This window comes from Lysinibacillus sp. FW301-JW8 (genome assembly GCF_058788755.1).
The window spans coordinates 1-57671 of record NZ_JBYTBB010000024.1 but is presented as its reverse complement, the minus strand read 5'-3'; the positions used below and the strand labels follow the sequence as shown (position 1 = coordinate 57671).

The following is a 57671-nucleotide window of genomic DNA, read 5'->3' as shown; positions in this document are numbered from 1 at the left end:
AAATTTTTTCGATTCATCACATTAACAAGTGAAAGTGATTAAATGATAATAATTTGATGTTATCATAATATTTATATCAAAAATAAAACAAAAACAAAAAAATGACATACTATACCGAAAATTCCTATTCTTTTGATAATACCATTGATATTTAAAAAATGATTCAAAAGTCACAGGTCTGGTCTATTGAGAGAATTGCATGGATTTGTAGAAAATCTTTGTAAAACTAAGTGATTTAGTTTCTTATTCAGGTAATTTTTTGTAATTTCCTATGTCGAAACATGAATACTTTTATCTATTATTGATATATAAGAATCTTGTTTTGTATTTATCTAAGATTCATCGTTTTTATGCTGAAAAAAGAGAAAGTAAAGTAAATGTATGAAAAAATGTGCCTTTTTTAAGAAATAATTGTATTGGATGGGAAGTGTTTTTAATAAGAGAAATTCTCTTGAAATAATTTATGAGATGTTTGAATATGCAACGATGTATGTAAAAATGACATAAATCATCATTTATCTACATATAGGATTTGGTATCTATCAAATGGTAAAAATAGTTATATTTAAGGTGTTGTTAAACGGTTGTTTTGTGGAGAAGTTCATTTGTCTCGCTTAGAAGGAAAGTGTCTGCATATAGTTATTATAACAATCTGGATTATAGTCTATGAGCTATATGATCAACAGCAAACTCAGTTATCATTAATATATTTTTGGCGAATTTTGTAAATGAGAAACGGGTAGGGAAAGGTTTATTGATAAATAAAGCAGTGCATTTTTTGATTCAAAATGCACTGCTACCATATTTAAAGTTTAAATTGGCTAATTTTTGTTTGTAGGTCAAATGATTTTTCACTTAAATCAGTAGCGACCTGGTTTATTTGTTGCATCGTAGCAGCTTGTTCTTTACTAGATTCAGCAACAATTTGTGTATGGGCTGCGCTAGCAGAGGCGCCATTTGCAATCTCAGCGACAGATGCAGCGACCTGTTCTGCACTAGCAGATATTTCTTCAGAGGTAGCAGATATATCTTCAATTTGATCGGTCATAGTATTAATAGCTTCTACAATGGCTTCAAAAGCTGTTCCGGCATGACCTATCATTTTTACACCATCTGCTACAGATTGTAGACCACTCTCTACAGCTTTCTCTACATTTTGTGTATCTCCCTGAATCTCTTGTGTTAAATTGACAATTTTATTGGCAGATTGCTTAGATTCTTCGGCCAATTTACGAACCTCATCAGCCACAACAGCAAAGCCTTTGCCATGCTCACCTGCACGTGCCGCTTCGATTGCGGCATTTAAAGCTAATAAATTCGTCTGTTCTGTAATGGCTGTAATAACTGTTGTGATATTACTAATTTCTGCAGATTGTTTGCTTAATTTCTGAACAAGATTATTAATCACTTGTGTAGAGTCATAGATGACATTCATTTGTTGTTGAGCTTCATTCGCAGTAGAACTGCCGTTATTAGCTAATTCCGTTGTTGTTACCGCGTTTTGATGTAGTTGTTGGGTTGCTTCTGCAATACGCTGAACGCCTACAGCTGTTTCATCCATAGCATGTGCACTCTCATTTGCAGCAATGGTAGCAGCAGAAGCCGCGTTTGCTGTTTCAGTTATACTTCTTGTGACTTCATCAGCTGAAGCAGAAATTTCTTCAGTAGAGGCAGAAAGCTCTTCAGCGGAAGCCGTTAAATGTTCTGTGTTGGCTTGTATATGAGTTAACAAGTTCCGTAAGCTGTTTTTCATTGTGTTAAAGGCGGTAGAAAGCTGACCTATCTCATCTTTAGACTGATGGCTAATATCTTCATGATATAATTCACCATTTGCTATGTTATTGGCTGCGATAACTGTTAATTTTAAAGGCTTGGAAATGGTACGCTGCACATAAAACATTAGCAGTATCCCTATAATTAATCCTAGAACGATGGCAATAATCGAGATTATTTGTGAATTGGCTACGGCTTGTTTGGATTCTTTCGTTACAAGATCAAGCTGGTTCTTTTGGTAGCTTACAATTTTTTCAGATACTTCTAATAGCCCCTTATTCGCTTCTTCAACCTCACTATTTACTTTTTGTAAAGCCTCTTCAAGTTTTCCAGCATTATGAAGTGCAAGAGCTTCATCCGCTGCTTTATTAAACGCTTCATTATATGTATTTAAGTCCTTCGCATAAGTATCCATTTCTGATGTATCGGATTTTTGCTTGATTTCACTTACATGCTCATCTAGCATTCCAGCATATTTTGAGAAATTCTCCAGATTAGTTGCTTTATCTTCAATAAATATTGCGCGGATAAAAAGGCCTTGCATCGCAAGTTCAAATTGAATATTATCCGCTAATTCTACTAGGGCGACACGATTTTCAAGTGCATTTTCAACTTTTTTTTCAATGTTGGTAAACTGAAAAAACATGATTAACAAAGAAATAATTAAGGTGAGGATGATTGTGAAAAAACCAAAGCTTAGCTTTCTGCCTACAGTCATAGAGATACGCCCTTTCCAAAATACAAAAATAATTTTTTTTATACTTAAATTTAGCCTTTTAGAAAGGTGGAAGTCAATAACGCATCATATAAACAGTACAGATTATTCATAAGTTTTTTTTCGCTATTATAATAAGGAACATTTGCTATAAAAAAAGAGTAGGAGAAAGAAAAATTTAATATAGCTATAGTAAGGATTGCGTGGTGATTAAAATAAAAAAGGAATACGATACATCACATATCCTATTCCCTCTCTATATTGTGTGGAAAAGCAAACGGGTTAAGGTAATTTTGTTTAGACAATTCGCTATACTATATGCGAGCCTTGCACATATAACTTAGCTTCGTCATAGTAAACTGTTTTTCGAATAAGTTTCCTCTGACGTATTTCCTTACAAACATCATTTTTTATTCCTGAAAGCATTTTCAACAACATGTTATGATTGTTTTTTTAACTGTAAGATGACAGTTTCATCTGGATCAATGTATAAAGTTTTTTGTTCAAAATAAATAACAAATCCAGGTTTAGCTCCATTTGGCTTTTTTACCTGACGTATTTCTGTGTAATCTATAGGAACAGAAGAGGAGTTCCTTGCTTTTGAAAAATAGGCAGCCAATGTTGCCGCTTCACGTAGAGTGGTTTCGTCTGGTTCACTCATATGGATAACAACATGTGAACCTGGAATATCTTTCGTATGGAGCCAAATATCTGTGCGTTTAGCTATTTTAAATGTCAGCATATCGTTTTGTTTGTTATTTTTGCCAACAGATATAGCTACACCTGTTGAAGATACATAACGCTCTGGTTCAGGCTTAGCTTGTTTTTTCTTTTTTCGAGCATGACGTAATTTTAAATAACCTTGTTCGGCTAACTCTTCACGAATTTCCTCAATATCACTCGGCGCCGCTTGTTGAACCTGCTGTGCGAGCATTTCAAAATACGAAATCTCGTCCTTCGTTTTTTCTAACTGCTCTTGAACCATAATAAGTGCATTTTTAGCCTTTGTGTATTTTGAATAGTAACTTTGAGCATTTTCAATTGGCGTTTTACGTTCACTGACTGGGATAGTGATTTTCTCTCCAGTTTCACTATAGTAGTTCGTGACAGTGACTGTCTTTACACCCTTTTCGAATGCATACATATTTGCCATCAGCAGTTCACCATATAATTGAAACTGGTCAAGCTTTGAGGCATGCTCATAGTCTTTATTGAGCTTTTTAATTTTTAATGTCAGCTTATCAATTTCATTTTGCAGCCATCGCTCTAAGTCACCAGCCTGTTGTTTAACACGATCTCTCTCAGCACGTGCAAAAAATACACGATCAAGCAGCTCATGAACATTTGAATAGTTGGTAACAACTCCTTGTAAATGTGTTAAAGCGATTGGGGAGAAGTAAGTTTTATTATTGGCTATTACATACATTGGCTGTGTTCCACCATGTTGAAAGGAAGCAATAAAATTTTGAAAGCAATCAACCAAATCTTTTGTATCCATAAATCGGAACAGTAATTCCTCAGCGTGTAACGGTGAGAAGCCCGTAAATTGAGCAACAATATCCTTAGCAGATTTTTTTTCAGAGAAAAAACCTATTAGCTGTTCAGCCGTTACATTAAGTGGGTGCCATTTATTTTGTGCTGGAGGAGCAATATAAGGCTGACCAGGCAGCACTGTGCGGAAACTATTCACAGAAGGCGGCAAATGCTTTAAGCTATCGACTATTTTTTCCTGCTCCTTATCGATTAATAATAGATTACTGTGACGCCCCATAATTTCAGCGTGGAGCTCCCTTATGATAGGGTCACCGATTTCATTTTTACTTTCAATTTCTACTATTATAATGCGGTCAAAATCATGCTGTTTAATAGAAGAAATAAAACCACCATCCAGGTGCTTTCGTAACAGCATACAAAACATTGGTGGTTCAGCAGGATTTTCAATGGATTGCTCCGTAAGATGAACACGCGCATAAGAAGGATGAATTGAAAAAAGTAATTTATGGTTACTTCCATTTGCACGGATGTGAAGAACAACCTCCTGAGCGTTCGGTTGATGTATTTTAGTAATCCGACCTGTTACTAATTGTTGTAGGTCGGCTGTCATTGAGTAAGTAAATAAGCCATCAAATGCCATGTGATTTCCTCTTTCCAACGATATCAATCAGTTTGGTACTTTCGTATTTGTTGTAGTTTTATAATGCAACAGTGCCTCATGTTTCATTTAGGTAGCAAATGCACGATTCTAATGTTTATCATAGCATTTTTTAGGTGAATATTAAAATATAGCTTCAGTTGTGGTAGAATTAGCTTTTGCTCTATCGATTTTTTTGTGGTGAAGCGTCATAAATGGCAGAGCTTATGTTATAATAATCCCAGTATGCAAAGAAAGGTGTGACGAACCTTGGTGCGTAGTATGACTGGTTTTGGCAGAGGTGTCACAACAACAAGGGACTTTCAATTAACCGTAGAAATGCGCTCGGTCAACCATCGTTTTTTAGAAATTCATGCGAAATTTCCAAAAGAATGGCTTGAAGCAGAAATTTTTGCAAAGAAACTAATTTCACAAGCTTTGTCACGCGGCAAAATTGATGTGATGGTTTATGTGAAGGATTTAGAAAATGTCGAGCAATCTATTGAAATTAATTGGTCATTAATTGAAGCGTATCGTAAGGCAAAAGAGGAATTAGCAAAAAGAGTACCACTAGAAGAAAAATGGACAATGCAGGAATTGCTCTCTCTTGAACAAGCACTTGTCCAGGAAAAACCACAGCTTACACCTGAGGATTTACTAAGTGCTGTGGAAATGGCGGTTACGCAAGCAATTGAGCAATTAATTCAAATGCGTGAGCGTGAGGGGCAAGAGCTGCAAGTTGTTGTCGTACAATATAAGGAGCAGTTAACGGAACAGGTGAACCAGATTCGTTCATTCTCCTCACTAGCTGTAGAAAAATATCGTACACGATTATTGGAACGGATTGCTGAAATAGCAGATGGTGAGTTGTTTGAGGATCGCTTACTTGCAGAAGTAGCGATATTTGCAGAACGAGTGGACATTACCGAAGAATTGGACCGTTTAGATAGTCACTTTATCCAACTGGAGGAAACGTTATTAGAAACGATTTCAGTTGGGCGTAAATTAGACTTTTTAATGCAGGAAATTCATCGTGAAATTAATACGATTGGCTCCAAAAATCAATCTACAGAGGCGGCCGTAGCAGTAGTTCAAGCGAAGACCATTTTAGAAAAGATGCGTGAGCAGGTTCAAAATATTGAATAGCCTATTGCATCTGTTATAAATTAAGGGAGATATAGAGAATAAATGATAAAAGAACGTGGATTATTAATTGTTCTATCTGGCCCATCTGGTGTAGGTAAAGGGACAGTGCGAAAAGAATTATTTTCTCAGCCGAATACGAATTATGAGTATTCCATCTCGATGACAACACGAAATCCTCGCGAAGGTGAAGTAGATGGTGTAGACTATTTTTTCAAGACACGTGAAGATTTTGAAATGCTAATTGAACAGGGTGGCTTATTGGAGCACGCCGAATTTGTAGGGAATTACTATGGTACGCCATTAACCTATGTGAATGAAACACTTGATGCAGGACGTGATGTGTTTTTAGAGATTGAAGTGCAGGGTGCAGCACAAATTCGGAAAAAAGCACCTGATGCATTATTTATTTTCTTAGCACCGCCTAGCTTAACGGAATTAAAGGATCGTTTAGTTGGGAGAGGGACGGAAACAGCAGAGGTTATTGCCAAGCGTATTGCAACTGCAAGTGAAGAGCTTGAAATGATGAGCCTATATGATTATGTAGTTGAAAACGATGAAGTGACGAATGCTTGTGATCGTATAAATGCGATTATAAAAGCCGAGCATTGTCGTAGAGAACGTGTAGAAAAAAGATATTTGTCAATGTTGAGAGGAGAATAAACCTATGTTATACCCATCAGTAGATGCATTAAAAAAAGAAATCGATTCAAAGTATTCTTTAGTAAGTCTAGCATCAAAACGTGCTCGCCAAATGCAGGAAGAACAAGATACTGAACGCTTACACAAGTATGTTTCTCATAAATATGTAGGAAAAGCACTTGAAGAAGTAGCGGCAGGTGTACTTACAAAGGTATCACAGGATGAGTCAACTGTGTACGAGGACGAAATCTAACATTGATGTAAAATAGCTATTGCCCAATTAATGTTGAAGTCTTGCAGTGGATTTTTGATTATACAGAATGCCGAAAGCTCCCGAGGAATGATCCTTTGGGAGCTTATCCTTTGAAAGGACGATATTAGCATGAATAAAAATATTTTACTTTGTGTTTCAGGTGGTATAGCGGTTTATAAGGCTGTCGCTCTTGTTAGCAAGCTTTCGCAGGCAGGAGCAAATGTAAAAGTCATTATGACTGCATCCGCTAGACAATTTGTAAATCCATTGAGCTTTCAAGTGATGTCCAAAAATGATGTCTTTTTCGATACATTTGATGAAAAGGATTCTAGCGTTATTGCCCATATCGATTTGGCGGATTGGGCAGATTTAGTGTTAGTTGCACCTGCTACAGCCAATATCATAGGAAAACTGGCAAATGGCATTGCTGATGATATGGTAACGACAACCTTGCTAGCCACAACTGCACCTGTTTGGATAGCACCTGCTATGAATGTACATATGTATGATCATCCAGCGGTTATACGGAATTTGGAGCAGCTTGCATCAGATGGCTATCAATTTATTGAGCCTTCAGAAGGATTTTTAGCATGTGGCTATATCGGTAAGGGACGTTTAGAGGAGCCAGAAAAAATTACAGCGATTGTCCAAGAGTATTTTTCAGAAACAGTAAAGAAGCTCGCTGGAAAAACTGTAGTTATTACAGCAGGAGCATTCTATATGCCAGTGGACGAACAGCATGTGATCAGTACGTATGCAAACGGTAGAATTGGTCAGGCGTTAGCACAAGAGGCAAAGATACTTGGAGCAACAACAATCCTTTTAGATGAAAACGATGCGAACGTGCATAAACTTTTGGCAAAACTTGAGGACTATAAAAAACAATATCCTCAGGCTATTTTCATCCATGCAGCTAATATGCCTTCAATCGAAGATGCACCAACATTATCGATTGAAGGAACAGCAGCAGTAACCTTTGGACAAAGGGTTATAGGTGAACCGATGTTAACCATTACATCTGATAAATGGATTGATTTTAGTGAAAAAGCAGAAATAAACGGACGGCCTTTTGATACATCGAATGCTGAGCTTTTTGCGAAGGCGCTATGGGCATTTATTATTAAAGGTGAGGAGCAATGAGCTGTTTAATTGCAGAGGTTATAGTGGATGTCTCAACATATCATGTGGATCGTCCATTTGATTATCAAGTGCCTGTAGAGTGGTCAAATGTTATTGAAATGGGTTGTCGTGTAAAAGTACCATTTGGACCAAGAAATGTACTAGGCTTTATAGTGGGATTAAAAAACGAAACAGAAGTACCCCTAAATAAAATTAAGGCAATTACACAAATATTAGATATAGAGCCTGTGTTAACAGAAGAAATGCTGTTAATGGCAAAGTGGTTAAAAAACGAAACAATATGCTATGAAATTGATGCCTTACAGGTTATGCTCCCGTCTGCACTGCGAGCGAAATATGAAAAAATTATCATCATACAGGAAGGACAGGATGTCGCTTTACCAAAAGAAGTGCAGGATATTTTTGGTAAGAGACAAAAGGCTAATTTCAAGGAATTTGAGCGTGCTGGTCTACTGCCTTTATTAAAACAGCTTATCACTAATCATATTGTTAGACTTGAAAATATTGTGAAACAGCAGGGACATGTAAAGGAAATCCGTATGGTCAAAATTTCTGACAATCTAGAAGATATAGAGAAAGCCATAGAAAGTGCAGCAAGAGCAGCCAAGCAGCGCTTTTTAATTGAATGGATGAGGAAACAAATAGGGGAGATCCTAACGCCGCAGGAAATCTATGAGGAAACAGGCGTATCCTCCTCGGTATTGCAGGCAGTTATTGACAAAGGAGCTGCTCAATTTATTCAAGAAGAAGTGTATCGTGATCCTTTTACGAAGGAGGTTTCCCGCACTTCATCCTTACACTTGACAGAGGAACAGGACATTGCATTAAAGGCAATTGTTACATCAATGGCGGAACGAGCTGGGAAAACTTTTTTATTGCATGGTGTAACTGGAAGCGGTAAAACGGAAATTTACTTACAAGCTATTCAGAAGGTTTTAGATGATGGTAAAGAAGCGATTATGCTGGTGCCTGAAATTTCATTAACACCACAAATGACGGAACGTTTTCGTAGTCGCTTTGGTGAGCTTGTTGCTGTCATGCATAGCGGGCTATCTGTTGGAGAGAAGTATGATGAATGGCGTAAAATTCAACAGGGAAAGGTGAGCGTTGTTGTAGGAGCTCGTTCAGCTATCTTTGCGCCTTTTACAAATATTGGTTTAATTATTTTAGATGAGGAGCATGAATCTACGTATAAGCAAGAAGATTCACCGAGATATCATGCAAGAGACGTAGCCATTTGGCGAAGTGAATTTCATAAATGTCCTGTTATTTTAGGAAGCGCAACGCCTGCATTGGAATCATTCGCTAGGGCTAAAAAGGGTGTTTATGACTTACTTACATTAAAGCAGCGTGCTCTGCATCAAGCGTTACCGACTGTTTTTATTGCTGATATGCGAGAGGAGCTTCAAAAAGGAAATCGTTCTATGTTTTCTGAGCAGCTTGTTGAGGCAATGCGTATAAGGCTTGAGAAGCAAGAGCAGATGGTATTGTTTTTAAATCGCCGTGGCTATTCCTCATTTGTGCTTTGTCGTGATTGTGGTACGGTTGTGCAATGTCCGAACTGTGACATTTCGCTAACATATCATCGCACAACTGAGAAATTAAAATGTCATTATTGTGGGTATGAGGAGCGTGTTCCACAAATTTGCCCACAATGTCAAAGTGAGCATATTCGCTACTTTGGCACAGGTACACAAAAAGTGGAGGAAGAAATTTATAAGCTATTTCCTGAGGCAAGGGTGCTTCGGATGGATGTGGACACAACAAAGCAAAAAGGCGCACATGAACAAATTTTACAAGCATTTGGAGAAGAACAGGCAGATATTTTGCTTGGCACGCAAATGATTGCAAAAGGGCTTGATTTTCCGAATATTACGCTAGTAGGTGTTCTAAGCGCTGATACATCATTACACCTCCCAGATTACCGGGCAGCGGAGCGTACATTTCAGCTATTAACACAGGTTAGTGGCAGGGCTGGAAGACATAATAAGCATGGAGAGGTTATTATACAAACGTATACTCCAGAGCATTATGCCATTGAGTTGGCACAAATACAGGACTACGAGCCATTCTATGAACGAGAAATGTTTTTACGTCGTCGTTCAAGCTATCCACCTTATTTTTTTGTTGCGCTTGTTCAAATCTCTCATGAAGATGTTATGATGGCAGCGGAGTATGCTGGGCGTGCGGCAGATTGGCTGAGAGGAAATTTATCTAATCAAGTTGCTATTATAGGTCCAACAACAGCAAGTATTAGTCGTCTCCAAAATAGATATCGCTATCAATGTTTGATAAAATATAAAATTGAACCAAATCTGATTGCTGTCTTACAGCGCCTTCTTGCAATGTATAGAGCAGAATGGATAAAACAGGGGATATTAATGACAGTAGATTTAGATCCATCTACAATCTAACTATTTATCTTCATTCAGCAGAAGACTTCCACCTCTACAGGTGGTGAGATGAATGCGGTTTTGTTTCCTTTCCAGTGGGTGTCCAAACACCTACTGAATGAAGATAAAGCCTCTGGCGGATGTCACGGAATCGGAAAGGAGTTCTTTATGCAAGCACAAAGCCGATTCCGGACGCAATTATGCCGAGGCATAATTGATTAGAAATGATGAAAGAATTATTGAACGGTTGTTTATCTAATATTGACATACAGAGTAGACAAGGCCTTAAAGCCTGAAATAGTAGAAATGAGGAAACAGAAAATGGCTATAAAAAAAGTTGTAGAACATCCAGCACAGGTATTATCTACACCATGTGCAGAAGTTACAGAAATAAATGAAGACATAATTACATTGCTAGATGATTTATATGACACAATGGTTGAATATGATGGGGTTGGTATTGCAGCTCCTCAAATAAATGTTGGCTTACGAGTTGCAATTGTGGAGCTTGGTGAGGAACGAGATATTCTAGAAATGATTAATCCAACTGTTATTGAGACAGACGGAGCGGAAATAGATATTGAGGGCTGCTTAAGTTTCCCAGGGTTATACGGTGAGGTTGAACGCCCTGACTATGTGAAAATCGAAGCTTGTGATCGTGAAGGACGCGTTTATGAGTTAGAAGCTGGAGGTTTTGATGCACGAGCTATTTTACATGAAATTGATCATTTAGATGGCGTGCTATTCGATTCAAAAATCAAACGCATTGTCACAGAGGAAGAACTTGAGGCAATGTACGCAGAAGAGGAGGAGTAATATGACGTCAATCATTTTTATGGGAACACCAGATTTCTCCGCGCCAATTTTGCGTATGCTACACCATGAAGGCTACGATATCAAAGCAGTCGTTACACAGCCAGATCGTCCAGTTGGTCGTAAGCGTGTACTTACACCACCCCCTGTAAAGGCTGTTGCTATTGAATTAGGCTTACTCGTAATACAGCCTGAAAAGCTACGAGGTTCTGAGGAATTACAGCAAATCCTTGATTTACAGCCTGACCTAGTTATAACAGCAGCATTTGGACAAATCTTGCCGAAAGCATTACTAGAGGCACCACAGCTTGGATGTATTAACGTTCATGCATCACTTTTACCAAAATATCGTGGTGGTGCACCGATTCACCAAGCGGTTATTGATGGTGAAAAAGAGACAGGTGTAACGATCATGTATATGGCTGAAAAGCTTGATGCAGGTGATATTATATCTCAGAAGGCTATCCAAATCGAAGAGGATGACCATACAGGTGGTCTATTTGATAAGCTCAGTGTAGTAGGCGAAGAATTATTAAAAGATACACTTCCTTCTATTATAAATAAAACAAATAGTCGAACGGTACAGGATGAGGAGCAGGTAACCTTTGCAAGTAATATTTCACGTGAACAAGAACGTATCGATTGGACCAAAGATGCTGCAACTTTATACAATCAGGTACGGGGTCTCCATCCATGGCCAGTAGCCTATACGACCTTTGAAGATGGAAACTTCAAGATTTGGTGGGCAAAGGTTGGCAACACAAAGCATGATGCTAGTCCTGGTACAGTCGTTGCAATTTCAAAGGATTATTTTGAAGTTGCAGCTGGAAATGGCACAACACTTGCGCTATATGATGTACAACCAGCTGGTAAAAAACGTATGATAGCTGAAGAATACTTGCGTGGTACAGGTTCTAAATTACAGATTGGGGACCAGTTTAAATGAGTAAAAAAAGCGTAGTAATTTGGGATGGAAATGTGCGGGATGCTGCCCTTTCTATTCTTTTAGCAGTAGATAAAAATCAAGCCTATAGCAATTTACTTTTAAGTGAAACGATAAAGCGACATAAAATTGAATCGAAGGATCGTGCTCTTTTAACAGAAATTACGTATGGCACCCTACAATATAAAATGGCACTTGATTATTATTTAGAGCCATTTATTCGTGGCTCTGTGGATCATTGGGTGCGCTGGCTTTTACGATTATCCTTATATCAGATTCATTATTTAACGCGTATTCCTCCGCATGCAGCAGTGAATGAGGCTGTAGAAATTGCCAAACGACGAGGTCATCAAGGTATTGCTTCTATGGTCAACGGTATTTTACGATCTATTTTACGTCAGGGTGTAGCTTCTACTGATGAAATTAAAGATCCAATTGAGCGCCTTGCTATTGAAACGAGTCATCCAGAGTGGTTAGTGCAACGCTTTGTGGATAACTATGGTATGGAAGTAGCGACTGAGATGTTACAGGAAAATAATGTGCCACCTGTACAGACTGTCCGTGTTAATACGACAAAGGTAAATATCGAAGAAGCGATTGCTAGCTTAGAGGTGGAAGGCTTAACGGCTAAAAAAAGCGACATAATGCCAGAATGCTTACATGTTACAAATGGTCAGCCTGCTCGAACAAAAGCATTCCAAGAAGGACTGATTACGATTCAGGATGAAAGCTCGATGATTCCCGCTAATGTCCTACATCCATCTCCTGGTATGCGTGTGTTAGATATGTGTGCCGCACCAGGGGGAAAAACAACACATTTAGCAGAGATTATGAACAATGAGGGTTCGATTTTAGCGACTGATCTTCATCCCCATAAATTAGATTTAATAGACCATAATACAGATCGTCTGGGAATTGATATAGTAGAAACTGCGCCGATTGATGGACGCAAAGCACCAGATTTTCTACAGCCAGAATCATTTGATGCTATTTTAGTCGATGCACCTTGTAGTGGTCTAGGTGTCATGCGTCGTAAACCAGATATTAAATATACAAAGCGTGAGGAAGATTTAGAAAATCTCCAAAAAATACAATTGGCATTGCTTGATGCTGCAACAAAAGTATTGAAAATAGAAGGGAAGCTTGTGTACAGTACTTGTACAGTCGATAAAAAAGAAAATGAGGGCACTGTAACTGCCTTTTTAACAGCGCATCCTGAAATGGAAGCGATACAACTAGAATCTTTACCAACAAAATTAGCGGAAAAGCAAGCAAATGGCATGCTTCAAGTCTTTCCACAAGACTTTGGCAGTGACGGTTTCTTCGTTGCTGCCTTTCGTAAAAAAGGAGAATCCAACTAATGGTGGATCAAGAGAAATTTAATGAACGTATCAATGATTTAGTTGATGAAGCGGAAGAAAAGCCTGTCCGACGAACAAAAAAAGAAAAGCCTAATTTAAAGGAATCTGTCTATTCTTTACAACCGAAGCAGTTAGAAGAGTGGTTAAAGGAAAATGGTGAAAAACCATTTCGTGCAGCACAAATCTTTGATTGGCTATACAATAAACGTGTAAAGACATTTGCTGAAATGTCTAACCTTTCAAAGGGATTACGAGAAAAGCTTGAAGCAAGTTTTGCTTTAACGACATTGTCAACCATTGTTCAGCAAGAATCCAAAGATGGTACGATTAAATTTTTATTTCAATTACAGGACGGCTATTCTATTGAAACAGTATTAATGCGACATGATTATGGTAATTCTGTTTGTGTGACAACACAGGTAGGCTGCCGAATTGGCTGTACGTTCTGTGCCTCTACTTTAGGTGGTTTAAAGCGTCATTTATTAGCAGGAGAAATTGTGGAGCAAGTTGTCAAAGTTCAGCAGACATTAGATGAAGTGGGAGAACGTGTCTCGCATATTGTTATTATGGGAATTGGAGAGCCTTTCGATAATTATGATGCGATGATGAACTTCTTAAAAGTCATTAACCATGAAAAAGGATTAAATATCGGTGCGCGTCATATTACTGTTTCGACTTCAGGCATCGTACCAAAGATTTATCAATTTGCTGATGAACAGCTTCAAATTAACTTTGCTGTGTCCCTGCACGCACCAAACCAAGAGGCACGTCAAAAATTAATGCCAATCGCACGTGCCTATAAATTAGATGAATTAATGGAAGCTGTTCGTTACTATACACAAAAAACTGGCCGACGTGTGAGTTTTGAGTATGGTTTAATGTCAGGAGAAAATGATTCAGTGGAAATTGCAGAAGAATTATCTGCGTTAATAAAAGGAATTAAGTGCCATGTCAACTTAATTCCAGTAAACTACGTACCAGAACGTGATTATGTGCGTACATCTCGTAGTCAAATTTTTGCTTTTGAAAAAACATTAAAGAAAAATGGTATTAACGTAACAATCCGCCGTGAGCAAGGCTCTGATATTGCTGCTGCGTGTGGTCAATTACGTGCGCAAGAGAGATCTGAAGAGACGAGGTGACCAGTGTTGAAATACACAGTCGAAAGTGATATTGGGTTAAAACGAGCAATTAATGAAGACCGTGCTGCATTTTTTAAACGGCCAGATGGGCTTGCACTAGCACTCGTTGCGGATGGCATGGGTGGTCATAATGCTGGCGATGTTGCGAGTGATATGGCAATGAAACAAATGGAACATGTTTTTTTACAGGCAGAAGCACATCATTTTGCATCTACAACATCAAAAGAAGAGTGGTTATTACAAACAGTCAAGCAACTGAATAAAAATATCTATGACTATTCTTTATCACATGAAGACTGTAAAGGAATGGGCACGACATTTATTGCAGTGTTAATAGAAGATAATCATTGCTTCATTGCACATGTTGGTGATAGTCGGGTGTATTATTTCTTTGATGATGGTGCACAACAAATAACAAGAGATCATTCATATGTAAATGTTTTGGTTGAAAATGGAGAAATTAGTGAAGAGGAAGCATTGACACATCCGAAGAAAAATTTCATCCTAAGAGCTGTAGGCACAGAAGAAAGCATTAAACCAGACTTTTATGAAGTGGATTTAGCATCAGAATCGTATTTACTCATTTGCTCTGATGGTTTAAGCAATAAATTAACAGTGTATGAAATGGCATCTATTATTACGTTTCCAGATTCCATAGAAGAAAAGGGAAGAAAACTTGTAGAATTAGCAAATGCCAGCGGGGGGGAAGACAACATCTCCCTCGTGCTGCTCACAAGGCAAGATGAGGAGGTGTAAGTATGCTTGTAGGAAAACGAATTAGTGACCGCTATAAAATTATTGAACTCATTGGCGGCGGAGGTATGTCCAATGTCTATTTGGCACATGACATGATCTTAAACCGTGATGTAGCGATAAAAGTATTACGCTATGATTTTACAAATGAGGATGAATTACATCGACGTTTTCAACGTGAGGCACTTTCTGCTACAAGTCTTACACATCCAAATATTGTTAGTATATATGATGTAGGCGATGATGGAGATCTACATTATATTGTAATGGAGTATGTTCAAGGAAAAACATTAAAGCAGTACATACAGGAATATGCACCAATTTCTCCTGCTAGAAGTGTGCATATTATGAAGCAGTTGACGTCTGCTATTGCTAATGCCCATGAAAATCACATTATTCATCGTGACATTAAACCTCAAAATATTTTAATGGATGCTGAAGGAAATGTGAAAGTAACTGATTTTGGTATAGCAATGACGCTTAGTGCAACATCCTTTACACAAACAAACTCTGTGCTTGGTACTGTACACTATTTATCACCAGAGCAGGCTCGTGGTGGTACAGCAACAAATAGATCAGATATATATGCACTTGGTATTGTATTATATGAATTATTAACTGGAGAATTACCATTTTCAGGTGAATCAGCTGTTTCTATTGCCTTGAAACATTTACAAGCTGAGACGCCCTCTGTACGTGCATTTGATGCTACGATACCGCAGAGCTTGGAAAACGTTGTGTTAAAAGCTACAGCAAAGGATGCTGCTCATCGTTATTCGACAGTTGAAAAAATGCAGGAAGATTTAGAAACTATTTTATCGCCCAATCGAATAAATGAGCCTAAATTTGCAATTCCATTTGATAATGATGTCACTAAGGCAATTCCTATTATAAAAGACCAAGCTATACGAAATGATGAGGATTTAACGAAAACTAGAGCCATTGAACCGATTACACAATCTAAACCGAAACAAGGCCCTAAAAAGACAATTGACAAGGTAGAGCCTATTAAGAAAAAGAAAAAATGGCCGAAATATGTTGCTGGGTTATTTATTGCAGTAATTGCGATGTTCTTATACTTTTTATTTGCTACGGAACTCTTTAGCCCGAAAAAGTCTCCTGTACCTAGTGTGACAGGTTTAACTGTTGAGGAAGCAGAAAAGAGATTAGAAGCAGAGGGCTTTGTTGTAGGTGAGATAAAGTCACGTAATGATGAGGAAGTTGAGAAGGATAAGGTGATTGAAACAGACCCAGCAGAAAAGGCAGAGCGTGTCAAAGGAACGGAAGTGGATATAATCGTCAGTCTTGGAGAAGAAATGACGAAAATTGATAGTTATAAAGGGCGACCATTTAGCCAAGTGGAAGCATTACTAAAGGACACATTTGCGTATATAGACTCTGAAGAAGTTTATTCACAAGAGCCAGCTGGCACCATTATCGATCAGGAGCCAAAGGATGGTACTGAAGTAATCGCCAAAGATACGACTTTATTATTTAAAGTTAGTAAAGGAGTACAATTGGTTAAAGTGGGGAGTATTGTAAATTATACTAAGGCTCAAGCTGAAGCGTATGTAAAAGATAAAGGCTTAAAATTGCATATAGTTCGTGAAGAAAATCACAGTACAGTACCAGCGGGAAGTATTATTTCACAATTGACAAAAGCAGAGGCAGAAGTTGAGGTAGGTTCAACAGTAAGTGTTATTTTAAGTAAGGGACCAGCTAAAAAGCCTGATAAACCTTATTTCAAAACAATTAAGATTGAGTATAAACCGAATGAGGAAGGCTTAGAACAAACCATTCGAATTGAAATTCAAGATAAAAATCGATCAATGCTAGAAACTGATGAAACGTTTCCCATCACGGCTGATACTGAATACCAAATAAAACTTGTTATTGCAGATGGTCAGGAAGCGGCCTATAAAATTATTCGTGATTCGGAAGTCATTGCTGCAGAAAAAATCAATTACGATGATATCAAATAAGGGGGAATTGGATGGCGCAAGGCCAAATACGCAAAGCATTAAGTGGTTATTATTATGTTTATGATGGAGCTCAACTCATACAATGTCGAGGACGTGGGGTATTTCGCAATCGTGGGGAATCCCCACTCGTTGGCGACATGGTAGAATACACGCTAGAAACGAAGGGATCAGACGGTACTATTCAAAAAATAATGGATCGTCAAAATGAATTAGTACGCCCTCCAATTGCTAATATCGATCAAGGTATTCTTGTGTTTTCTGTAAAAGAACCTAATTTTAATACGATTTTATTGGATAGATTTTTAGTTGTCTTAGAATCATTTCATGTTCATCCGATCATTTGTTTAACCAAAATGGATTTGCTAGAGAATCATGAACGTGAAGAATTGCAAGGCTATATAAAAGATTATGAAAGCATGGGATATACTGTACTGCAAACCTATAAAGGGGAGGAAGAATTAATTGAACGGCTTCAGCCGATATTAAAAGGAAAAACCTCTGTGTTAGCAGGACAGTCTGGCGTTGGTAAATCCACACTGTTAAATACTTTAATTCCAGATTTGAATTTAAAAACAGGCATTATCTCACAAAGCTTAGGACGTGGAAAACATACGACACGCCATGTTGAATTAATAGAGGTATGTGATGGTTTATTAGCAGATACACCTGGATTTAGTTCATTTGATTTTGATGATATTGAAAAAGAAGAACTAGGAGCATGTTTCCCTGAAATGGTTCAAGTGGCAGAGGATTGTAAATTCAGAGGTTGTTTACATTTAAAGGAGCCAAAATGTGCCGTGAAGGTAGCTGTAGAGGCGGGAGAAATTCGTGAATACCGCTATAAGCATTACGAACAATTTATGCAAGAAATTATGGATCGAAAGCCGAGGTATTAATGATGATACAAATTGCACCATCAATTTTAGCAGCTAATTTTGCTAAATTAGGAGAAGAAGTAAAGGAAGTAGAAAAAGCGGGTGCCCAGCTTATTCATATTGATGTAATGGATGGTCATTTTGTGCCGAATATTTCCTTCGGCTCTATCGTATTAGACGCCATTCGTCCTTTAACGAATTTACCGCTAGACGTTCATTTAATGATCGAAAATCCTGATCAATATATTGAACAATTCGCCAAAGCAGGGACAGACTATATTACGGTGCATGTTGAAGCTTGCCGCCATTTACACCGTACAATTCAATTAATTCGGTCATTAGGAGTCAAACCTGGTGTTGTTTTAAATCCACATACACCTATAGAATCTATTCAACATATTTTAGAGGATATTGATATGGTGCTGTTTATGACAGTGAATCCAGGTTTTGGTGGACAAAAATTCATTCATTCTGTGGTGCCGAAAATTGAAGCGTTAGCAGCTATTATTAAAGAGCGCAATCTTAATATTGCTATAGAAATAGATGGTGGCATTAATGCAGAGACAATTGTTCCATGTGCAAAGGCTGGGGCGACAATTTTTGTAGCAGGCTCAGCTATTTACAGTAAAGAAGATCGTACCGCAGCCCTTCAGGAAATTCTTGCTGCTGGTGAGGCAGCGATTAAAGGATGACACTAGTTGTTGTTTGTGCTGGTGGTCCTAAAGAGGAGCTATGTTCATTTATTCCATTTACAAAGAAAGAGGATGTACTATTTATTGGGGCTGATCGAGGAGCACTATATTTAATCGAGCAAGGCATTACACCACATGCGATTGTTGGAGATTTTGACTCTTTAACACATGAGGAATATGAGCTTGTGATGAAGCATACCAATGATAGACAACGATTTCAGCAAGAGAAAAATGAAACAGATACTGATTTAGCACTGTTAAAGGCTTATACCTACCAACCATCAGAAATTGTACTCACAGGTGTTACTGGTGGACGCTTGGATCATTATGAGGCAGCAATCCGCTCCATTTATCGTTTGCAAAGGGAGCATCCGAATATTGTCTTAAAGATTATGAATCATGCAAATCTATTACAATTTATAATGCCAGGTACTCACATTATTCAAGCAGATGAACAATACCGTTATTTATCTTTTTTTGCACATGAAGAGCCGATCAAAAATGTTACATTAAGGCAAGTGAAATATGAAACAACCAATGAAGAAATTACTTTAGGTACATCTCGATTTACAAGTAATGAAATAATAGGTGATTCAGGGTCTATATCTTTCTCACAAGGCATATGTTTAATGATAAGAAGCATAGATTAGTGTAAGGAGGAGATAGTCCTGAAAGTCTATACTTTTCAGTTGCCAAAAGTTGTGAGTAGTATTACGCGTACATGTATCAATCTTTTTAAAAAAGACAAGAAAGTAAAAAAATCCGACTAACTCTGGTCGGATTTTTTTTCTGCACTAGCGTTTGAAAACTACTATTAGATTCTTCGATTATAAGATTCTTTTTTTATAGTTCTGAGAAAATAAATCTAAAGCCTCTATTCATTACACTGAAATAATGAATAGAGGCTTTATAGCTGCTTGTTGCACTATATTAAAATGTACAAAGGCGGTTGGTAGTATGCCCAATTAGAAAGAAAAAAATCGATTTGCGCTATATGCCAAATCGATTTTTTAGAAGCGGCGATTAAACGCGCTCGATTTTACCTGATTTTAATGCACGAGCAGAAACCCATACACGTTTTGGTTTACCGTCAACTAAGATACGAACTTTTTGAAGGTTAGCACCCCAAGTACGTTTGTTAGCGTTCATAGCGTGGGAACGGTTGTTACCAGTACGAGCTTTACGTCCAGTGATTACACATTGTTTTGGCATGTTGTATTCCCTCCTTACTGTTAATGCTGAAAGATTATTATTTCAGTTCGGTATTTCACATACCATAATAATTTAACATACCATGACGTTCAGTGCAACAGTTTTCACATAACCTTTCAAGAAAAAAACCTTTACAGACAGAAAACCATTCTCTAATTTTGTTTAATAATAAAGAGAAGGCATCATCTTATTTTCCTCGATAGCCAAGCTTAGCTGAGACATGTTTACCAGTTTTCACTAGAGAATCTGTTAGGTTTTCAATATGTTCTGGAGAAACATTAAAGCTTACAAAGCCTATGCTTACGGCACCTACTACCTCACCAAAACCATTTAGGATGGAGACGGCAATCGAAGAGGTTCCTGCTGTTCTTTCTCCATGACTAATGGCAAATCCTTGTTGTCTTATTATAGCAACCTGTGCCTCGAATTCAGCGATTTCTTCATGTGGCATGAGTTGCTCCATGATTTCTTTTGCTTGAGCAACAGGCATAGCAGCTAATATAACTTTATTTGCAGCACCTATATGCATTGGTATACGAATTCCGAGCTGATCGTAAATACGAATTGGATTAGCAGCGCTGTCAATTCTTTCAATAATAATCGTATCTAATCCAGCAGGTTTACTTAAATAAACGCTTTCCTCTACTTTTCTTGCTAAACGCTCTAATTCAGGTCTTATTTTACTAATGTAATCCATCGTATCATACACTTGTAAACCAAGCTCCATCCATATTGTACCGAGTCGGTATTGTTTCGTCTGCTCATCTTGCTCAATCATTCCTTGCTTAATCATCGCTTTTAAAATTCTATGTAATGTACTAAGCGGCAAATCACATTTTGCCGAAAGCTCTGATATGGACAAGCTGTTTTCACTTGTTTCAGAAGCTAAAACTTTAGCAATCGTCATTGCACGTTCTAATAATTGCATATCATTCCCACCTCTCCTTCCTATTATTTTATTTTTATTCCTTGTCTGCGTCTAGTTCTATAATCACAGTATTATCTTTACATTAGAAAGCATTATAAGTATTCAATTTTATCGCAAAGAGCAGTATGAATATAAAAATTTTTCTAAATATATTGACAGTATAGCATAAAACACATATATTTTTCTTATAAACTTTCCTCTTAACGGAAACGTTTTCCACCAAACGGAAAAGGGGTGAAGGGAATGCATTATTGTTCATCAATGTATGCACCTTTAAAACACGTAATAGTAAAACATCCACAAGATGCTTTCCGAAGCCAGGAGCATCTTAGAGATGAATGGAAAACATTTAACTACTTATCAGAACCAAATTTTGATGAGGCACTAAGAGAATATGCAGAATTTATTGCGATTCTTGAAAAGTATGTTGACAAAATTGATTATTTACCAGAATCAGAGAATGTAGGCTTAGACTCCCTTTATGCACATGATCCAGTCAAATTTACGCCAAAAGGAGCTATTATTTTAAAATCTGGTAAAACTCTCAGACAACCTGAAGCAGCCGTTTATAAAGATTTTTTACAAGAAAAAGGTATTCCAATCATTGGCGAATTAACAGGGGATGCAGTTTCAGATGGCGGCGATATTGTTTGGCTTGATGATCAAACACTTGTTGTAGGGAGAGGGTATCGAACAAATGATGAAGCAATTCGTCAGCTAAAGGAAATGACAGCTGATATCGTTGATGAATTTATTGTTGTACAACTTCCACATGATTTAGGAGAGGCAGAATGTTTACACTTAATGTCCTTTATAAGCATGGTTGATAAAGATCTGGCGGTCGTACATTCCCGATTAATGCCAGTATTCTTCCGTCAGCTATTAATCGAACGAGGTATTCAATTGATTGAGGTACCGAAAGATGAATACGACGGATTAGGCTGCAATGTGCTAGCACTAGCACCAAGAGTATGTATAATTCCACAAGGAAATCCAATAACAAAACAGCAGCTACTTGATACAGGGGCTACCGTTTATGAATACAAAGGTAATGAAATCACAGTAAAAGGAACAGGTGGACCAACTTGTCTAACTTGTCCAGTGGTAAGGGGATAAAGTGAGGGAATGCTCTTCATCCCTCTGAATAGCAAGTATTGCTAGTTATATAAGATATAAAAGGAGACGAAATACATGTTTAAAAATGTTATTGTAAAAAATCCAGGTAATAGTTTTGTAAACGGTTTAACGACAAGTGATTTAGGAAAACCAGTATTGGAGAAATTATTTGAACAACATGAAAAGTATGTGGAAGCGTTAAAAAAATGTGGCGTAGAAGTGACTCAGCTTCCTGCAAATGAGGCATTTCCAGATTCAACATTTGTAGAAGACACTGCTGTTTTAACATCTGAGTTTGCGATTATTTCAAATCCGGGTGCAGAGGCTCGCAATCGTGAAATAGAAGATATCGAACCAACAGTAAAGAAATTCTATGAGAAATTATATTATATTGAAGGTTCTGGAACACTAGATGGTGGAGACGTGCTACAGGCTGAAAAGAAATTTTATGTTGGTATTTCTGACAGAACAAATGAAGAGGGAGCAAGACAATTTAAAGAAATAGTTGAAAAAGAGGGCTATGAGGCAACGATTATCCCATTAAAAGAATTCTTCCATTTAAAAACAGGGATCGCCTATGTGGGTCAAAATCGTATGGTTCTTGCGGGTGAATTTATCGATCACCCGGCCTTTGCTTCCTATGAAAAAATTATCATTCCAAAAGAACATGAGTATTCAGCAAATTGTATTCAAGTTAATGATTATGTGATTATACCAGCTGGCTATCCAGAAACTAACCGTAAGCTAAATGATTTAGGCTACCAAACAATTGAGCTTGAGATGTCTGAATTCAGAAAACATGACGGTGGACTAAGCTGTTTATCGTTACGCTTTTAATCAAATGTACAACTACCCAATCAATTTATAAGGAATAAATTGATTGGGTACTTTAATACTAGAAATATCAGAATATTTATTATATTGGGAATATATAGAAAGTAGGGATGGAATGTGAATAACGGAGAACAACTTTTAAACCGTTCAATGAAAAGCCGTCATTTATTGATGCTATCACTTGGCGGCGTTATTGGGACAGGTTTATTCTTAAATGTTGGCTATACAATCAATCAGGCAGGTCCCGGGGGAGCTTTAATTGGGTATTTGTTTGGTGGTTTAATATTATATATGGTTATGAATTGTCTTGGAGAACTTGCTGTTTATATGCCTGTAACAGGATCTTTCCAAACCTATGCAACACGTTTTATCAGCCCATCAGCTGGTTTCTCATTAGGATGGATGTACTTTGTTGGATCAGCAGCAACAGCAGGGGTCGAATTTACAGCTGCGGGAATTTTGATGCAACATTGGTTTCCAGATGTGCCAATTTGGATCTGGTGTGCAGTGTTTATGGTTCTTCTATTTGTCTTAAATGCATTAACAACAAAGGGTTTTGCGGAGGCAGAGTTCTGGTTTGCGAGTATTAAAGTCATTGCGGTCATAGCATTTATTATTATTGGGGGTGCTGCGATTTTTGGTTTGATTCCATTAGCAGATCGCCCTACACCACATTTTTCGAATTTAGCACCTTCTGGGTTATTCCCGGCAGGAATAAGTATTATCTTTGTCACGATGATGAATGTTATCTTTTCTTATCAGGGATCTGAGCTTGTCGGTATTGCTGCAGGGGAAACGGAGAGTCCAGAAAAAAATATACCACGAGCAATACGGACGATTCTTTTTAGAATCATTGTTTTCTATATTGCTTCTATTATTGTATTGTCTGCAATATTCCCATCTTCTGAGCTGGGCTTATTAGAAAGTCCATTTGTAACGTTAATGAATTTAGCTGGCGTTCCATATGCAGCCGGTATTATGAATTTTGTTATTTTAACGGCTATTTTATCAGTAGGAAACTCATGCTTATATGCATCAACACGCTTGCTATGGTCGATGTCTAAAGAGGGAATGGCTCCAAAATTATTTGGACGTCTCACTAAAAATAAAGTGCCCTTGAATGCATTGATCTTTACAATGCTTTTCTCATTGCTTTCACTATTAACAAGTGTAATGGAAGCAGATGCAGTATTTGTTTTACTCATGTCTATTGCAGGTATATCCGTTACGATTTCTTGGATGGGAATATGTGCTTCTCAATTGATGTTCCGCTATCGTTATGTAAAGGCCGGAGGAAATGTAGCGGATTTAAAATTTAAAACACCATTTTATCCATTAATTCCAGTGTTTTGTATTAGCTTCTGCGTGATAATCCTTGCCTTTTTAGCATTCGATCCAACGCAAAGAATTGGTTTACTATATGGTATTGGATTCTTTATAGCATGCATGATTTTCTACAAGGTTAAATTGAGTAAAACAAATACGGTTTCTTCTGAGCTGGAAATAACAGAACAGGAATCACTGGATAGACAATGAAATGCATTCGATCTTAAGAAATCGAATAAAGGAGACTTTTTTATGAAAAATTATTATTGGGATTCACCTGAAAAATTAAGAGCATTGTTATGTGAAATTGTTAGCTGGGAAAGTAGAACACTAACGAAAGGTGAGAATGAGTTTACTTATAAATTAAAAAATATATTGCAAACGCTTTCTTATTTTCAAGATAATCCGCAATTCATTGAGCTGCATGATGCAGGACTAGGGCGTAATGCTGTAACAGCCTTGTATAAGCATCCAGCTGCGACGGAGACAGTGGTATTAATTAGTCATTTTGATACTGTCCATACAGAGGAGTATGGAGAGCTTGAACCTTTTGCCTTTTATCCAGAAGAATTAACGAGAAAGTTGATGGAGCCTAAATATAAAAAGGATTTACCTGAAGCCGCAAGAATTGATTTAGAATCTGGTAATTATTTATTTGGTCGTGGAACGATGGATATGAAAATGGGACTTGCATTGCATATGCAATTAATCGAAAAAGCAAGCATTGAACAATGGCCCATTAATTTAATTTTAACGGCTGTACCTGATGAAGAAGTGAATTCGGCGGGGATGAGAGCTGCAGTTGTGGAGCTAGTCAGACTTCGTGAACAATATGGTTTAACTTATAAACTATTTTTAAATAGTGAGCCATCGTTTTCACAGGGACCTGCTGATATAAATGAATATATCTATTCAGGAACTATCGGGAAAATTATGCCTGCAGCCTTATTCTATGGGAAAGAAACACATGTTGGCGAGCCATTAAAGGGAATGACCGCGAACTTTATTGCTTCTTATATGACACAGCATATGGAGTGGAATCCAATATTCCGTGAAACAGATCTTGGTGAGAGTACACCATTACCAGTATCCTTACAATTAAAGGATTTGAAAATGGAGTATTCCACACAAACGCCATATCGTGCGGCTGCTCTTTACAATGTGTTCCTATTAAAGAGAACTGCATCCGAAGTAATGGATATATTTGAGCAAGTAGCTTTAGAGGCTATGTCAGCTTGTAATCAGTCCTATCAACAAATTTGTGAGCGTGAAAAAGTCAAAGGTGTTGGTGAGGTGAAAGTCCTACGCTATGAGGCACTTTTGGAGCACGCAATTCATAAATTAGGTACCGAGGAAGTGGCATCCATAAAGCGTCAGGTTCTGGAAAATAGTGTATGGGATGATCGTGAGAAATCCATCCGAATTGTGGATCAGCTAATGATTCGTTGCCAAGAACTTACGCCAGCAACTGTATTACTGTATGCTCCACCTTATTATCCTGCTATCAATTCATCGAATCATCCATTAGTAATTCAATCGATTGAATTGATGAAGAAAACAGCCAAAACATTTGATATTGAAGTAGAGCAAATTCATTATTTTAATGGTATTTGTGATTTGAGCTACGTGAACTATTCAGATGATTCAAATGGATGGACTGCTTTTGAGCGCAACACACCTGTATATGGTGATACGTATAGTATTCCATTTAAAGCCATGTCTGCTTTACAAGGCCCTGTTCTGAATGTTGGTCCCTTCGGCAAGGATGCCCATCAAAAAACAGAAAGATTACATGTGGACAGTGCCTTTAAGGAAATGCCTGTGATGCTTGACACTCTTATTAAGAGTCTATTTTAATAGTAGTAGATTTATTGAGAGCGACTTATGCCTAAATGGAAAAGTCGCTCTTCTTTCATTGGCTTTAGATAGAAGAATTAGTTAATTAGTAACAGGCTTGTTATGGTAAAATAAAAATTAGAAATTTAATTAAAAATAAACGGAGGGAAATAGATGAAGAAATATATTATCACTTTGCTAATCGTATTAGCCTTTCTAACAAACCCATCATCATCTAAAGCGGAAGTACAGTGGGACGGGGCTCAAGTTGCTAAGGGGCAAACGGGAAAAATGACCTTTACAAAAGATGTAAAAGTATATAAGAAAAATGCAAATGGTACGTATAGCTCGATGACAGTTAAGCGCAACAACTATTTCCGAGTGTATGATATTGAAAAGTATGACAATAAAACGTTTTATTGGATGAGCTCGGGATACCGTGTACAAGCAACGGATTTAGTTGTTTTTAAGAAAGTACCTCTGAACATACGCGCTTCTTTTTATGATAATCCTGGCTATATCAACATCAATGGTCAAGCCTCAAACTTAAACTATGGAACACATTATTTAAAAGGATTTGAATATGGTTCCCCTAGCTATGATATTGTTATTGGTGAAAATCTATACTACGATTATACGTACCCATCTGAGGGAAATATTAGAGGGGGCTATATTGATGCCACAGATATTCGCGTTGCCGAAACAATAAAAAGAGACGAAGGACTCTATAAGCTAACAGCCGATACACGGCACTTAAAAGGTCCAATGGCTGGAGGAAATGCGGGAGGAAAATATTCAAAAGGAACTGTTTTTCAATCGTTAGGAATTGAAATAAATGGATATCTTAGAATGCAAGAGCTAGGAACATGGGGAGAAGATTTTATTTTTACATATATTCCTGTAACATTACTCCAACCTGTGCAAGCTCAAGAGAAACTCTATATTCGATATGGAGTTATTGGTAAAGGTAAAAAGTCCAAAGAGCTAAAGCGTTTTGATGAAGTAACTTTATTGACAGAAAAAAATATGACAGCTTGGATTGAGATAGATGGGGAAACGTATTATGTACCGAAAAAAGTCCTAGCTACCATAAAACCGAACGAATCACCGATTATTACAACATCTTTCTTGCCAAATGATACGCTTCAGCAACTAGTATATACGAATGGTGTATATAAGAAAACAGCTAATAACCGTTTTGAGACGCAGAACAACAATCAGTTCATTGACTATCATGAAACGGAACAAACCTTTAATTATGAAAAGGATGGTATCAAATATTTATTTGAAAAGCCAGTTACAGAAGGCTCAAAAGTGACTAGAGTAGAGAACGGAATGAAAGATGAAGGGTTTGTTCGTGCCATTCATTACACATTCACAAAGCCATCAGGTACGTTCAACAATGTTGTGGAAACGTCCTATGGTGAATTTTTTGCACCAGGCTATGGTTATATCAATGGGTATAGCAGCGAACTAAGATCCTATGAATAACCAATCCTTTGCTTTTTTTGCTTGAAGGGTGAAAATCTTAATAAACAGGTGAGGAAAAAGAATAGTTTTTCCTCACCTTTTTGATTTTTGGGCTTTGATCTTACTTCCTATTTAGCTGTAAAAAAATGTATGATTAACTGAACAAGGCATGGGTGGATTTAAAAAATATAGAATTTTTCAATAAAAATGCCGAATTAGAGATTGCTATTGAAGATAAAAATTATTGGAAAAAGATTTAGAATGACCGCCGTGAAAGAGCAATCTTTTCCTATAAAAGAATAGGATAAGGATGAAGGAATTTTAAGACGAGATTGTTTAAAAGCTTGCATATTTGTGGATTGTTTACGAATGAGTATCCTTTAAACAGAATTTCATGAAATGAATGTGAATAGTTAGCTATTTTCAATTGATTTTCAACAATTTTGAGGAGACTACTTGTATTTTTAATTATTTAGACGATAAATATAGGAAATATTATTTACTAAATTGCAATAGGAGCGGACAGTATGGAAAATCAAGAAAAACTTGCTCTCGCTATACGTCAAGAAATGATCTATTTTAATTTGAAGCGTATGCGGACAGTGGCATGGTCATTAATGTATGTATCAGTCGTCATTACAATCATACATTATGGTGAGGTTTTCTTTTCAAAAACAGAAAGAGTGATGGTGCCAGCTTATATTGCGATTCATGTTATTTTGTTTTATATTGATTTGGCTGTTTTATTACTTATTAAAGAAAAGAAAATACATGTTACATTCTTGAACTTACGCAAATATGAAATGATCCTACTTATGTATATTTATATAGTTTTATTGTTAATTACAGCTATCACAGTAATGGATGTATATTATTTTAAACATGCGGCTTTATATGAGGTACTGTTTTTAATTATTTGTACGGTTTTCGCCATTTCTTTTCGTAAGATATATCCACTTGTTGTAGTAACAGCACTAGCAATTTTTATCAGTGCTTATTTGGGTAATGGAATATCAGGTGAAAGTATCAAAGTTTTCCTGCCGATGTCCCTTATTCTGCCAATAGGGTTCGTTATTCAGCATCATATTTACAAGGTTCAGAAACAATTTATAACGCAACATATTTTATTGGGTGAAGAAATGACGAAATCCAAGCAATTATCAATATTATTAGCTGAAAAAAATAATGAACTGTCAGAGCAAGCACTTCGTGATTCGTTGACAAATATTCCAAATCGACGAGCTTTTAATAACAAACTTGCGCAAATAGGGCAGCAGCTTCATAAAACCAAAAACATAACAGTGATGATGATTGATATTGATTTCTTTAAAAATTTCAATGATCATTATGGTCATTTACAAGGTGATGAGGCATTAATCAAGGTTGCTGCTGTACTAGACGAAATTGCTGGAAAGTATAATGCATTTGCTGCACGATGGGGAGGCGAAGAATTTGTAATTATCAGCCAACATGCATCCAAATTTGCTGAGCATGTTTGTGAAGAAATTTTAGAGGAAGTCCGTAGTTTAAACATTCGTCACGAACATTCAAAAATAGCCGATACCGTAACAGTCAGTATCGGAATGTGCCATGCCAAAATTTCAACTATTGAACAATTAGAAACATGCTGTGAATTAGCTGATCAAGCATTATATAAAGCAAAGCAAAACGGACGTAACAACTTTTATGGCAAAAATGAATTATTCGATGAAGAAGTATTTTATCCTATATAATGCAAGTGAAACGTTGATACAGAGCGTTTTCATGCCCTCTTAGGTTGCTTATTGTATAACGAAAGTGTTACAATATAGTTTAGTCAAAAAGAGCCAAGGGGGCATTTCTATGTCAATTGAATTAAACAATGAATTCGGCCAAATTGATATTTCAACAGATGTACTTGCACAAATTGCTGGTGGCGCTGCTGTAGAATGCTACGGTATTGTTGGCATGGCATCTAAACATCAAATTCGTGATGGTCTTACTGATATTTTACGTAAAGAAAACTTTGCAAAAGGTGTTGTTATTCGACAGCAGAACGACGATCTACATATCGATATGTACATTATTGTTAGTTATGGTACGAAAATCTCCGAAGTGGCTTACCAAGTACAGTCGAAAGTGAAATATACAGTGGATAAAACGTTAGGTATGAGCGTTAAATCTGTCAATATTTTTGTGCAGGGCGTTCGTGTAGCGAATGATTAAGAGGAGGAACTAAATCGAATGCAGTCTTTAGACGGAATAAAGTTTGCGGAAATGGTGCAAATGGGTGCTCATCACCTATTCCAAAATGCAAATTATGTTGATTCATTAAATGTATTTCCAGTGCCAGATGGCGATACAGGAACGAATATGAACTTATCGATGACATCTGGCGCCAAGGAAACAGAGCATTCTGCCTCAGAGCATATCGGCAAAACAGCACAGGCTTTGTCAAAAGGTTTACTTATGGGAGCGCGAGGTAATTCTGGCGTTATTCTATCTCAGCTTTTTCGAGGCTTTGGGAAGTTTATCGAAAAAGAAGCTGCAATTGACGCTAAGGGATTTGCAGGTGCCTTCCAAGCAGGCGTAGATACGGCATATAAAGCAGTAATGAAACCTGTTGAAGGTACGATTTTAACGGTTGCTCGTGAAGCGGCAAAAAAAGGCGTTGAAGTGGCTGAAACTGAAAACGATATCATTAAGGTGATGGAGGCATTTACAGCGGAAGCAAAAGCATCATTAGAGCGTACACCTGAGTTACTTCCAGTTCTTAAAGAAGTAGGTGTTGTTGATAGTGGTGGTCAAGGTCTTTTATTTGTGTATGAAGGGTTTTTAGCTTCCTTGAAAGGTGAACCATTACCAGAGAAAAATGAAGCAACGTTAGATGATCTAATCAATGCAGAACATCATAGAGCACAGGATTTCATGAATACTGCGGACATTGAATTCGGTTATTGTACGGAAATTATGGTGCGATTTGAGGAAGGCAAAGAGCCTTTTAGTGAAGAACAATTTAGAAACGAACTAAATCCACTAGGTGATTCTTTGCTAGTGATTTCAGATGAAGAAATTGCGAAAGTGCATATCCATTCTGAGCAGCCAGGTGCTGTTTTAGCAATGGGACAAAAATATGGTAGTCTTATTAAAATTAAGGTTGACAATATGCGTGAACAACATTCTGCAATTGTTGGTGAGGATCATAGAGCAACGACTACAGTCAAAAAGGTTGAAAAACATCCATATGCTATAGTAACAATTGCAATGGGTGAGGGCGTAGCTGAATTACTTCGTTCAATCGGTGCATCTTACGTAATTGAAGGTGGTCAAACAATGAACCCTTCAACTGAGGATATCGTGAAAGCAGTGCAAGAAATTGGTGCTGATAAGGTGTTAATTTTACCGAATAACAAAAATATTGTCATGGCAGCTGAACAAGCGGTTGAGCTTCTAGATATTGAAGCAGCAGTAGTACCTACTAAAACTATTCCTCAAGGTATGGCAGCTATTTTATCGTTCAATCCAGAAGCAACAGTTGACATAAACCAAGCAGCAATGAGCGAAGCGTTTGCTAACGTAAAAACTGGGCAAGTAACTTATGCAGTGCGTGATACGTCTATAGATGGAATTCAAATTCATAAGGATGATTTCATGGCTCTTGCAGAAGGGAAAATTGTGTTATCTACACCTGCATTAAAAGATGCTGCTGAAAAGGTAATTACTGATTTAGTAGATGAAAATGCTGAAATTGTTACAGTTATTTATGGTGAGGATACAACTGAAGAAAATGCCTCAGAGTTAGTGAAATTTATCGAAAAGAACTATCCAGAGGTAGAAATTGAGCTATTTAATGGTAAACAAGGATTATATCCATATATTATTTCGGTAGAATAATTAGATGCTACTTAGCAAATGAATAGATAAAGCAGTGCACAGTTCGTGTACTGCTTTTGTTTATGCTATAAGGAGAATAGAAGATAATTACTAACTTACAGTAGCCATAAATAAACAACTCATTGTACGTACCTAGAGGACGATAAAATTGGAAATACTGGAATATAAGCCTTCCTAGGTTGCTGTATGTAGAGAATGGACAATAAATAGCAATATTCTCATTGTATAAATTATAGTCGTGTAAATTTTCTGAAAGTTGATAAATTATTGCTTTACTTTTATAGTTACTATCAAGCATGATATAAGTAAATGTAAATATTATTATATGGATAGAATAGAGGGGTGTTTGAATGAAGTTTACTTCAGTATTTGATATTATTGGACCCGTTATGATTGGGCCTTCCTCCTCTCATACGGCAGGGGCAGCTCGTATTGGGCGTGTTGCTAGGGATCTATTTGGTAGACAGCCTAAGTGGGCTAAAATTCACTTATATGGATCATTTGCTGAAACGTATAGAGGGCATGGAACAGACGTTGCATTAATCGGAGGGCTTTTAAATTTTGATACATTTGACGAGCGTATTAAAATAGCTTTTACTGAAGCCGAAAAAGCTGGGCTAGATTATGAATTTATCCCAGAAACTGCGAATACTGAGCATCCAAATACTGCACGTCTTGTCATAGGTGATGATGAGGGGGAAATGTCTGTCGTTGGTATTTCTATTGGCGGCGGTAAAATTGAAGTAAGTGAAGTAAACGGTTTCAAGCTACGTTTAACTGGGGGAATGCCAGCCATTCTTGTAGTACATGATGATCGGGCAGGCTGTATTGCCAATGTTGCTAATTGCTTAGCGATGCATGATGTCAATATCGGTCATATGGAGGTTTCACGTATTGAGAGAGGATTAACAGCTCTGATGGTAATTGAAGTCGATCAAAATATAGAGGAAAAAGTATTGCAACAAATTTCATTAATACCACATATCACGAAGGTATCAAAAATTAACAACTAGGGGGTGTCTCACGATGGACGTATTGTTTCATAATGTTCGTGAACTTGTTGAACGAGCAGAGCAAGAGGGTAAACTAATTTCTGAAATTATGATTGAGCAGGAAATGTTAATAACGGGACGCTCGCGAGAAGAAATTATGGGGCAAATGGATCGTAATCTAACGGTCATGGAGGAGGCTGTTGAACGTGGCTTAAAAGGTGTGCAGTCTGTGACAGGCTTAACTGGTGGAGATGCCGTTTTGCTTCAAACTTATATAGCACAAGGAAAATCCTTATCTGGAGATTTATTATTAGATGCTGTCAGCAAGGCGGTTGCAACGAATGAGGTTAATGCGGCGATGGGAACAATATGTGCAACACCAACCGCAGGCTCAGCTGGGGTTGTTCCAGGTACATTATTTGCTGTTAAAAATAAGTTAAATCCAACACGTGAACAAATGATTCGCTATTTATTTACTTCGGGTGCCTTTGGTTTTGTAGTTGCCAATAATGCCTCCATTTCTGGTGCTGCTGGTGGCTGCCAGGCAGAGGTTGGCTCAGCAGCAGGTATGGCTGCGGCAGCTATCGTTGAAATGGCTGGTGGTACACCGCAACAATGTTCTGAAGCGTTTGCCATTACACTTAAAAATATGCTAGGTCTTGTTTGTGATCCTGTAGCTGGGTTAGTAGAGGTCCCATGTGTAAAACGAAATGCAATGGGAGCGGCTAATTCACTTGTGGCAGCTGATATGGCCCTCGCAGGTGTCACAAGCCGTATTCCTTGTGATGAAGTAATTGGGGCGATGTATCGAATCGGACAATCTATGAGTCCAAATTTAAAGGAAACTGCCCGAGGTGGTTTGGCTGCGACACCGACAGGTAAAGCGATTAGTAAAGCCATTTTAGAAAATGGTGGGTTACAGAGTATTAAAGCAATTCAATAAGTTGCTGACTAAACATGCTATCTATTTATGGGGTAGCATGTTTATTTTATCACGATGGGTTAGTACTTTAGCACCCTCTACATACTTGGAAATAACATTCTCTTACGTTTCATTATTTTTGATAGTATGATATTTAATAAAAAAATTTAAATTTTTTTCTAACAAGGGTGTGAGTGAGGTAATGGATTTACGCAATTTAAAAACATTCCACGTTGTTTCGACTTATCTTAATTTTACCAAAGCAGCTCAACTATTAAATTACAGTCAGCCAACGATTAGCCAGCAAATTAAGGCGTTAGAGGATGAGATAGGCCATACTTTAATCAATAGGATGGGAAAGAAAATGTTTCTTTCTCAAGTCGGAAAGATTTTAAAGGAGCATACAGATAAATTATTTAACATCCTAGAAGAAATGGAGGAGGATTTGAAAAATTTTGAAAAGCCTTATGGTCATTTAACAATTGCCGCTCCAGAATTTTATTGTGGATATTATTTATCCCATATTATAGGTTCATTTTTAAAGCTATATCCACAGGTAAATTTAAAGCTTCTATGTGCGAACAGTAGGGAAACAGCTGCACTTGTAAGCTCTAATCAGGCAGATTTAGGATTTGTAGCAGGAAAGCCTAATTATTCAGGTATAGAAGGAGTTCTACTTGAGGAAGAGGATTTAGTACTAGTCGGTAACCCTAATATTATAAAGGACAGAACAACTGAGGAAATATTTGATGAATACCCATTTATAACCTACGGATTGGATGATAATATAAGAAGTTGCCTTCGTGACATTCAATGTGACCCAAAAACAATTGTCGAATTTGGAAGTGAAGAGGCTATAAAAAGAGCGGCTGTGGGACAAGTGGGTTTAGCATTACTAAGTGATATATTGATAAAAAAGGAGGTAAATAAGGGAAGTCTTCAGGTGTTAAATCGTTTTCCTAAAAGGTTACCAACATATTTGATTTATCCACATAATTCTAAGGAATTTAGTAATGTGAGTACGTTTATCGATTTAGTGAAAGATACTTGGCGAACGATTTAAATATAAAAATGAAATGACCATCGCTCTTTTCTGCAAATGTATTGTAGAATGGAGCGTTTTTATTATCAAATTTTTAATAACATAAATAGGAAAACATAGGAAATGTTCTTTATCTATATGTAAATTTATCAATAGTTACTATTAGAAATAGCAATTTTTTATTTTCGATACTATCACTTACAATTTAGAAGACGGAAATTTCAAAAAAAGGGGATGACGTTGTGGGAGAAATAAAAGCGTTTATAAAATGGGGGACTGCTTATGGGTAAATTTGTAACTAAAAAAGATACAGAATTAAATGATCAACAGAAAGGAATAAATGTATATGTCTTAATATTTTGCCTTATCATTCTATCAGCTGTGTTGACGTATATCATTCCGGCAGGTGAGTTTCAACGAGAAGAATTGAATGGACGAGAAGTGATCCAGCCAGGGACCTTTACTTACACGGATATGAACCCAATAGGATTCTTGGATGTTTTTAGCAGTATTCATTCAGGTATGATGCAGGGTGCGAGTATTATTTTCTTTGTTTTAATTGTTGGAGGAACCTTTGGAATACTCTCAGCAACAGGGGCATTAGAATCGTTTATTGCAATGCTATCAGTGAAAATGGCAAAGCGTGAGATGTTGATTATTCCCGTGTTAATGTTATTTTTCGCATGTGCAGGTTCATTAATGGGAATGTCTGATGAAACAATCGTTTATGTGGGCATACTTGTCCCACTTGCCATTGCTTTGGGCTTTGATGCTATTACAGGATTCGCTATTGTCATTCTTGGAGCATCAGTTGGCTTTTCAGCAGCAGTAATGAATCCATTCACTGTCGGGATAGCGCAAGAAATAGCTGGACTGCCACTGTTCTCTGGAATTGCTTTACGTCTTATCATTTTTGTCATTTTATATGTCATAGCTACCGTTTATGTCTATCGCTATGCTAGGAAGGTAAAAAATAACCCTTCACTCGGTTTCTATGGAAATTTTAAATTTGGCAATAAGGAAGGACTTGCGAATCAGTCAATCAAGATGGAATTAAGTCATAAGCTCGTTATGTTAACATTTCTCTTGAATTTCGTTGTCCTGATGTATGGTGTCATTAAATTAGGATGGTATATTACTGAAATAGCTGGCTTGTTTTTATTATTTGGTATTTTAATGGGGCTTATTGGAAAGCAATCGCCATCCCGAATTGCTAATTCCTTTATGAAAGGTGCGGGAGATTTAATTGGTGGTGCATTAATTATTGGTTTAGCTCAAACGATTCTTGTTATTTTTAATAATTCCGGGCTTATCGATACTATTTTATATCATACAGCCTCAATACTTGATACTATTCCTCCAGCATTAAATGCGGTAGGTATGTTTGTTTTCCAGCTATTTTTGAATTTTTTGGTGCCATCAGGGAGCGGACAAGCTGCCTTAACTATGCCAATCATGGCTCCTTTATCTGATATGATCGGTGTTACAAGGCAAACGGCAGTTCTTGCTTATCAATTTGGTGATGGTATGTCTAATATCATTTTTCCGACAGTCGGATTCCTTATGGCTGGACTCTCAATTGCAGGGATACCATGGGGAAAATGGATAAGATGGATTCTACCTTTCATGTTATTGCAGGTTACGGTTGCTGTTGTATCACTAATTATTGCGCAGATTATTCAGTATGGGCCGTTTTAAAAAGGAGTTTTACTAATGGAAATCATAAATTTAGAGTCTTTGACAAAAAGAGCAATTGAAGACAGAAGATATCTTCATCAATACCCTGAGCTTTCTGGTCAGGAATTTGAAACAAGTAAATTCATTCGAAATAGATTGATGGAGTTGAATATTGACATATTGTCTTTTGGACCACCTAGTGTTGTTGGATTAGTAAAGGGGTCAAAAGGTTCGAAAACTATAGCACTAAGAGCAGACATAGATGCGCTGCCGATTGTTGAAGAGGGAGAAAAAACATATATCTCTAAAAAACCAGGGATTGCTCATATGTGTGGTCATGATGGTCATACTGCAATATTACTAGCTGTTGCTGAATGGCTATCGAGAAATGAGGTTGAACCAAATGTTGTACTCATATTCCAATCTGCAGAAGAAATCACACCGAGTGGAGCTGACTTACTAATTAAACAAGGTATTTTAGAAGGAATAGATGCTATTTTTGGTATTCATTTATGGCAGGGTCTTGAAAAAGGAAAAATTGGGTTAACTCATGGGCCAATGATGGCTTCCATTGATGATTTTGAAATTGATATCAAAGGATACGGTGGCCATGGATCGATGCCTCATGAAACAATTGATCCCATCTATATTGCAAGCAGTTTAATCCAAGCCTTTCAAAGTATAATAAGCAGAAGCATAAATCCAATTGAAGCAGGAGTTATTACAGTAGGAAATGTTCAAGCTGGTACAACGTATAATATTATCCCTGATTCAGCGAGATTAATAGGAACAATAAGAGCATTGACGCCAGAAACAGTCAATATCATTCAAACAAAAATGGTCAATTTAACAGAGGGAATATGTCAAGCTTTTGGTGCAGAAGGAAAGGTTCGTTTTATAATAGGCACCCCACCGCTTATAAATGATCCAAATGAGTCAAAATTTGTGGAAAACATTGTTTGCAGAGAATTTGGGCATGAAGTATTTGAATTGGTTAATCCAGTTATGGGAGGGGAGGATTTTTCCTATTATTTACAGAAAAAACCTGGTGCCTTCATCTTTGTCGGTATGGGTGGAGAAAAGAGTCAATATCCACATCATCATCCAAAGTTTGATCTTGATGAAGATGTGTTTCCTGATGCGATAAAGTTATTTATTGAACTAGTAAATCATTATCAATAAAGGATTTGCATGAAGTAGAAAGGATGTTAAACATGAGAATAAAGAAAGTTGAAGTGTTTGCTGCGCGATTATTATTAAAAGAACCTTTTATCATTTCATATGTTCATTTAGATGATATGCCAACCATATTTGTAAGAATTGAAACGGATAAGGGGATAGTAGGCTGGGGTGAGGCTGTTCCTGATCAAAATGTAACAGGAGAAACTTGGGAAAGTACTTATCAAATTATTAAACATGAATTAGCTCCATTAATTATAAATGAAGACCCATTTGCTATTGATCGCATTCATCAAAAATTTAATCATAAGATAAATGGCGTTCCTTCTGCAAAAGCTGCACTAGATATAGCTATCTATGATCTAATGGGAAAAATTACAGGGCAGCCAGTATATCAATTAATTGGTGGGAAAGCACATGAGGAGCTACAGGTTCCACGAGTAATTAGTATTAAAGATCCTCAGGAGATGGCGGAAGATGCACGGAGTTTTGTGGCAGCAGGTTTTAGGAATATAAAAATGAAGGTAGGTACCAACGCAGACACTGATATTGAAAGAATTAAAGCAGTCAGAAATGCTATAGGAAACACTATTCAACTTCGTGTTGATGCTAACCAAGGCTGGAATAGAATTGAGGCATTAAAGGTAATACACGAAACGTCTGATTGTCATGTGGATTGGTATGAGCAGCCAGTGAAGGCACATGATATAAGAGCTTTAAAAGAAATTAGATCTGTTGTAAATAATAAAGTAATGATTGATGAAGGTGTACATAATATTTACGATTTAGTGAATGTTATTGAGATGCGAGCAGCTGATATGCTTAATATTAAACTAATGAAATCTGGTGGCATTTATCCTGCTTTAGCTTTAGCGAGTTTAGCAGAGGCAGCCGACATGCCATGTCAAGTTGGTTCGATGGTTGAATCAGCTATCGGTACAATGGCTGGAGCACATCTAGCGATGAGTAAAAACATTATTCAAACAAATGAGATGGTCGGTCCCCTCATGTTTATAAAGGATGTGGCTAAGGTCCACTATAATGGAGATGTCATTCAATTTAGTAATAAGCCAGGACTAGGCATAGAAGTAGATGAAGCATTTGTAAATGAAATTACTCGTTTTTCCTGTGAAATTAACAAACCAGTATGATAGGAATATTTACATTTTTAAACAATATGTAGAATAGAAATATTGAAAGGCCCTACCTTCAATTTGAGGTAGGGATTTTTTAGTGCATTTGAAAATGTTTATTGTAAGGAAAGACTGTAGATTTATGATACAGTGTAAATGAAAAAGCTATTAGCTACATAGAACATTTAACTTATCTTCATTCAGCAGAAGACTCCCACCTCTACATGTGGTGAGATGAAAGCGGTATTGGTTCCTTTTCAGTGGGTGTCCAAACACCTACTGAATGAAGATAAAGCCTCCGGCGGATGTCACGGATTTTCAAAGGAATGAATTGTACGGGCACAATTCAAAATCCGGACGCAATTACGCCAAGGCGAAATTGATATAGCCAGCATCATGAAAGGAGTTGTCGTACAAGATGACTGATTTAACGAGTCCAGTCACCGGATTAAAGGGAATCGGGAAGGAAACTGCAGGACATTTAGAGGCATTAGGCATCGAGACGATAGCAAATTTATTATGGATGTTTCCACATAGACATGAGGATTTTCGGTTAAAGGATTTGACACAAACACCCCATAATGAGCGTGTTACCGTTGAGTGTAAAGTTGAGCGTGAACCGACAATTTTGTTTTTAGGTCGCAATAAATCAAGATTACAGGTGACAGTGCTGGCAGGTCGCCATTTAGTAAAGGTTGTTTTTTTTAATCAAGGCTATTTAAAGCAAAAGCTTATTCCAGGAGCTATTATTACGGTCACAGGTAAGTGGGACAGAGGCAGACAGGTAATCAATGGAACATCTGTCACATTTGGTCCAAAGACAGATCAAGTTGATTTTGAACCTGTTTATAGCTTGAAGGGCTTGATTCCGCAAAAACGATTTCGTAAATATATGCGACAAGCGTTAGATGACATTGGCGCAGAGATACCAGATGCTATTCCATTACATTTACAAGAGGCCTATAAGCTTGCACCAATAGCTGATGGTCTTGAAGGGATTCATTTCCCTCTTGATGCTGAACATGCAAAACAGGCTAGACGACGCTTTGCCTATGAAGAGTTACTATTCTTTCAGCTACGAATCCAAGCTTTACGAAAAATTAGAAAGGATAGTGAGCATGGCACTATTATACAATATGATTTACAAAAACTGCGTGCCTTTATTGCATCGTTACCTTATGAATTAACGGCTGCTCAAAAACGTGTGGTCAATGAGATTTGCAAAGATCTGAAAGAACCGCATCGTATGAATCGTTTACTTCAGGGAGATGTTGGGTCAGGGAAAACTGTTGTTGCGGCAATCTGCCTATATGGGGCTGTTACTGCAGGCTTTCAGGGAGCGTTGATGGCGCCGACAGAAATATTAGCAGAACAACATGCTGAAAACTTGACAGAATGGTTTGAGCCATTTGGTGTACGTGTCGCTTTACTATCTGGATCAACAAAAACAAAAGAGCGTCGCTTGCTTTTGGAGGAGCTTGCTAAAGGAAATATTGATATTTTGATTGGAACACATGCCTTGATTCAGCCGGATGTTATTTTTTGTAATCTTGGTTTTGTTATTACAGATGAACAACATCGTTTTGGGGTTGAGCAGCGTAGAATCCTGCGCGATAAAGGGAATAATCCAGATGTACTTTTTATGACAGCAACCCCTATTCCACGTACGCTTGCCATCACAGCGTTTGGAGAAATGGATGTTTCCATTATTGATGAAATGCCAGCAGGACGTAAGCAGATTGAAACGCACTGGATGAAAAAGGAGCAATTCGGCTCTGTTTTGTCAAAGCTTGAAATGGAACTTGCTGCTGGTAGACAGGCTTATGCGATTTGTCCACTCATCGAGGAATCAGATAAGCTTGATGTCCAAAATGCAGTTGAGATTTATGAGCAGCTTGCTACGTATTTTAGCGGACGATACCATGTTGGATTAATGCATGGTCGTCTGACAGCTGATGAAAAAGATGCTGTTATGCGTGCCTTTAGTGAGGGGGCAATAGATGTGCTTGTATCAACAACAGTTGTTGAGGTTGGGGTGAATGTACCGAATGCAACTTTTATGCTTGTTTATGATGCAGAACGCTTTGGGCTAGCACAATTACATCAGCTGCGAGGGCGTGTTGGACGTGGGGAGCACCAGTCGTATTGTGTATTACTAGCTGACCCAAAATCAGACGAAGGGAAAGAGCGAATGCAGTCAATGACGGAAACGAATGATGGATTCCGGCTGGCTGAAAAAGATTTGGAGCTGCGTGGACCAGGTGATTTTTTTGGTCGGAAGCAAAGTGGTCTGCCAGACTTTAAAATAGCAGATTTAGTACATGATTATCGCATTCTTGAGACTGCGAGAAAAGATGCTATCGAGATACTTGAGACAGATGCTTTTTGGCATCATGATGACTATCAAGCGTTACGGGCAATGCTTGAACAGTCAGGAGTATTGCAAGGAGAACGCTTCGATTAATAATCATTCAGATGCTATCAATAGGATGTAAGGGCTTGTTTTGAAAACAGGTCTTGCATTCTTTTTTTATAGTCTATATACTGATATTAGTACCAAGTGCTAATAACAACTAAAAAGGTGGCGAATGATGTTGAGACGAACGAAAAAAGAGCGACAGCGACTATTATCTGAAACGATAGCTGAAAATCCATTCGTCACAGATGAACAGCTTGCAACACAGTTTCAGGTGAGTGTCCAAACGATTCGTTTAGATCGCATGGAATTAGCAATTCCAGAATTGCGAGAGCGAATTAAAGATGTTGCTTCGAAAACCTATGAAAATGAAGTAAAATCACTACCGATTGATGAAATAATCGGAGAAATTATTGATATTGAATTGGATAATCGTGCATTATCTATTTTTGACGTAAAAGAAGAGCATGTTTTTCAACGCAATGGCATCGCCCGTGGACATCATTTGTTCGCACAAGCAAACTCATTAGCGGTAGCGGTTATTGATGACGAACTGGCATTGACAGTGCATTCGAATATAACATTTGTGAAACCTGTTAGAGCTGGAGATCGTGTTATTACAAAGGCAGTTGTTATCGCACGTAATGATGAAAATCATCGGACAAAAGTAGAGGTAACATCTACGGTAAATGGTGAAACTGTTTTTGTTGGTGAATTTGATATGTACCGCACGAAAGGTTAAGGTGAACAACAATGAAATTAGCGCTTGATGGAATGGGTGGCGACAACGCACCAAAATCAGTTGTTGAGGGTGCGCTTTTGGCGTTAGAGCAAATTCCAAATTTAGAAATACAATTATATGGTCAACAAGAAAAGCTTGAGCCATTTTTAAAAATACATGATCGTTTGACTGTTATACATTGTGAAGAAGTTGTGGAAGGAACTGACGATCCTGCACGCGCTGTTCGTCGTAAAAAGGATTCATCTATGGCGAAAATAATGGATGCAGTGGAAGTGGGGAAAGCAGATGCATGTCTTTCTGCAGGCAATACAGGAGCTTTAATGGCAGGAGGTCTGTTTAAAGTCGGTCGAATTGAAGGGATTGCTAGACCTGCGCTTGCGACTACATTACCAACATTAGATGGTAAAGGCTTTTTAATGCTAGATCTTGGTGCAAATGCAGATGCACGGCCTGAGCATTTATTGCAATATGCAATTATGGGTGATATTTATGCCAAAAAGGTTGGTGGCTTACAAAAGCCGCGTATTGGTTTGCTGAATATCGGTACTGAGGATAAAAAAGGGAACGAATTAACTAAAGCTGCTTTTGAACTGTTAAAAGAAGCAGATTTAAACTTTATTGGCAATGTGGAAGCACGTGATTTACTAAAAGGGGTAGCAGATGTTGTTGTAACAGATGGTTTTACAGGAAATATGGTGCTGAAATCAATCGAAGGAACAGCGGGTGCTTTATTTTCAATGCTGAAGGAGGCATTTATGTCTTCTACAAAAACAAAAATTTCAGCAGCTCTGATGAAAAGTAATTTACGGGATTTGAAAAATAAAATGGACTATACAGAGTATGGCGGTGCAGCTTTATTTGGCTTACAGGCACCTGTTATTAAGGCACATGGTTCATCCAATGCAAAAGCCATTTACAGTGCAATCCGCCAAGCAAGTACAATGGTAGAGCATACAGTGATCTCAACGATTACCGAGACAGTGCGTCACTTAGAAATTGATTAACTTCTTTCAGTTGAAAGAAGTTAAAGCCTCCGGCGGATGTCACGGAATCGGAAAGGAGTTCATAAAGGATGTTAGCCTAAAACCATCGCATCCATGCGATAACGGCTAACTGACCTGCATCACGCAGGCCTAAGCACAAAGCCGATTCTGGACGCAATTTTGCCGAGGCATAGTTGATTAAAAAGGGGTTAACGAAGAATGACGAAAATAGCATTTATTTTTCCTGGTCAAGGCTCACAGACAGTAGGTATGGGGCAGGGGTTTGTTGAAAATTCAGCAGACAGCAAGGCTTTTTATAATCGTGCAGATCAATCACTTGGCTTTGAATTATCGAAGCTTATGTTAGAGGGGCCTGCTGAGGAATTAACATTAACATACCATGCACAGCCAGCTCTATTAACAACTGGTGTAATGGTTGCAGAAAAATTGCAGGCAGCAGGAATTACGCCAAATTATGCTGCTGGACATTCACTTGGAGAATATGGAGCACTAGTTATAGCAGGCGTGTTATCTTTTGAAGATGCAGTTTCTGTTGTGCATAAGCGTGGTCTTTATATGAATGAAGCTGTACCTGCTGGACAGGGGGCAATGGCAGCCATTCTTGGGATGGAGCTTGAGGCACTGCATGAAGTAACTGAAAAAGTATCTGAAGCAGGTCATCCGGTTCAGGTAGCAAATGTTAACTGTCCAGGGCAAATCGTTATTTCTGGTACAAAGGAAGGCGTTGAAAAAGCCTCTGTAGCTGCAAAGGAAGCAGGTGCCAAACGAGCAATTCCTTTAGTTGTTAGTGGTCCGTTCCACTCAGAGTTAATGCGTCCATCCTCTGATAAATTAGGAGCAACATTAGCGACTATATCATTATTAGAGCCTCAGATTCCAGTAATTGGTAATGTTATGGCAAAAGAATTAGAGAATGTCTCTGCTATTCAACAAGAATTAGTAGAACAAGTTTATAGTGCCGTACAGTGGGAAGCTTCTGTGCGTGAAATGATTGCGCAAGGTGTTGATGTCTTTATTGAATGTGGTCCAGGTAAAGTATTAAGCGGCTTAGTGAAAAAAATCGATCGCTCTGTTGCAACTTATTGTGTTTATGATGAAGCATCGTTAGAGGCAGTGATAGAAGCGGCAAAGGAGTGGACAATTAATGCGTAAATTAGAGGGTAAGGTAGCCGTTGTAACAGGCGCTTCGCGTGGAATAGGACGCGCTATTGCATTAAAGCTTGCTGATGAAGGAGCTAAAGTTGTCGTTAACTATAGTGGCTCTCAAGCAAAGGCAGAAGAGGTTGTCGCAATGATTCAAGAAAATGGCGGAGAAGCTATTGCCGTACAAGCGAGTGTGTCACAAACAGAGGAAGTTACAGCATTAATGGATACAGCAGTGAAGACATTTGGTTCACTTGATATTTTAGTTAATAATGCAGGAATCACACGTGATAACTTGTTAATGCGTATGAAGGAAGACGAATGGGATGACGTATTAGATACAAATCTTAAAGGTGTTTTCCTTTGCACCAAAGCTGTAACACGTCAAATGATGAAGCAGCGAGCAGGGCGCATTATTAATATTTCTTCTATCGTTGGAGTTGCTGGTAATGCTGGGCAGGCAAATTATGTAGCTGCTAAAGCTGGTGTAATTGGATTAACAAAAACAACAGCAAAGGAATTAGCATCGCGAAATATTTTAGTAAATGCGATTGCACCAGGATTTATCGAAACAGAAATGACAGATCAATTACCAGAAGAATTAAAGCAGGGAATGCTAACTCAAATTCCACTGGCGAAACTTGGGCAGCCGGAGGATATTGCAAAGGCAGTAGCTTTTCTAGCTTCAGATGATGCAAATTATATGACGGGTCAGACATTGCATATTGATGGCGGCATGGTGATGTAATTTCAATTAGTCATCAATAAGTTTTTTTTGTATAATCATTTGAGGGGAGGTGAATGATTTGTCTACAGTATTAGATCGCGTAACAAAAGTAATCGTGGACCGCTTAGGCGTTGAAGAAAGCGAAGTAACACTAGAAGCTTCTTTCCGTGATGATTTAGGTGCTGATTCATTAGATGTAGTTGAACTTGTAATGGAACTTGAAGACGAGTTTGATATGGAAATTTCTGATGAAGATGCTGAAAAAATCTCAACAGTAGGTTCTGCAATTTCATACATTGAAAGTAAATTAAACTAATTTCATTTTAACTTTATTCAAAATTGATCACCATTATAGGTGCTGACATGAATGCGGTAAGTGTTTATGAGATAGTTGAATAAAGTTAAAGCCTCTTGCAGAAATTATTACTGTTCTGATTCGAATATTAAGAGCAGATTTATATTGCTAAGGTGTATTTAAAAGGGTGCGAAATGGTTCATTTTTTGAACTATAGTCGTCCCTTTTTTTGTCTTGGAAATTAATTTGCAAAAAAACTTCCAAAACATTGTATTTAAGCCGAATTAATTTTGCATAAACGCCTTGAAAAAGGTACACTAAGACGGTAGAAACTATTAGGAAGGCAGATTGTTCAATGGCTATGAAAAGAAAAGGAACTATGCAGAAATCTGGCGTACTTCCTGAAAAAGTACGCAATCAATTCGAGCTGTTACAGCATGAATTAAGTATCACATTTATTAATAAAAATTTATTGTATCAAGCATTCACGCATTCATCTTATGTGAATGAGCATCGCCGTAAATTGTTTACGGATAATGAGCGTCTTGAATTTTTAGGAGACGCAGTACTTGAACTGTCTGTTTCTAAATACCTCTTTGAGAAATACCCTAGTATGAGTGAGGGCGAGTTAACGAAGCTACGAGCATCTATTGTATGTGAGCCATCTCTTGTTATTTTTGCAAATGAATTAGGTTTTGGTCGCTTCGTATTACTCGGAAAAGGTGAGGAATTGACAGGTGGACGGGAACGCCCAGCGCTACTTGCTGATGTTTTTGAGTCATTTGTAGGTGCTCTTTATTTAGATCAAGATTTGCAAACGGTCGTGTCATTTTTAGAACGTATCGTGTTCCCAAAAGTAGAAATCGGTGCTTTTTCGCATGTGATGGATTTTAAAAGCCAATTGCAAGAAATGGTACAACAAACAAATAACGGATTACTTCATTACGAAATTATTGATGAAAAGGGTCCTGCACATAACCGTACCTTTGTATCAAGTGTTCTATTGAATGGACAGGAGCTTGGTATTGGTCGAGGGAAATCGAAAAAAGAAGCCGAGCAGCAAGCTGCACAATGTGCAATGCGAACAATGCGTGAGCAAGCTGCGAAAGAGGAGGCTTAATAAATGTTCCTAAAACGACTCGAAGTGATTGGCTTTAAATCTTTTGCGGAGCGCATTGGAATTGATTTTGTACCTGGTGTTACAGCAGTTGTCGGACCAAATGGCAGTGGGAAAAGTAATGTCACTGATGCTATTCGTTGGGTACTTGGGGAGCAATCGGCAAAGTCGTTACGTGGATCTAAGATGGAGGATGTTATTTTTGCTGGCAGCGATTCTCGAAAGCCGCTAAATTTTGCGGAGGTAACATTAGTTTTAGATAATACAGATGAACAACTTGCTTTTTCATATACAGAGGTCAGCGTAACAAGACGCGTATACCGTTCAGGTGATAGTGAATATTTATTAAATAACCAACAGTGTCGCCTGAAGGATATTACGGACTTGTTTATGGATTCAGGTCTTGGAAAAGAGGCATTTTCAATTATTTCGCAAGGCCGTGTTGATGAGATTTTAAATAGCAGACCCGATGACCGACGTTCGATTTTCGAAGAGGCAGCTGGTGTATTAAAGTACAAACTGAGAAAGAAAAAGGCAGAGCATAAACTTGTTGAAACAGATGAAAATTTATATCGTGTGTTAGATATATTACATGAATTAGATAGTCGGCTTGAACCGCTTGAAATTCAGGCATCGAGTGCAAGAGATTATGTGCAAATGTCTACAGAGTTAAAAGATTTTGATATCGCTATTCTTGTGCACGATTTAAAAAATTGTGCACAATCTTTGCATGCTCTGGAAGCTGAGTTCACAGAGTTATCTGAGACAGAGCAAAAACAAGCCCATTCCATTGTTGCTGTCGAAAAACAAGCAACAAGTATTCGCAAACTGTTAAAGGAGCTAGATGACTACTTAGATACTACTCAATCGGACTTTGTGAATGCGACAATGGAAGTCGAACGCTGGGATGGTCGTAAGGCATTGATGGCAGAGAAGCGACAAAATGCATCGAATCAATTGCTGCAATTGAATGCCTCATTAGAGGAGGCAAAGGCTGAGGTAGAGGCTCTGATTTTACAGGAAGCAGAAAAAAAAGAGCTATTTACGGTGAAGCAGCAAGACGTACTGGTGTTAAAACAGAGCATCAAGCAACTGGAACAATCATTAAATCGCTCTGTTACAGAAATTGAGCAAGAGATTGAAGAGCAAAAAAACCGCTATATTGACTCTTTAAATGAAGAGGCAACGATTAAAAACGAATTAAAGAATATTGATCAGCAATTGGAGCAGCAAAAAGCGATGGCAGCACGAATGACAGATCAAACAGATGAAATCGGACAAGAGCTTGCCCAAATTATTACAGAAAAAGAAAAGCTAGCTATGGCTCACAATACTACAACAAAGGATTTGCAAGGAAAGCTTGAGCAGTATGAATCATTGCAAATAGAGCTTAAAAGGGTCAATGCATCTTTTAATGAAAAGCAGGACATGCTTTATAAAGCTTATCAACACCAACAGCAGCTTAAGGCTAGAAAAGATACATTAGCAGAGCTTGAAGCTGACTTTTCAGGTTTCTTCCAGGGTGTTAAAGAAGTATTACTGGCCCGTGATAAAGGTGAGCTCGTAGGTATTGAAGGGGCTGTCGCTGAATTAATTCAAGTAGACGGAAAATACTCCCAAGCGATTGAAACAGCCTTAGGTGCAGCTTCTCAACATATCGTGACAATAGATGAGCGTCATGCTCAACAGGCTATACATTGGTTGAAGCAAAAAAGAGCTGGTCGTGCGACATTTTTGCCAAAGACAGTTATGAAGTCACGTAAAATCAGTCCATCTACTATTCAATTAGCAATAGAGCATCCTGCTTTTGTACAAATGGCGGAGGGGCTTGTGACGTTCCATGAGGATAATCGTACAATTGTTGAGAATCTTCTAGGCAATGTAATTGTTGCATCAAGTTTAGAGGGTGCAAGTCAAATTGCTCGATTATGTGGTTTCCGCTATCGTGTGGTGACACTTGATGGTGATATTGTTAATGCAGGTGGTTCATTGACTGGTGGTGCAACGAAGCAACAATCTTCGCTTTTTACAAGAAAGGCTGAATTAGATGGTCTAATTGTCAAATTAGAAGCGTTGGAAGCATCTATTTTTAGTGCTGAACAGGCTGTTTCAGTGGAAAAGGAGAAGCTAGCAGCATTGCGAGATCAAGTAGAACATTTGAAACTTGTAGGCGAGCAGCTTCGAAAGGACGAATTACAACAGGCAAGTCGTATTCGGGAGCTTGATGTTGTCGAGAAAAGCTTATCCGCACGCGTATCCTATGCCTCAAATGAGACACAAGATGTTAAGACACGCGAGCAAACATTATTAGCTCAAAGGGAAGTGGCTACAAATCGTTTAACAACCCTTGCGACAGAGCTATTAGAGATTAATGGTACTGTAGAGCACCTTAGCAAAATAAAGCTACAGAGCGAAACGGAGAAAGATGTGCTGCGTGAACAATTGGCAGAAAAACGCTCCAAATTAGCAGTTATTCAAGAGCAAATGTCCCAAGTACAAATTGCTACAGCAGAAATAGCTTTACAATTAAACAAAGCTCAGCAAAAGATGGATAGTATTTCTCAGGAAATAATCTGGCTACAATCTGATGAATCAACAAAGCTTTTAAGTGATGAAGAAGTAGAGGAACAGGTTGCTACATGGAAAGAGAGAAGAGATTCATTACAAAACACGATTACTCAGAAAAAGGAAGAAAAAGTAGCACAACAGCAGCAACTCGCTACTTTTGAGGATCAGCTTAAAGAATTGCAACGTATACATAAAGGTTACCTTGAAGCAATACGTGCAAATGAGCTAAAACGGAGTCGCTTAGAATTTGAAATTAAAAGTTTTAATGAGCAGCTAGAGGAAAACTATCAGCTAATCCTTGAGGAGGCTGAGGAGATTGCAATAGATATTAAAGATGAAGAACATATGAGACGTAGAGTGAAACTGTTGAAAAAATCAATTGAAGAGCTTGGTCCTGTTAATTTGAGCGCGATTGAAGAATATGATAGAGTGCTAGAACGTCATTCATTCTTGACAGAGCAACGTGAGGATCTTCTTGCTGCTCAGGAAACATTGCATGAAGCGATTAAAGAAATGGATGAGGAAATGACATTGCGATTTAGCGAAACGTTCTATGCTATTCGTGAACAATTTAAACGTGTATTCCGTGAATTATTTGGCGGTGGGCAAGCAGATTTAGTATTACTGGAGCCGCAAAACTTACTTGAAACAGGTATAGAAATTGTGGCCCAACCTCCAGGGAAAAAATTGCAAAATCTAAGTTTGCTTTCTGGTGGTGAGCGTGCACTTACTGCCATCGCATTACTATTCTCCATCTTAAATATACGACCTGTGCCATTCTGTATTTTAGATGAGGTTGAGGCAGCGCTAGATGAGGCAAATGTAGTTCGATATAGTCAATACTTGAAAAAATTTAGCCAAAACACACAATTCATTGTCATCACCCATCGTAAAGGAACGATGGAGGGAGCCGATGTATTGTATGGGATTACAATGCAGGAGTCTGGTGTCTCGAAACTTGTATCAGTGAAATTAGAAGATGAACCCGTACTTGCGGAGCAAAGGAGCGAACAAGCATGAGTTTTTTTAAACGTTTAAAAGATAAGCTGATGGGTAATCCAGCAGAAGAAGAAGAAAAAGTTGTAGAAGTTAATGAAAATGAGTCTGGAACTGCTGACGAGCAAAAGCATGAGGATGCCGCAGAGCCTACTCTTATCGAAGCAACTGTAGAGGAGATTGACAAAGTAGAGGAAACTTCAAAAACGGAGAGTCCTATTGAAACAGAACTTCCTGAATTAATGGAGGGACCTGAGCAGCAAGAAGTGCAAGAGGTTGCGATTGTGGAAGAGAAAAAACCTTCTGCATGGTCCATTACGCAAAAATTCAAAGCTGGTCTGGAAAAAACACGAAATTCCTTTACCTCAAAAGTAAACGATTTAGTGGCACGTTATCGAAAAGTGGATGAGGATTTCTTTGAAGAACTAGAAGATTTATTACTGCAGGCTGACGTTGGCTTTGAAACAGTTATGGAGCTAATGGATAAATTACGTTTTGAGGTTCAACGAAAGAATATTAAAGATACAAATGGCATTCAAACAGTAATCTCTGAGAAGCTTGTTGAAATTTATGAGCAAGGTGAAGAAGATTTAATTGATTTAAACATGCAGCCCGATGATGACCTAACAGTGATTCTATTTGTTGGAGTAAACGGCGTTGGGAAAACAACAACAATTGGTAAACTCGCGCATCGTTTAACATCTCAGGGTAAAACAGTTGTTTTGGCTGCGGGTGATACGTTCCGTGCTGGAGCCATCGATCAATTACAAGTATGGGGCGACCGTGTTGGCTGTGAAGTCATTAAACAATCAGAGGGTTCTGACCCAGCAGCAGTAATGTATGATGCTATTCGTGCAGCGAAAAATCGCAAAGCAGATGTGTTAATTTGTGATACAGCTGGACGTTTACAAAACAAAGTCAATTTAATGAATGAGCTCGAAAAAGTACATCGTGTCATTTCACGTGAAATACCTAATGCACCACATGAAGTATTATTGGCTTTAGATGCAACCACTGGTCAAAATGCACTTGTGCAGGCTCAAACGTTTAAGGAAGCGACAAATGTTACAGGAATTGTCTTAACGAAGCTTGATGGTACAGCAAAAGGCGGTATTGTCCTCGCAATCCGTAATAAATTACACATTCCTGTTAAGTTTGTAGGCCTTGGTGAGAAGATGGATGATCTTCAGCCATTTGATGCAGAACGCTATGTCTATGGTTTATTTGCTGAGGGGTTAGATAAAGAATTACAAAATAATGAGGAATCTTGATTCAACAGATCTTACTGTATCAAAAGTGAAACGTCAGTACAAAATACGCCCATCTCTATAGGGGTGAGCTAGATGCTATTTTTCCCTATTCAGTGGGCGTACAAACCACTAAATAAGATCTTCATATCCTGGGAAAACGCCTGAGTGACCAACATTGTACTACTGACGCTACGTTAGCACTACGCTTTCGCGCAAAAAACATCTGTTGGCCTAAATCCTCTGGAAGATGTCACAGATTTTGAAGAGGAGCTTTTCGGGGGGCTCAAAAAAATCCAGACGCAATTATGCTTGGGCGTAATTGATAGTTGTGTAATTTAGTTAGTGAAACGTTCGTATGTGAAATGGACAATTCATTGTTTAAAAGGGAATGCTGGCAATTGGTGTAAGACACCTGAAAGCAGTGAATGGAGGCTTTTAGACAAGGGAATTGCCTTGACACAGACGGGCGTATTTCGTTATGATACAAATGACTAAGGACAGGAGGAGAAACATTCGATGCTACTTGAAAAAACAACACGCATGAACTTTCTCTTCGATTTTTATCAAGCATTATTAACAGATAAGCAACGAAGTTATATGGAACTGTATTATTTAGATGATAACTCACTTGGAGAAATCGCTGAATTATACGGAATTTCACGTCAAGCTGTTTATGATAATATTCGTCGAACAGAAGCGATGCTTGAAGAATATGAAGAAAAACTTTGTTTATTAGACAAATTTCAAAAACGTACACAAATGCTTGCGCAGCTAACAGCAGGAATAACAGGACAAAGCATGACGGCTGAAGAACAGCTTGCGCTTATTGAGCAGTTGAAAGAATGGGATTAGGAGGCGAAAGCAATGGCTTTTGAAGGATTAGCGGAACGACTCCAAGGAACGATCCAAAAGATTAAAGGTAAAGGTAAGGTATCGGAACAAGACGTTAAAGAAATGATGCGTGAAGTCCGATTTGCTTTAATCGAGGCGGATGTTAACTTAAAAGTAGTCAAAGAATTCGTGAAAAAGGTCAGCGAACGTGCAGTTGGTGTAGATGTTATGCAAAGCCTAACACCAGGCCAGCAAGTAATTAAAATCGTACAGGACGAATTAACACAACTGATGGGCGGTGAGCAAAGTCCCATTAAATTTAATACAAAGCCACCAACAGTTATTATGATGGTCGGCTTACAGGGTGCAGGGAAAACGACGACTACAGGTAAACTGGCAAATGTGCTACGTAAAAAATATAACCGTAAGCCCTTGCTTGTAGCAGCTGACGTTTATCGTCCAGCGGCAGTTCAACAATTACAAACGTTAGGAAAACAGCTATCATTACCTGTTTTCTCCTTAGGAACAGACGTATCACCAGTAGAAATTGCGCGTCAGGCAATTGAAAAAGCAAAAGAAGAGCATCATGACGTTGTCATTATCGATACAGCTGGTCGCTTGCATATTGATGAGGATTTAATGCAAGAATTAAAAGATATTCGTGGGTTAAAGGAGCCAGATGAGGTATTTCTAGTTGTTGATGCAATGACTGGACAGGATGCTGTAAACGTAGCAGAAAGCTTTAATGAAGCAATTGGTATTACAGGGGTTGTTTTAACAAAGCTAGATGGTGATACACGTGGTGGTGCGGCATTATCTATCCGTTCTGTAACACAAAAACCAATTAAATTTGTCGGAATGGGCGAAAAAATGGATGCCCTTGAACCATTCCATCCAGAGCGTATGGCATCTCGTATATTAGGTATGGGTGATGTTCTGTCACTAATCGAAAAAGCGCAAGCGAATGTAGATGAAGCCAAAGCTAAAGAATTAGAAGAAAAGTTCAAATCCCAAACCTTTACATTCGATGATTTTGTTGAACAATTACAGCAAGTCAAGAAAATGGGACCTCTTGATGAAATTCTAAAAATGCTTCCAGGTGCTAACAAAATCAAAGGCTTAGATAATGTAAAAGTAGATGATAAACAAATGGGCCGTGTAGAAGCAATTATTTATTCGATGACAAAGGCAGAGAAGACAAATCCGGAAATCATTAATGGTAGCCGCAAAAAACGTATTGCAAAAGGCTCTGGGACATCTATTCAAGAGGTAAATCGTCTCATAAAGCAATTCGATGAAATGAAAAAAATGATGAAGCAAATGACTGGTATGGCAAGTGGTAAAGGGAAGAAAAAAATGAAATTACCAGGCTTTGATTCATTGTTTAAATAATAATTTTTAGGTGTTAAGAAAAAACACTTTACAAACAACCTAAACATTGATAATATACTATCTTGTGTGAAACTTATTCGGAGGTGCTATTAATATGGCAGTTAAAATTCGCTTAAAACGTATGGGAGCTAAAAAATCTCCTTTCTATCGTATCGTAGTTGCAGATGCTCGTTCACCACGTGACGGTCGTCAAATCGAAACAGTTGGTACTTACAACCCACTAACTCAACCAGCTACTGTAAACATCGATGAAGAGAAAGCTCTTAAATGGTTAGCTGACGGTGCAAAACCATCAGATACAGTGCGTAACTTGTTCTCAGAACAAGGAATCATGGAAAAATTCCATAACCAAAAATTCAGTAAATAATCGGGGGCGACGTTTTTGAAGCAGCTGATTGAAGCAATCGTTTTACCGTTAGTCGATTATCCAGAAGAAGTTCGTATTGAGACGGATGAAAATGCAAATCGAATTGTTTATAAACTTTTTGTTCATTCAGAGGATCGAGGGAAAGTCATAGGCAAACAAGGGCGAGTAGCGAAAGCGATTCGTACAATTGTTTATTCAGCGGCAGGTAGTCACCATCAAAAAAAAACCTACGTCGATATATTGGATTGATAGAATAGATGTTCACGCTTTTTTACACGCGGCAAGCACAGGAGAGTCCTGATTGGTATGTTTACATGCATTTAGGAATTCGGAGTGGTCTTGAGCATGGAGCGTAAAATCTGGACTATGGAGGAGGGAGCTTGCCGGTTCCTTCCTTTTTTTATCTCCTTTATGTATGGGAGGTTGAAAAGAATGTCATCTGTTACTTTGTGCCTCATAGGTATATACTTAAAGCAATTATATTGAGAGAAAATTGAGCATAATAACATTGAGATACTTTAGCTAAAACATCTTCTCCAAAATGTTTAGCTGCTTTTTAGAAAAAAGTGAGAGAATGGTTACTTTTAAACTCTGATTAGCAAGTAGCTTAAAGGAGACAGTATGTTTTATCATTTTTTATCTTCATTCATCAGAAGACTCCCACCTCTACAGGTAGTGAGATGAATGCAGTTTTGGTTCCTTTTCAGTGGGTATCCAAACACCTACTGAATGAAGATAAAACCTCTGGCGGATGTCACGGATTTTCAAAGGAATGAATTGTGCGTGCACAATTCAAAATCCGGACGCATTGTTTATCTGTGCGAAAGCGAAGCGACAGCAACAATTACGCCAAGGCGAAATTGATATGAGGTGAAATTTGTGGAATGGTTTAATGTAGGTCGTATAGTCAATACGCACGGAATTCGTGGTGAGGTGCGTGTTTTATCAACAACAGATTTTGAAGAAGAACGATTTGCAGTAGGGAATAGGCTTGCAGCATTTAAAAAAAATGATAAAAAACCGACATGGGTAACAATTGTATCGGTACGTCGTCATAAAAACTTTATTTTATTAACTTTTGAAGGCATGGACAATATTAATTTTGTAGAGCCTTTTAAAGAAGGTATGCTAAAAGTTACAAAGGACCAATTGTCAGATGATTTATTACAGGAAAACGAATTTTTCTTTCATGAGATTATGGGATGTACAGTTGTTTCTGAAGAGGGCGAAACGATTGGCGTAGTGTCAGATATTCTTCAAACAGGTGCCAATGATGTATGGGTGGTAAAGGGTGCTAAAAAAGAGCATTACATCCCATATATCGAAGACATTGTCAAGGAAATTAATGTTGATGACAAGAAAATTGTGATTCATGTAATGGATGGTCTACTATGATGAATATTCATGTGTTAAGTCTGTTTCCTGATATGTTTACAGGCATTTTTGGTGCCTCAATATTGAAGAAGGCACAGGAAAAAGGCGCTGTTCAGCTAGAAGTTACTGATATTCGAACATTTTCAGGTAACAAGCATAATCAAGTGGACGATTATCCGTATGGCGGTGGTGCGGGGATGGTGTTGAAGCCTGAGCCGATGTTTAGCGCGGTAGAGGCGATTACAGCTGGGAAAAATCCTCGAATCATCTTGATGTGTCCACAAGGGGAACGCTTTACTCAAAGAAAGGCTGAAGAGCTAGCACAAGAAAAGGAGCTTGTTTTTTTATGCGGTCATTACGAAGGTTATGATGAACGCATTCGGCAGCATCTTGTCACAGACGAAATTTCCATTGGAGATTTCGTTTTAACTGGTGGAGAGCTAGGAGCTATGACGGTTATAGATAGTGTTGTACGATTACTACCTGGCGTTTTAGGGCAGGAAGAGTCCCATATACAAGACTCATTTTCTACAGGTCTTTTAGAGCACCCTCATTATACGCGACCAGCTGATTTTCGCGGAATGAAAGTACCTGATATTTTACTATCAGGGAATCACGCAAAAATTGAGCAGTGGCGTGAAGAGCAGTCACTCAAAAGAACATTGGAGCGTCGCCCAGATTTACTAGAAAACTATCCATTAACAGATAAACAAAAAGTGTATGTAGAAAATCTTAAAAACAACCATTAAGATGCTTGATTGCTGTTTATATTTGTGGTAACATCTAATCTGTACTTCTATGTGAAGTACTGAATTACGGTGTTCCGCTGTGGCATAGATTGCGTGCAAGAGCATCTGTCTAAGGAGAGAAAACAATGTCAAACATTATTACAGAAATTACAAAAGCTCAGCTTCGCACTGATCTACCAGCTTTCCGTCCTGGTGATACTGTTAAGGTACACGTGAAAGTAGTAGAGGGTACTCGTGAACGTATCCAAGTATACGAAGGTGTAGTTATTAAACGTCGTGGTGGCGGTATTAGCGAAACTTTCACAGTTCGTAAAATTTCTTACGGTGTAGGTGTTGAACGTACTTTCCCTGTACACACACCAAAAATCGCTAACTTAGAAGTTGTACGTCGTGGTAAAGTACGTCGTGCTAAACTTTACTACCTACGTAACCTACGTGGTAAAGCTGCTCGTATTAAAGAAATTCGATAATTATGGCTTAAAAGTGAGGGGCTTGTATTGCAAGCCCCTTTTCTTTTTGCTTGTCATCTTAAATAGCTATCATCTAAAATGGGGATAGACAAGGGGGCAAATCTCGATGGAAAAACAAGTGAAGGAAAAGAATGAATTATGGGAATGGACGAAGGCACTTCTAATTGCATTTGCGATTGCAGCAGTTATTCGTTATTTTTTATTTACACCGATTGCAGTAGATGGTGAGTCTATGATGCCAACCCTTGAAAATGGCGACCGTATGATTGTGAACAAAATTGGTTATAAAATAGGAGAGCCAAAACGCTTTGATATAGTAGTATTCCATGCTCCAGAGAAGAAAAACTATATTAAGCGTGTTATTGGGCTGCCAGGAGAGACATTAGAATATAAAAATGATCAATTATATATAAATGGTGAACCGATCGATGAGCCCTATTTAGATGCCTACAAATCACAAATTACTGAAGGTACATTAACAGAAGATTTTTCATTAAATGATATTAATGCGTCCTTAAAAAATGATGTCATTCCAGAGGGCTTTGTGTTCGTAATGGGAGATAATCGTCGATATAGTAAGGATAGCCGTCATATTGGGCTTGTTGATCAAAAAGAGATTATCGGGAATACAAGTTTAATTTTCTGGCCGTTTAGTGATATAAAAATTGTAAAGTAATGCAATGCAAGAAAGGGAGAACTCACACTCCCTTTTTCTTTTAGTTTAGGAGGTATAGATATGACTATACAATGGTTTCCAGGGCATATGGCAAAGGCCCGAAGAGAAGTAACAGAAAAATTAAAGCTTGTTGATATTATATTTGAATTAATTGATGCACGTTTACCATTATCCTCGCGTAATCCAATGATAGACGAAGTGATCAATCAAAAACCACGTCTTCTTATTTTAAATAAATCAGATATGGCTGATGAGCAGGAAACAAGGAAATGGGTAGATTACTTTGCACAGCGTGGTCATAAGGCAGTGGCCATCAATTCTCTTGAAGGTAAAGGCTTACAATTGGTAACAAAAGCAGCACAAGAAATTTTAAAAGAAAAGTTCGAGCGTATGAAAGCGCGTGGGATGAAACCAAGAGCAATCCGAGCGATGATTGTCGGCATTCCTAACGTAGGAAAATCAACCCTAATCAATCGCCTAGCTAAAAAAAATATTGCAAAAACAGGGAATACCCCAGGGGTAACAAAGGCTCAGCAATGGATAAAGGTTGGTAAGGAGCTTGAATTACTTGATACTCCAGGTATTTTATGGCCAAAATTCGAAGATCAGGAAGTAGGCTATAAATTAGCATTAACAGGTGCTATTAAAGATACCATTACAAATATGGAGGATTTAGCTGTCTATGGTCTACGTTTTTTATCTACTCACTATCCAAAGCGCATGGAGGAGCGCTATGGCTTTGAGTTTCTCCATGAAGATTTAGTGGAAACCTTCGACCATATCGGTAAGCTTCGCCGCGTCTTTGGACAAGGTGGCGAAATTGTTTATGACCAAGTAGCTCAATTAATCGTACGTGATATTCGAGGCTTACAATTAGGTAAATTAACATTTGATTTTGTAGATGAGCAACTGGAAAAAGAGGCATTAACAGAAGAATAGAAGCATATAAAACGGCTGTCGAGAAAATGAATAATCTCGACAGCCGTTTTTTAACTTTTTATCTCGATTTAGCAGATCTTTACTGTGCGTAAGTGACTTAATATTTTTGGATTTTCACAAAAAATGTTATTTTTTTAACCTTATTTTAACCTTTTGTCTTTATAATCTATCTGCAAGGAAATAAATTCAATCAAAATCTGATGAAAGGAGGAAAGTGACGCACAACCAAAACTAAAGTAAACTTTAGTCATAGTGTTGAAAAATTAAATAGGCAAGGGACTCTTTGTGAATATTTAGTCAAAATGAAGGTGATTTCCGTTCCAG

The 57671-nt window shown here is 37.9% G+C and carries 51 protein-coding genes; 47 read left to right on the top strand and 4 right to left on the bottom strand.

Going from position 1 to position 57671, the window contains the following annotated elements; genetic code table 11:
- Positions 1 to 805: 805 nt before the first annotated feature.
- Positions 806 to 2491: a methyl-accepting chemotaxis protein gene (locus tag AC3WOM_RS11790; RefSeq protein ID WP_492446899.1), complete on the bottom strand. Its 1686-nt coding sequence runs from the start codon at positions 2489 to 2491 to the stop codon at positions 806 to 808.
- A 436-nt stretch (positions 2492 to 2927) separates the two neighbouring features.
- Positions 2928 to 4622: an Rqc2 family fibronectin-binding protein gene (locus AC3WOM_RS11785; protein WP_492446897.1), complete on the bottom strand. Its 1695-nt coding sequence runs from the start codon at positions 4620 to 4622 to the stop codon at positions 2928 to 2930.
- A 267-nt stretch (positions 4623 to 4889) separates the two neighbouring features.
- Here AC3WOM_RS11785 and AC3WOM_RS11780 point away from each other — a divergent pair, with 267 nt between their 5' ends.
- The 15 genes from AC3WOM_RS11780 (at position 4890) to spoVM (ending at position 19521) form a co-directional block, all read left to right on the top strand.
- On the top strand, positions 4890 to 5765 hold the full coding sequence (locus AC3WOM_RS11780; protein WP_427540662.1) for a YicC/YloC family endoribonuclease: 876 nt from the start codon (positions 4890 to 4892) through the stop codon (positions 5763 to 5765).
- 42 nt (positions 5766 to 5807) lie between these two features.
- Positions 5808 to 6425: a guanylate kinase gene (gene gmk, locus AC3WOM_RS11775; RefSeq protein ID WP_427540659.1), complete on the top strand. Its 618-nt coding sequence runs from the start codon at positions 5808 to 5810 to the stop codon at positions 6423 to 6425.
- Between the two features lie 4 nt (positions 6426 to 6429).
- On the top strand, positions 6430 to 6657 hold the full coding sequence (rpoZ, locus tag AC3WOM_RS11770) for a DNA-directed RNA polymerase subunit omega (protein WP_004227380.1): 228 nt from the start codon (positions 6430 to 6432) through the stop codon (positions 6655 to 6657).
- Positions 6658 to 6786: 129 nt separating this feature from the next.
- Positions 6787 to 7797 (top strand): bifunctional phosphopantothenoylcysteine decarboxylase/phosphopantothenate--cysteine ligase CoaBC, encoded by a 1011-nt coding sequence (gene coaBC, locus AC3WOM_RS11765; protein ID WP_427540656.1) that lies wholly within the window; start codon positions 6787 to 6789, stop codon positions 7795 to 7797.
- On the top strand, positions 7794 to 10211 hold the full coding sequence (priA, locus tag AC3WOM_RS11760) for a primosomal protein N' (RefSeq protein WP_492446895.1): 2418 nt from the start codon (positions 7794 to 7796) through the stop codon (positions 10209 to 10211). Before coaBC ends, priA begins: the two co-directional genes overlap by 4 nt.
- A 300-nt stretch (positions 10212 to 10511) precedes the next feature.
- Positions 10512 to 11006, top strand: a complete 495-nt coding sequence (gene def, locus AC3WOM_RS11755) for a peptide deformylase (RefSeq protein ID WP_427540650.1) — start codon at positions 10512 to 10514, stop codon at positions 11004 to 11006.
- Between the two features lies 1 nt (position 11007).
- Positions 11008 to 11949 (top strand): methionyl-tRNA formyltransferase, encoded by a 942-nt coding sequence (gene fmt / locus AC3WOM_RS11750; protein ID WP_427540647.1) that lies wholly within the window; start codon positions 11008 to 11010, stop codon positions 11947 to 11949.
- On the top strand, positions 11946 to 13307 hold the full coding sequence (gene rsmB, locus AC3WOM_RS11745; RefSeq protein WP_492446893.1) for a 16S rRNA (cytosine(967)-C(5))-methyltransferase RsmB: 1362 nt from the start codon (positions 11946 to 11948) through the stop codon (positions 13305 to 13307). Before fmt ends, rsmB begins: the two co-directional genes overlap by 4 nt.
- Positions 13307 to 14449, top strand: coding sequence for a dual-specificity RNA methyltransferase RlmN (rlmN, locus tag AC3WOM_RS11740; protein WP_427540641.1), 1143 nt, complete (start codon positions 13307 to 13309; stop codon positions 14447 to 14449). Before rsmB ends, rlmN begins: the two co-directional genes overlap by 1 nt.
- Positions 14450 to 14455: 6 nt before the next feature.
- Positions 14456 to 15205: a Stp1/IreP family PP2C-type Ser/Thr phosphatase gene (locus AC3WOM_RS11735; protein WP_492446916.1), complete on the top strand. Its 750-nt coding sequence runs from the start codon at positions 14456 to 14458 to the stop codon at positions 15203 to 15205.
- A 2-nt stretch (positions 15206 to 15207) separates the two neighbouring features.
- On the top strand, positions 15208 to 17184 hold the full coding sequence (gene pknB, locus AC3WOM_RS11730; protein ID WP_492446892.1) for a Stk1 family PASTA domain-containing Ser/Thr kinase: 1977 nt from the start codon (positions 15208 to 15210) through the stop codon (positions 17182 to 17184).
- A gap of 11 nt (positions 17185 to 17195) precedes the next feature.
- Entirely contained in the window at positions 17196 to 18080 is an 885-nt protein-coding gene (gene rsgA, locus AC3WOM_RS11725; protein ID WP_427540635.1) for a ribosome small subunit-dependent GTPase A, read from the top strand.
- A gap of 2 nt (positions 18081 to 18082) precedes the next feature.
- The gene (rpe, locus tag AC3WOM_RS11720) at positions 18083 to 18751 is read left to right on the top strand and encodes a ribulose-phosphate 3-epimerase (RefSeq protein ID WP_492446914.1); all 669 of its coding nucleotides are present in this window, start codon (positions 18083 to 18085) and stop codon (positions 18749 to 18751) included.
- Positions 18748 to 19401: a thiamine diphosphokinase gene (locus AC3WOM_RS11715; protein WP_492446891.1), complete on the top strand. Its 654-nt coding sequence runs from the start codon at positions 18748 to 18750 to the stop codon at positions 19399 to 19401. The genes rpe and AC3WOM_RS11715 overlap by 4 nt, the downstream gene beginning before the upstream one ends.
- Before the next feature lie 12 nt (positions 19402 to 19413).
- A complete protein-coding gene (gene spoVM / locus AC3WOM_RS11710; protein WP_376781229.1) occupies positions 19414 to 19521 on the top strand; it encodes a stage V sporulation protein SpoVM in 108 nt (35 codons plus the stop codon).
- Positions 19522 to 19774: 253 nt separating this feature from the next.
- Here the strand turns inward: spoVM and rpmB are convergent, their stop codons facing one another.
- A complete protein-coding gene (rpmB, locus tag AC3WOM_RS11705; protein WP_004227417.1) occupies positions 19775 to 19963 on the bottom strand; it encodes a 50S ribosomal protein L28 in 189 nt (62 codons plus the stop codon).
- Between the two features lie 187 nt (positions 19964 to 20150).
- Positions 20151 to 20891 carry an IclR family transcriptional regulator gene (locus AC3WOM_RS11700; protein WP_492446890.1) on the bottom strand — a complete coding sequence of 247 codons (741 nt, stop codon included), beginning with the start codon at positions 20889 to 20891 and terminating at the stop codon, positions 20151 to 20153.
- A 243-nt stretch (positions 20892 to 21134) separates the two neighbouring features.
- On the opposite strand from AC3WOM_RS11700, the gene AC3WOM_RS11695 reads away from it, so the two are divergent.
- The 32 genes from AC3WOM_RS11695 (at position 21135) to ylqF (ending at position 57347) form a co-directional block, all read left to right on the top strand.
- Positions 21135 to 22007, top strand: coding sequence for a dimethylarginine dimethylaminohydrolase family protein (locus AC3WOM_RS11695; RefSeq protein WP_492446888.1), 873 nt, complete (start codon positions 21135 to 21137; stop codon positions 22005 to 22007).
- A gap of 75 nt (positions 22008 to 22082) precedes the next feature.
- On the top strand, positions 22083 to 22844 hold the full coding sequence (locus AC3WOM_RS11690) for a dimethylarginine dimethylaminohydrolase family protein (protein WP_492446886.1): 762 nt from the start codon (positions 22083 to 22085) through the stop codon (positions 22842 to 22844).
- A 147-nt stretch (positions 22845 to 22991) separates the two neighbouring features.
- A complete protein-coding gene (locus AC3WOM_RS11685) occupies positions 22992 to 24377 on the top strand; it encodes an amino acid permease (protein WP_427540920.1) in 1386 nt (461 codons plus the stop codon).
- 42 nt (positions 24378 to 24419) lie between these two features.
- Positions 24420 to 26024, top strand: a complete 1605-nt coding sequence (locus AC3WOM_RS11680; protein ID WP_492446885.1) for a M20/M25/M40 family metallo-hydrolase — start codon at positions 24420 to 24422, stop codon at positions 26022 to 26024.
- Positions 26025 to 26177: 153 nt separating this feature from the next.
- On the top strand, positions 26178 to 27494 hold the full coding sequence (locus tag AC3WOM_RS11675; RefSeq protein WP_492446883.1) for a hypothetical protein: 1317 nt from the start codon (positions 26178 to 26180) through the stop codon (positions 27492 to 27494).
- A gap of 506 nt (positions 27495 to 28000) precedes the next feature.
- Positions 28001 to 29206 (top strand): GGDEF domain-containing protein, encoded by a 1206-nt coding sequence (locus AC3WOM_RS11670; protein ID WP_492446881.1) that lies wholly within the window; start codon positions 28001 to 28003, stop codon positions 29204 to 29206.
- A gap of 109 nt (positions 29207 to 29315) precedes the next feature.
- Positions 29316 to 29678, top strand: a complete 363-nt coding sequence (locus tag AC3WOM_RS11665; RefSeq protein WP_054770620.1) for an Asp23/Gls24 family envelope stress response protein — start codon at positions 29316 to 29318, stop codon at positions 29676 to 29678.
- A gap of 18 nt (positions 29679 to 29696) precedes the next feature.
- Positions 29697 to 31346, top strand: a complete 1650-nt coding sequence (locus AC3WOM_RS11660; protein ID WP_492446879.1) for a DAK2 domain-containing protein — start codon at positions 29697 to 29699, stop codon at positions 31344 to 31346.
- Between the two features lie 350 nt (positions 31347 to 31696).
- Positions 31697 to 32359 (top strand): L-serine ammonia-lyase, iron-sulfur-dependent subunit beta, encoded by a 663-nt coding sequence (gene sdaAB, locus AC3WOM_RS11655; protein WP_492446877.1) that lies wholly within the window; start codon positions 31697 to 31699, stop codon positions 32357 to 32359.
- 13 nt (positions 32360 to 32372) lie between these two features.
- Complete coding sequence (gene sdaAA, locus AC3WOM_RS11650; protein ID WP_369594818.1) at positions 32373 to 33281, top strand: L-serine ammonia-lyase, iron-sulfur-dependent, subunit alpha; 909 nt, start codon at positions 32373 to 32375, stop codon at positions 33279 to 33281.
- A gap of 181 nt (positions 33282 to 33462) precedes the next feature.
- A complete protein-coding gene (locus tag AC3WOM_RS11645; RefSeq protein WP_427540598.1) occupies positions 33463 to 34323 on the top strand; it encodes a LysR family transcriptional regulator in 861 nt (286 codons plus the stop codon).
- Between the two features lie 261 nt (positions 34324 to 34584).
- Positions 34585 to 36000, top strand: coding sequence for a YfcC family protein (locus AC3WOM_RS11640; RefSeq protein ID WP_427540595.1), 1416 nt, complete (start codon positions 34585 to 34587; stop codon positions 35998 to 36000).
- A gap of 15 nt (positions 36001 to 36015) precedes the next feature.
- A complete protein-coding gene (locus AC3WOM_RS11635; protein ID WP_492446873.1) occupies positions 36016 to 37161 on the top strand; it encodes a M20 metallopeptidase family protein in 1146 nt (381 codons plus the stop codon).
- 32 nt (positions 37162 to 37193) lie between these two features.
- Positions 37194 to 38309: a mandelate racemase/muconate lactonizing enzyme family protein gene (locus AC3WOM_RS11630; RefSeq protein WP_427540589.1), complete on the top strand. Its 1116-nt coding sequence runs from the start codon at positions 37194 to 37196 to the stop codon at positions 38307 to 38309.
- Positions 38310 to 38709: 400 nt separating this feature from the next.
- On the top strand, positions 38710 to 40755 hold the full coding sequence (gene recG, locus AC3WOM_RS11625; protein ID WP_492446871.1) for an ATP-dependent DNA helicase RecG: 2046 nt from the start codon (positions 38710 to 38712) through the stop codon (positions 40753 to 40755).
- A 130-nt stretch (positions 40756 to 40885) separates the two neighbouring features.
- A complete protein-coding gene (gene fapR, locus AC3WOM_RS11620; RefSeq protein ID WP_427540917.1) occupies positions 40886 to 41449 on the top strand; it encodes a transcription factor FapR in 564 nt (187 codons plus the stop codon).
- An 11-nt stretch (positions 41450 to 41460) separates the two neighbouring features.
- Positions 41461 to 42453, top strand: a complete 993-nt coding sequence (plsX, locus tag AC3WOM_RS11615) for a phosphate acyltransferase PlsX (protein ID WP_492446869.1) — start codon at positions 41461 to 41463, stop codon at positions 42451 to 42453.
- Between the two features lie 198 nt (positions 42454 to 42651).
- The gene (gene fabD, locus AC3WOM_RS11610) at positions 42652 to 43605 is read left to right on the top strand and encodes an ACP S-malonyltransferase (RefSeq protein ID WP_492446867.1); all 954 of its coding nucleotides are present in this window, start codon (positions 42652 to 42654) and stop codon (positions 43603 to 43605) included.
- Positions 43598 to 44344 (top strand): 3-oxoacyl-[acyl-carrier-protein] reductase, encoded by a 747-nt coding sequence (fabG, locus tag AC3WOM_RS11605; protein WP_427540577.1) that lies wholly within the window; start codon positions 43598 to 43600, stop codon positions 44342 to 44344. Before fabD ends, fabG begins: the two co-directional genes overlap by 8 nt.
- A gap of 58 nt (positions 44345 to 44402) precedes the next feature.
- Positions 44403 to 44639 carry an acyl carrier protein gene (acpP, locus tag AC3WOM_RS11600; RefSeq protein WP_427540574.1) on the top strand — a complete coding sequence of 79 codons (237 nt, stop codon included), beginning with the start codon at positions 44403 to 44405 and terminating at the stop codon, positions 44637 to 44639.
- A gap of 334 nt (positions 44640 to 44973) precedes the next feature.
- Complete coding sequence (gene rnc / locus AC3WOM_RS11595; RefSeq protein ID WP_427540571.1) at positions 44974 to 45738, top strand: ribonuclease III; 765 nt, start codon at positions 44974 to 44976, stop codon at positions 45736 to 45738.
- 3 nt (positions 45739 to 45741) lie between these two features.
- Complete coding sequence (smc, locus tag AC3WOM_RS11590; protein ID WP_492446864.1) at positions 45742 to 49323, top strand: chromosome segregation protein SMC; 3582 nt, start codon at positions 45742 to 45744, stop codon at positions 49321 to 49323.
- Positions 49320 to 50570 carry a signal recognition particle-docking protein FtsY gene (gene ftsY, locus AC3WOM_RS11585; protein ID WP_492446862.1) on the top strand — a complete coding sequence of 417 codons (1251 nt, stop codon included), beginning with the start codon at positions 49320 to 49322 and terminating at the stop codon, positions 50568 to 50570. The genes smc and ftsY overlap by 4 nt, the downstream gene beginning before the upstream one ends.
- 495 nt (positions 50571 to 51065) lie before the next feature.
- The gene (locus AC3WOM_RS11580) at positions 51066 to 51401 is read left to right on the top strand and encodes a putative DNA-binding protein (RefSeq protein ID WP_427540563.1); all 336 of its coding nucleotides are present in this window, start codon (positions 51066 to 51068) and stop codon (positions 51399 to 51401) included.
- A gap of 12 nt (positions 51402 to 51413) precedes the next feature.
- Entirely contained in the window at positions 51414 to 52772 is a 1359-nt protein-coding gene (gene ffh / locus AC3WOM_RS11575; protein WP_427540560.1) for a signal recognition particle protein, read from the top strand.
- Between the two features lie 94 nt (positions 52773 to 52866).
- A complete protein-coding gene (rpsP, locus tag AC3WOM_RS11570) occupies positions 52867 to 53139 on the top strand; it encodes a 30S ribosomal protein S16 (RefSeq protein WP_004269411.1) in 273 nt (90 codons plus the stop codon).
- Positions 53140 to 53154: 15 nt separating this feature from the next.
- Entirely contained in the window at positions 53155 to 53388 is a 234-nt protein-coding gene (locus AC3WOM_RS11565) for a KH domain-containing protein (protein ID WP_427540557.1), read from the top strand.
- A gap of 630 nt (positions 53389 to 54018) precedes the next feature.
- Positions 54019 to 54534 carry a ribosome maturation factor RimM gene (rimM, locus tag AC3WOM_RS11560; protein WP_427540554.1) on the top strand — a complete coding sequence of 172 codons (516 nt, stop codon included), beginning with the start codon at positions 54019 to 54021 and terminating at the stop codon, positions 54532 to 54534.
- A complete protein-coding gene (trmD, locus tag AC3WOM_RS11555; RefSeq protein ID WP_427540914.1) occupies positions 54534 to 55262 on the top strand; it encodes a tRNA (guanosine(37)-N1)-methyltransferase TrmD in 729 nt (242 codons plus the stop codon). Before rimM ends, trmD begins: the two co-directional genes overlap by 1 nt.
- Positions 55263 to 55387: 125 nt before the next feature.
- Positions 55388 to 55732 carry a 50S ribosomal protein L19 gene (gene rplS, locus AC3WOM_RS11550; protein ID WP_024362054.1) on the top strand — a complete coding sequence of 115 codons (345 nt, stop codon included), beginning with the start codon at positions 55388 to 55390 and terminating at the stop codon, positions 55730 to 55732.
- 106 nt (positions 55733 to 55838) lie between these two features.
- Positions 55839 to 56408, top strand: coding sequence for a signal peptidase I (gene lepB / locus AC3WOM_RS11545; protein ID WP_492446858.1), 570 nt, complete (start codon positions 55839 to 55841; stop codon positions 56406 to 56408).
- Between the two features lie 60 nt (positions 56409 to 56468).
- Entirely contained in the window at positions 56469 to 57347 is an 879-nt protein-coding gene (ylqF, locus tag AC3WOM_RS11540; protein ID WP_492446856.1) for a ribosome biogenesis GTPase YlqF, read from the top strand.
- The last annotated feature ends 324 nt before the right edge of the window (positions 57348 to 57671 follow it).

Coding starts and splice junctions, on each gene's coding strand:
- trmD (WP_427540914.1), top strand. CDS start 54,534: ATGAATATTCATGTGTTAAGTCTGTTTCCTGATATGTTTACAGGCATT.
- pknB (WP_492446892.1), top strand. CDS start 15,208: ATGCTTGTAGGAAAACGAATTAGTGACCGCTATAAAATTATTGAACTC.
- rsmB (WP_492446893.1), top strand. CDS start 11,946: ATGAGTAAAAAAAGCGTAGTAATTTGGGATGGAAATGTGCGGGATGCT.
- fabG (WP_427540577.1), top strand. CDS start 43,598: ATGCGTAAATTAGAGGGTAAGGTAGCCGTTGTAACAGGCGCTTCGCGT.
- rpsP (WP_004269411.1), top strand. CDS start 52,867: ATGGCAGTTAAAATTCGCTTAAAACGTATGGGAGCTAAAAAATCTCCT.
- ylqF (WP_492446856.1), top strand. CDS start 56,469: ATGACTATACAATGGTTTCCAGGGCATATGGCAAAGGCCCGAAGAGAA.
- ftsY (WP_492446862.1), top strand. CDS start 49,320: ATGAGTTTTTTTAAACGTTTAAAAGATAAGCTGATGGGTAATCCAGCA.
- plsX (WP_492446869.1), top strand. CDS start 41,461: ATGAAATTAGCGCTTGATGGAATGGGTGGCGACAACGCACCAAAATCA.
- AC3WOM_RS11715 (WP_492446891.1), top strand. CDS start 18,748: ATGACACTAGTTGTTGTTTGTGCTGGTGGTCCTAAAGAGGAGCTATGT.
- rsgA (WP_427540635.1), top strand. CDS start 17,196: ATGGCGCAAGGCCAAATACGCAAAGCATTAAGTGGTTATTATTATGTT.
- fabD (WP_492446867.1), top strand. CDS start 42,652: ATGACGAAAATAGCATTTATTTTTCCTGGTCAAGGCTCACAGACAGTA.
- def (WP_427540650.1), top strand. CDS start 10,512: ATGGCTATAAAAAAAGTTGTAGAACATCCAGCACAGGTATTATCTACA.
- lepB (WP_492446858.1), top strand. CDS start 55,839: ATGGAAAAACAAGTGAAGGAAAAGAATGAATTATGGGAATGGACGAAG.
- rpmB (WP_004227417.1), bottom strand. CDS start 19,963: ATGCCAAAACAATGTGTAATCACTGGACGTAAAGCTCGTACTGGTAAC.
- fmt (WP_427540647.1), top strand. CDS start 11,008: ATGACGTCAATCATTTTTATGGGAACACCAGATTTCTCCGCGCCAATT.
- smc (WP_492446864.1), top strand. CDS start 45,742: ATGTTCCTAAAACGACTCGAAGTGATTGGCTTTAAATCTTTTGCGGAG.
- rpoZ (WP_004227380.1), top strand. CDS start 6,430: ATGTTATACCCATCAGTAGATGCATTAAAAAAAGAAATCGATTCAAAG.
- AC3WOM_RS11790 (WP_492446899.1), bottom strand. CDS start 2,491: ATGACTGTAGGCAGAAAGCTAAGCTTTGGTTTTTTCACAATCATCCTC.
- AC3WOM_RS11665 (WP_054770620.1), top strand. CDS start 29,316: ATGTCAATTGAATTAAACAATGAATTCGGCCAAATTGATATTTCAACA.
- coaBC (WP_427540656.1), top strand. CDS start 6,787: ATGAATAAAAATATTTTACTTTGTGTTTCAGGTGGTATAGCGGTTTAT.
- AC3WOM_RS11640 (WP_427540595.1), top strand. CDS start 34,585: ATGGGTAAATTTGTAACTAAAAAAGATACAGAATTAAATGATCAACAG.
- AC3WOM_RS11695 (WP_492446888.1), top strand. CDS start 21,135: ATGCATTATTGTTCATCAATGTATGCACCTTTAAAACACGTAATAGTA.
- rplS (WP_024362054.1), top strand. CDS start 55,388: ATGTCAAACATTATTACAGAAATTACAAAAGCTCAGCTTCGCACTGAT.
- gmk (WP_427540659.1), top strand. CDS start 5,808: ATGATAAAAGAACGTGGATTATTAATTGTTCTATCTGGCCCATCTGGT.
- sdaAB (WP_492446877.1), top strand. CDS start 31,697: ATGAAGTTTACTTCAGTATTTGATATTATTGGACCCGTTATGATTGGG.
- AC3WOM_RS11675 (WP_492446883.1), top strand. CDS start 26,178: ATGAAGAAATATATTATCACTTTGCTAATCGTATTAGCCTTTCTAACA.
- recG (WP_492446871.1), top strand. CDS start 38,710: ATGACTGATTTAACGAGTCCAGTCACCGGATTAAAGGGAATCGGGAAG.
- AC3WOM_RS11700 (WP_492446890.1), bottom strand. CDS start 20,891: ATGCAATTATTAGAACGTGCAATGACGATTGCTAAAGTTTTAGCTTCT.
- AC3WOM_RS11660 (WP_492446879.1), top strand. CDS start 29,697: ATGCAGTCTTTAGACGGAATAAAGTTTGCGGAAATGGTGCAAATGGGT.
- AC3WOM_RS11580 (WP_427540563.1), top strand. CDS start 51,066: ATGCTACTTGAAAAAACAACACGCATGAACTTTCTCTTCGATTTTTAT.
- AC3WOM_RS11680 (WP_492446885.1), top strand. CDS start 24,420: ATGAAAAATTATTATTGGGATTCACCTGAAAAATTAAGAGCATTGTTA.
- AC3WOM_RS11635 (WP_492446873.1), top strand. CDS start 36,016: ATGGAAATCATAAATTTAGAGTCTTTGACAAAAAGAGCAATTGAAGAC.
- AC3WOM_RS11685 (WP_427540920.1), top strand. CDS start 22,992: ATGAAAAGCCGTCATTTATTGATGCTATCACTTGGCGGCGTTATTGGG.
- AC3WOM_RS11670 (WP_492446881.1), top strand. CDS start 28,001: ATGGAAAATCAAGAAAAACTTGCTCTCGCTATACGTCAAGAAATGATC.
- AC3WOM_RS11645 (WP_427540598.1), top strand. CDS start 33,463: ATGGATTTACGCAATTTAAAAACATTCCACGTTGTTTCGACTTATCTT.
- rlmN (WP_427540641.1), top strand. CDS start 13,307: ATGGTGGATCAAGAGAAATTTAATGAACGTATCAATGATTTAGTTGAT.
- AC3WOM_RS11785 (WP_492446897.1), bottom strand. CDS start 4,622: ATGGCATTTGATGGCTTATTTACTTACTCAATGACAGCCGACCTACAA.
- sdaAA (WP_369594818.1), top strand. CDS start 32,373: ATGGACGTATTGTTTCATAATGTTCGTGAACTTGTTGAACGAGCAGAG.
- ffh (WP_427540560.1), top strand. CDS start 51,414: ATGGCTTTTGAAGGATTAGCGGAACGACTCCAAGGAACGATCCAAAAG.
- AC3WOM_RS11690 (WP_492446886.1), top strand. CDS start 22,083: ATGTTTAAAAATGTTATTGTAAAAAATCCAGGTAATAGTTTTGTAAAC.
- rnc (WP_427540571.1), top strand. CDS start 44,974: ATGGCTATGAAAAGAAAAGGAACTATGCAGAAATCTGGCGTACTTCCT.
- priA (WP_492446895.1), top strand. CDS start 7,794: ATGAGCTGTTTAATTGCAGAGGTTATAGTGGATGTCTCAACATATCAT.
- rpe (WP_492446914.1), top strand. CDS start 18,083: ATGATACAAATTGCACCATCAATTTTAGCAGCTAATTTTGCTAAATTA.
- AC3WOM_RS11630 (WP_427540589.1), top strand. CDS start 37,194: ATGAGAATAAAGAAAGTTGAAGTGTTTGCTGCGCGATTATTATTAAAA.